Below are 56,563 nucleotides of genomic sequence, written 5' to 3'. Positions count from 1 at the left end.
TTAATTCTTCTTTTAATTTTGAAATACAGGTAATTGTGTTAGGTGCACGTTGTAAAAGCCCCTTGGCAATCGTAGGTTTAATTAACGAAGGGTTATAAGCCAACAAAATCTTTCCCGTACTCGTACAATAAGCCGGTTTCGTTGCCCCGACATATGTGGGTACTGGAAGTGATGTTTTAGATTTCACCTTTAACACGAATCGAACTTCTCCTGAATCGAACATACCAATATGGACGGTACCGTGAAATTTTCGTATAAGACTCTCACAGAATGGTGTTGCCTCGCTATAAATATCCTGCTGATACATAACGTGATTGCTCCATTCTAATAGCTTCCAGCCTAATCGGTATTTTTTTCGGCTATCTTGAATCAGCATTCCCTCTTCACAGAGAGTACGCACTAAATGATGGACAGTACTTGGATTCATCCCTAGTCTTTCGGCAATTTCATTGTTGCCTAGTGCCGGTTCGTCATTGGTAAAGCAATTCAGAATTTTGGAAATCTTTTTCACAGAAGAAATCACTTATTATCCCCCTCATCCTACTATTGGCCAACAGCACCAATTTAAGAACTTTGACAAATCTTGTTGAATTACCTGCTTCCATCCAATTAAAATAAAGCGCTTACATTTATGGAGTCGGTTGTCCTTGAAGGTCTTTTGATCCCTTTAATGCCTCGTCAACCATTTCAAAAGAGTGATTCCGTTTAAATCCTGCATAGAAACGACCCAGTCTTCTTAGAGGATCTCCTGAATAATAACGTTCATATTGCAGTAACCTCTGTCCAAATGCTTCACCACATAAATCCCAAGCAAGTTTAAATAATCGAACCCGTTCTTCTGAAGTTACCCCTTCACGTCCTACATAATATTTCTGAGCATCTTCCCTAAGTTCAGGTTGTTCAAAATCAGCGAATGTTGGTGACATCAATAATCCACCAGCACCGACAGTTTGCATCACTTCAATGGCGCGAGGATATAGCTTAGGCAACATTCCACGAATGGTCTCAAGAGGGGTACCGGCCGGTCTCACTTCACCGCTGGACGTCGTTTCAAATTCATATTCTGCCACTCTTAACAGGGCGCGCACTGCTTCAACAGACTGCATAAGCTCCCCTAATTGTGTTTGAACGTTTAAATATCCGTCCACACCAATGGAATCTGCCACCCTTGCTGCTACTTCAGAAGCAAATTGCAGTTTTACTAACCCTCTTACCCCTGATTGGTGAGCAGGCTGCTGGCCAATTCCAGTCTTTGGATATAAAAGATTAGCAGCTTCAATATTTTGATTGATAAAAATACGGTCACTTGGCACAAATACATCATTAAAGACAAGTAAGGCATCCATTTCTTCATATCTGGATGCGAGTGGATGGTCTAACACAGATCGTTTTCCATCTTGCATCGGCTCTCTACAAATAATTCGCAGCCCCGGTGTATCTATAGGCAAAGCAAAAGCAATGGCATGCTTTTCATCGCCTGGCTGAAACCCTGGGAATGAATAAATGATCACTTCATCAGTTATTGGAGCTAGTGTGGCTAACATCTTGGCTCCTCTTACGATAAAACCATCAGGTCTTTCTTCAACAACCCCTAGATGTGTAAACTCTTTTTCCTGCTCATGAGAAGCTTTACTGCGGTCATTTTGAGGATTAATAATGGCATGAGTCAAGAATAAGTCGTTGGTCCGAATATATTCGTAGTAGTTCACCATATTCTTTGCCCATTCCGGATTATATTGTTCTAGAAACCACTTATTGCTGGCCATTGCAGTAATCGTTACATTAAGAAAGTCGGGTGTTCTTCCCATAAGCCCAAAGGTTGCTTTAGCCCAAACTTCAAAAAGCTTGCTTCTTGCCTTTAAATCTTCATACGATTTTGGAACTTTAAATGCGTGAGAATATCGCTCACCTGTTTCTTCACATATGTAGGTGATTTCCTCTTTGATTTTTGGATCATTTTGAATATCGTAGAGATTTGCAATTTCATGGATTGGCTGGCGGAATACTTCTTCTTCATAAACGTTCTCTACTTTCTTTCCTCCTAGCCAGACCTCTGGTTGACGTGCTTTCAAACCTTCTATATACTGAGCCCCAGTACGAATTGTCATTTAAACATCCCCCTTTACTACTACTTTTTCACGTAGTTTTCGATTGAATTGGTTTCTAAAAACTTACCTTGGAAAAAGACTAAACTATTACCCTCTTCGTAATGGTAATTCTGAACTTCACCCACAAATAGAACATGATCCCCGCCTTCATATTCCTTCCAGGGATTGCATTCAATTGTAGCTAGTGAACCTTTAATAAGAGGACCACATTCGGTATCTTCCCATTCGATTTGCAATCCTTGTTGTTCTTTTCCGGCAAATTGCCATGCCACTGCTTCCTGACCGGCTGCCAATATATTAATAACAAAAGGCTTATCTTTCATTCTTTCGTAGGCTTTGGCTTTTTTATCAATAGATACCAACACTAATGGAGGATCCAAAGAAACAGACGTAAACGAATTTACCGTAATTCCATGATTCTGATTGTTATCACCTTTCCAAGTCACAACCGTTACTCCCGTGGCAAACTTACCAAAACAACTTCTTAAATCGCGAATATCCATTTTACATGCCACCTCCTCATTTCTTAATCTGACTCCATACTAAAGCTTTTTAAAAGATAAAACTTATGATAATTTCATAATGTGAAATACTAAAAGTATTTTTTGAAAAATCTGATACTTTTTGTAGTTTTTTTTAAAAACCAAAAAAACCCTCCTTTTAAAAGGAGAGTTATTAATTATTAGTACACCAAATCCACAAATTCATCCTTCGTCACATTCCCGAAATAGTGTTGAATATCAACACCTTCCAAAGCCCTGGCAATGTCTTTTCGTTCGTAGCGGGTGCCTGTTAGTTTTTCTTCGATGTCATCAACATTCCCGACTCCGAAGAAATCACCGAAAATTTTACAGTTATCAATTTTCCCTTTGTTCACTTCCAGACGGACGTCAATGGATCCGACCGGGAAGCGGTGGGAATGCTGGAGATTGAATTTCGGTGATTTACCGTAGTTCCAATCCCAGTTCTGATAGCGCTCTTTTGAAAGCTCATGGATCTTCTTCCAGTCTTCTTCCGTCAGGACATATTCTTCTACGTCGCTTCCGTCGAAAATATAATCCAGAAGGGTTGAACGAAATTGTTCGATGGTCATTTTTTCTGACAGGAATTCAGAAATGTTGGCCACACGGCTTCGAATCGATTTGATCCCTTTTGATTCAATCTTGTCCTTTTTCACCCGTAGAGCCGACACGACGTTTTCCATTTCGGAATCGAACAGCAGCGTTCCGTGGCTGAACATCCGGCCCTTAGTGGAGAACTGTGCGTTACCGGAGATCTTTCTGCCTTCTGCGATTATATCGTTACGTCCGCTAAGCTCCGCCTTTACCCCCAGCTTATGAAGGGCTGTTACAACAGGCTCGGTGAATTTTTTGAAGTTGTGGAAGCTCTCTCCGTCATCTTTCGTGATAAAGCTGAAGTTCAGATTCCCTAAGTCATGATAAACCGCTCCCCCGCCGGAAAGGCGGCGAACGACATGGAGACCCTGCTTCTCCACATAGTCTGTATTGATCTCTTCAATCGTATTTTGGTTCTTCCCGATGATGATGGAAGGTTCATTGATATAAAACAATAAGTAACTCTCATTAATATCTAAGTTCTTCAGTGCATATTCTTCTATTGCAAGATTGATCCTGGGATCTGTAATTCCTTTATTATCGATAAATAACATCTTTCTTCCTCCTAAATATCTATTTCCATATCTTTTTTCGCTAATAGTACCTCGCCGTCATACATGGTTTTCGCTTCCGTTACCAATTGGTCCAGTTCGCCGAAATGAGGTAAATGTGTCAGTATGAGCTTTCCGGCATTCGTTTTCTTAGCAAGATTCCCGGCGTCAAGACTCGTCATATGACCAGCGTTAGAGGCATCCATTTCTCCATAAAAATTACATTCACACAGAAGCACGTCAGCACCCTGCCCGAATGAAACGAATTCTTCTTTAAAGGCGGAATCTGCTGTATAGAACAAGGATTTCCCATCGGCTTCGATTCTCATTCCGTAGCACGGCACGGGATGCTTGGTTTTCACAAACCTCACCGTGAAAGGACCAATCGATAATGATGTATCCTCCTTATATTCATGGGCTTTCATTAAATCTTTATATGTAATCGTATCGTAACCCCGTTGGTCCTCCCTATGGGCAAATACAGGTAATGTTCCTTTATTTTTCCCCAGGAAGAATTGAATCAACAAAGCGTGTTGTAGTACACCTATATCTGCTACATGATCTGGATGATAGTGGGACAGAAGGACCGCATCTAAATCGGTAGCCTCTACGTGATGTTGCAGATGGGATAGTACACCACTGCCACAGTCAATAAGCAGTTTAAAGTCTTTATGCTGGAGTAAATACCCGGTGCTCGCTTCTCCTGCCTTCGGATAGCCGCCCCATTGTCCAATAACGGTTAGCTTCAAATTTGAACATCCTTTCACTTTAGTATGTACCCCTACTATACTTCATTGTGCCTATTTTTTCATTTTTTTCGCCTATTTTTGAATTAATCGTTGACGAAATACATACTGTTATAATACAATAAAATAAATTAACACATCAGTTATATAACACAAACAATTGATGGGTGAAAAAATTTACGGAGGGTGATTAACATGGTAAAAAATATTGTGGAGTTCTTTCGAAATTTGCCGCCTAAGTCTTGTGCACAATGTGGAGATACAATTGAGGAGCAGCATGAATGCTACGGCATTTATTGCGAAAAATGTACGACTGACTACGAGTATTAATATTGAAGAATAAGGGGTAATAAAAAGGATGCTCTTCAAAGTGAAGAGCATCCTTTTTATGTTTATTGTACTTCCACAGTTTGCATTGTGTGTTCGTGAATTTCCTCACCTTTGGTCACGTGAACCTGTACATTATACGTCCCCGTTTCCGGGAAAGCATACGAACCATTATACTTACCAGCTTCACCCTCTGTTAAATCCACCCATTCGTGTTTTTCCTGACCCTCTTTGTAAATTTCCAGACGCACTTCTGCTTTTTCAAGTGCTGCTTCTTCATTTTCTACATGTACGTTCATTTCCGCTTCTTGATTCATTGTAATCGTATCAGGTTTGTTTAAGTGGATGGATACATTACTTTCGTGATGGCCATGGTGACCGTCTTCGCTTTCCACTCCATGTTCCCCTGCCTCCACTTCACCAATCGCAATTTCAGCTTTCGGCATGGTGTGCATATCACGGGCTGTTACATGGACCTGCACAGTATACATGCCGTCTTCTTCGAATGTTTTTTCTGCTTTGTATACACCATCTTTATCATGTTTTGCTTCGATCATTTCACTTTCTTCTTTATGGTCATTTTTCCAAATCTCATATTTGACTTCACCGGCGTCCTCTACATTGTCCTCACCTTGAGTGACTTTAGTGGAAAGAGAAATGGTTTCTCCCTTTTCTCCCTTTTCAGGCACGTCTAACTTTGCATCAATCGCTTCCAATTTCTTATCTTCTTTTTCTCCGTTATCCTCATTTGAATTACCGCAGGCAGCAATAAACAACGCCAGAAAGGCTACCAGAACAAACAAGCTTACCTTCTTCATCCCAAACTCTCCTTTAAACAATCTTCTTTTTTAAGTGTCTCACCATTATGTACTTCTCACCAATAAGTATACACTCTTATGGTTACGGATGGTTTGTCCATTTTATGAAGAAAAAACGGGAGATTTGTGTGGCATCTCCCGTTTTTTCCCTTATGCTTCTACTGTTTTCGTATATTGTTTCTTGAATAGTCCTACAAAGAATACTGATGTCATTGCGACAAACACAATGAAGTAACCCAGCAGGATAAAGAGGTTCTGCCACATGAAGGCAAAGTCTCCGCTTGAGATGACCGCTTTGAATGCTGACACTGAATATGTCATCGGTAACAATGCACTGATTGGCTGCAGAGCAGTCGGAATTAATTCCAGTGGGAATGTACCTGCACTCGTCGTTAGTTGCAGAATCAAGATGATGATCGCTACAAATCGTCCCGGATCACCAAGGATCGTCACCAGCATCTGAATCAATGCCAAGAATGTAAGGCTTGTAATAATAGTAGAAAGTAAGAATAATGGTACACTTTCCACTTCAAGACCCAATCCCAGGAGTAAAATGGCTGCTGCAATCAGTGATTGGATGATCCCGACTGAAGTAAGGACAGCGAATTTACCAAAGAACCAACTCATTCCGCTTGATGGGCGATCAGACGGTTCTCTCAGTGGATATACTATGGAGATTAATAAAGCCCCTACGAATAGTCCAAGAGATAAGAAATATGGTGCAAACCCTGTTCCGTAGTTTGGAACATGATTGATTTTCTCATTTTTCACATCGACTGGACCAGCCATCATATCATACGTATCGCCATCCGCTTTGACACTGTTTGCTTCATTTGCTGCATCTTTTAATTTTGTTTCATATTCTGTTGTTCCATCAGATAGTTTCGTTGAACCCTCTGCTAATTCCGTTGAACCATCGGCAAGTTTCTTAGAACCATCTGTTAATTGAGTGGAACCATTGTATACTTTATTTAGACCTGAACTTAGTTCGCTTGCTCCTGAAGCAACGCTTACTGTTCCTTGATATACTTCACCGAGCTTATCATTTAATAAGGCAAAGTTTTTCACAACTTCCCCCTGACCTGCTTGAAGCTGGTTGGATCCTTCATCCAGTTGGGCAGATCCGTCTACTAATTGGCCGACTCCGGCATGAAGCTCCATTTGGCCCAGATTCAGTTTCTCAATAGCGCCAGTAAGGTCATCGGCCCCGTTTTTAAGGTCCCCTGCTCCCTTACTTAATGCACCTGTACCTGTTTGAAGACCGGTCGCCCCCTGCTTGATCTGATCGATGGCAGCCTGTAATTCTGCCTGTTTATCTTCCGGAAGGCTGCCCATAAATGGTGCCAGTTGTTCTTCAAGCTTTGTAGCCCCTGCTCCAATTGCTTGAGCGCCTGCTTTCGCATTATCCGCTCCACCCTGGAGAGCACCGATTTTTTCTGCAAGGTTTTGAGATCCGGCGTGCAGTTTTGCTGTATTGTCCACTGCGCTATTTAGACCTGCATCCACCTGCTCCAATCCAGCCTTGCTTTTATCGATTCCGGCTGCAAGGGCATCAATACCTGACTGGACATCCTGTGTTCCTTTATATAGTTGTTGGGATTTATCCGTCATGACTCCGACTCCGTCAGATAGTTCCTGAGAACCTTTTGCCAGTTTCTCAGCACCTGCCCTCGTTTTCGCCACACCGTCATTCATCTCAACATTCTTTTCTGCTAAGACGGCTAAATTATCCTTTAACTTATTGGCACCCTGAGATAAATCGATGGCACCATTATTGATTTCGCCAGCTTTGTCACTGGCCGTCTGGTAGCCGTCTCCCATTTCTTTGATTTTATCAAACATCGTCTCAGCATATGTTTCAGAGACAGACTTCGAAAGACTTGCCTTGATCTCTTTCATCGCTGTGTCACCAATTTGGGCTGACAGGAAGTTAAAGCTCTCGTTCGGAACATATTTCAGAGAAAGCTTTTTAGGGTTATCTTCTAGTAACGTTGTTCCGTTTTCAGAGAAATCCTCCGGAATCTCAACAAGCATGTAATAATCCTGCTTCTCTAAATTTTTGTATCCTTCATCCTTATCGACAAAGTGAAAGTCGAATTGCTCACTATCCTTCAGTTTATCAACCAGTTCATCCCCGATATGCAATTCCTTTCCGTCAAACTCTGCTCCCTGGTCGCTATTTACAACCGCAACCGGTAAGTCAGTAAGCTGTTCATATGGATCCCAAAACGCCCATAGAAACATGCCACTGTATAGAACAGGAATAAAGAGCACTGCTAGTATTGGAATGAGCAACTTTTTATTACGAAAAATCGCTTTGAATTCTGAACCAATAAATGAATTTTTCATATTTATCCTCCTATTATTTTTCTGGAATTGAATTAATGACCAATTATCCCAACTGGTCATTTTGGTGTAAAAATAAATGACTATTTCATTCATTTAGTCATTTACTGCCAAAAATGAAGGACTATCGATTCGATAACCCTTTAATTAAATATAGTTCAAAGAGATTGGCAATTTCATCTTTATCAAGTGGACCATGTGCACGTTCCCAATCAAAAATAAGTGAAACGTACATCTTTAACATTACAAAGGCGGTCATTTCAGGATTACATGGCTTAATCGCTTCTGAGGCAATCGCTTTTTCAATTCGTTGACTCAAGAATTCAATGACCGCTTTCTCCATGCGATCAATGACTTCTGATACAGCAGGAGTTCCCATTTCCCGGGCTTCTTGATAAAGCTTGATGGTCAGCTTATGCTCTTTCCTGAATTCAAGCATGCGGAACAATGCACGATGAACATTTTCTGAAAAGGTGTCCTGCGGATCAATCACTTCTTCCGCTTCCCGTTTCATTTCAATGATTAGCGATGATACAATTTCATCAAACAGTTCTTCCTTATTTTTGAAAAACGTATAAATCGTTCCTTTTCCCACATTCGCTAATTTTGCCACTTGATCCATTGTGGTGGCTTTATACCCAAACAATGAAAACGAATTTGTCGCAGCCTCCAAAACCTGTTTCTTTCGGTCGATCGCCATGAATACACCCCTCAATATGACCTTTTGACCAATTTTGTAATTTAGTCACTTTATTAACATTAATTAATTTATCATATCCCTTGCCAATACACAAGTGATTTTTTTCTTTTCGTATACCATTCATCCTTCATATAGAATAAGCCCTTCTGAATAGGCTATAAAGATAAGGTTTGTTTGGAGGTGTCTTATGAATATTTATGTTGTTAAGAGCGGGGATTCTCTTTGGTCGATTGCACAGAGATATGGTGTCGAAGTCAATCAAATTTCTTACGGAAATCAATTGAAAAACCCCAATATTCTCGTGATTGGACAAAGTCTTCTCATTCCGGAACCTTTAAAAGAATATATCGTGCAACCAGGAGACACTTTGTATAGCATTAGCCAAAAGTACAATATAAGTTTAAAAGAATTGATCGATTTCAATCAAATTTCAGATCCTTCAATGCTATTCGTTGGTCAATTGATTGTTATGCCTTCCTTTATCCATACAGTAAAATCGGGTGAGACACTTTATGTCATTTCTTATAACTATAAGGTTCCTCTTCAGGACATTTTGAAGGCAAATTCTATCTCGAATCCTTCTCTCATTTATCCAAACCAGCAAATCAGGATTCCAAACACGAAACTCACGACGGAAGTAAATGCCTATATTACCCGGACAGACAGTGAAGGGGTAGCGGAAGTGAACGGTTTGGGCAGCTATTTCACCTACCTGACTCCCTTTACGTATTCTATTACAAAAGACGGTTCGGTCACTGAGTTAAATGATAGTGCTCTTATTTCAGCCTCATATAACCAAAACGTCGACCCTTTACTGGTTCTCACAAATTTCACAGGTGGAAAATTCGACTCTGATCTTGTTGCCACCATTCTAAGAAGTGAAACTCTGCAAAACACCTTAATCTCTTCCATCTTAAAGAAGATGGAGTCGAAGGGCTATAAAGGTGTAAATTTTGATTTCGAATATGTATATCCCGAGGACCGGGAAAATTATAATACTTTCTTAAGAAGAACCGTTGCAGCACTAAAACCTAAAGGATACTCTGTGTCGACGGCCCTTGCACCTAAAATTAAAGCTGATCAAAAAGGACTTTTATATGAAGCCCATGACTATAAAGCACACGGAGAAATTGTCGACTTTGTAGTACTCATGACATACGAATGGGGATGGGCAGGCGGCAAACCCTGGGCGATTGCCCCGATCAATGAAGTGAAGAAAGTACTTGATTACGCCGTCACCGTCATCCCGAGAAACAAAATCATGATGGGGGCCCCCCTCTACGGACGCGACTGGAAAGTTCCATGGGTCGACGGAACCATCGCGAAAACCGTCTCCCCTCAAGGAGCACTTGATCTCGCGAGCAAATACGGCGTGAGGATTCAATACAATGACGTATATCAATCCCCCTATTTTACCTATTGGGACGAAACCGGTCAAAAGCATGAAGTTTGGTTTGAAGACGCCAGAAGCATGCTGGCCAAACAGAAAACGGTGGATGAATATAGACTGCGAGGCTTAAGCTACTGGGTACTCGGTTCTGCCTTCCCCCAGAATTGGATGTTGCAGCATTCCAGGTATCGGGTCGTGAAATGAGTGATGCACCTCCTGTTGTAAGCAGGAGGTTTTTTGTAGTTTCCGCTTAAAGGAAATTCGACAAAAAGACCGCCATCCAGGCGGCCTCCATGAACCTATTCCAAAAATTCCAATACCTTCAATACAGTCTTTTCCCCCTGCTCGATACAGTCCGGGATACTTACTCCTTCATATGAGCTCCCTGCTATAAAAAGTCCAGGCAGACTTGCTTCAGCCTGTTTATACATGTCCCGGATACGTTCCCTGTGGCCTACTGTATATTGAGGCATGGAGTTCTTATAACGGGACACGATTGTAAACTCAGGTTCACCCTCTATATCCATGACCTTGCTCAGATCTTCAAGGACAATCTGCTCAATTTCATCATCGGATAAATCGACGATGGTTTCGTCACCGGATTTACCCAGGTAACATCGCAATAGTGCCTTTCCTTCCGGTGCAGTGTGTGGCCATTTTTTATGAGTCCAGGTTCCCGCCGTCAAGGAATAGTCACTGTTTCTTGATACAAGGAATTCCGTGCCGGCGATGTCTTTTTTTATGGCATCTCGTGCAAACCCCATTGCTACGGTTGCCACGGATGTAGCCGGCATTTCTTTTAAAAAGGTTAAGAAAGGATACGTGGGAAACATGGATTGTACTACATGGTGAGGTGTGGTGACGATTACGCTGTCGGCTTCCAACTGCTCACCGTTTGTGAAGGTAATCGTGTAAACATTGGTGTCTTCTTTTTCTATGCTGGTTACTTTCATGCTTTTGTATACCGTGTTCGGATCCAGTCCCGCCTCCATGGCGTCGATCAAGGATTGAAGCCCTCCTGTGAATGTAAGGAAGTTTCCTTTTTCATCCGTGTTGGCAGAGTGGCCACTCTTTTTGATACCTGCAATTAAACTACGATGTTTTTGTTCCAATTCATAAAGTTGCGGGAAAGTTGACATTAAGCTTAATTGATCGATATCTCCGGCAAAAATTCCCGTTAAGAGTGGTTCAATCAAATGGTCAACGACTTCATCCCCCATTCTTCTTCTAAAGAATTTCCCAAGTGACTGATCTTCTGTTTTCTGTGAGCGGGGAAGCACGAAATCGGCGGCAGCCCTCATCTTCCCTGTCAATGAAAACAAACTGGTCGTAATAAATGGGGCGATCTGGGTTGGAATACCTACGATGGACCCACCTGGTATAGGGTACAGCTCACCTCCCGCTATCACAAAGGACGTGCCTTTACGGTTATGGATGAGTGTATCCTCGATTCCCAGTCGTTCCGCTAAGCGGGAGACTTCTGGTTTGCTGGCTAAACATGAATCCGGTCCCTTTTCGATCACATAACCGTCCCTTTTCAAGGTATGTACTTTTCCACCGAGTCGATGGGTTGCTTCCAAAAGCTTCACTTCGATGGGAAGGTTTTTATCTTTTATTTCCTGTTGCAGGTAGTACGCAGTCGTTAATCCGGTGATCCCTCCACCTATGATAACGACTCTTTTATTTTGTTGTTCCAACACGTTCATCGCCTTCTTTAACAATAGATCTTATTGAACAATAGAGAAGGACTAAAGCGGTGAGAGTGAACTCATATGCTTCAGTCCTTCCTTTGGTTCAGCCAAAAACGAGAAATTATTTAAGGTGTTTTAACACGACATCTGCCATTGCATCGATGAATTCAGGTTTGGCATTCGGCATTTCCGGACGATAGTACGAAGCTCCAATATCATCTGTTACCACTTTACATTCATAATCGTTGTCAAATAGAACTTCAAGATGATCGGATACGAAGCCTACAGGCGTATAGACGAATGTCTTGTATCCATTTTCTTTATAAAGATCACGGGTTAAATCCTGAACGTCAGGACCTAACCATGGATCAGGAGTGTTTCCTTCACTTTGCCAGCCTACTGCATATTCCTTCACGCCTGCTCCCTCAGCAATCATCTTCGCTGTTTCCTCTAATTGCATTGGATACGGATCGCCTGATTGCAGGATGCGTTCGGGAAGGCTGTGAGCAGATACGATCAGGACAGCATTGCTACGCTCTTCTTCAGACATGCTTGCATAGGTTTCTTTCACTCTATCCACCCAATACTGAATGAATTTAGGTTCATCATACCAGCTTTCAACCGATGTAATGTGAGGCCCGCCCAGCTTTTCTGCCGTTTCCTTCGCGCGTCCATTGTAGGATTTAACACTGAACGTTGAAAAATGAGGGGCAAGTACAATCGAAACGGCTTCTTGAATGCCGTCTTTATGCATCTGTTCAACAGCGTCTTCCACGAAAGGTTCGATATGTTTCAGACCAAGATACATTTTAAACTCAATGTCATCCTGAATGCTGTTTAAATGTTCTTCAAGACTCTTCGCTTGATCCAGGGTGATTTTTGCCAGTGGAGAAATCCCACCAATGGCTTCATAGCGTCCACGGAGGTCTTCCAGCAGTTCAGCAGAGGGAGCTCTTCCATGTCGGATGTGAGTATAGTAACGTTCCAAATCTTCTTCTTTATATGGAGTTCCATAGGCCATCACCAATAGACCCATTTTCTTCTTTGTCATACCATTTCACCTCGTTATCAGTATCATACATTCCATTATTGTGCCATGTTTCTTCATATGAATCCATGGTTACACACGTATGAATGTGCTCTACCTGGCACTGTATTCATGTACGAAAGCTGCCAGACGCTTTAATGTGTCCGGATTAACTTGCGGGAATACCCCGTGTCCTAAGTTAAAGATGTGGGAAGGAAGCTCCATTCCCTGATCAAGGATCTCTCTGGCTCTTTCTTCGATCACTTCCCAGGGGGCTAACAGAATCGCAGGATCCAGATTTCCCATTACCGTTTTGGAAATGCCTCTTTCCCTTGCTTCTTTAATCGGCAGGCGCCAGTCTAAACCAACTACATCAAGAGGAAGGTCATGCCATTCATTCGCCAAGTGACTTGCACCAACACCGAACATAATCAATGGTACGTTCTCTTCCTTCAATTCTGTAAAGATCTTCTCCATGACCGGCTTAATGAATGTACGATAATCTTGTATATTCAATGCCCCGACCCATGAGTCGAAAATTTGGAAAGCAGACGCCCCTGCTTTGATTTGAGCTTTCGCATACGTCACTGTCATAGCTGCCAGTTTATCCATTAAAGCAAACCATGCTTGTGGCTCTGCATACATGAACGCTTTTGTTTTATTATAGTTTTTCGACGGACCGCCTTCAATCATGTAGCTTGCCATTGTAAAAGGTGCACCGGCAAAACCGATCAACGGCACGGACAGTTGCTCAACAGTCAATAATTTAATGGTATCTAATACGTAAGGAACATCATTTTCAGGGTCGATTTCTCCCAGCTTCTCAACATCCGCTGTCGTACGAATCGGATTATCGATCACGGGCCCGATTCCTGATTTGATTTCTACATCCACTCCTATAGACGGAAGTGGTGACATAATGTCTTTATAAAGGATCGCTGCATCTACATCATATTGTTCCACCGGCAGCCTTGTCACATATGCGCAAAGCTCAGGTTGGTGTGTAATTTCAAACAGAGAATACTTCTCTTTGATTTTGCGGTATTCAGGTTGTGAACGCCCAGCTTGTCTCATATACCAAACCGGAGTATAGTCCGTCTTCTCTCCCCTTGCTGCTCGTAAAAATGTATCATTCATTTGTTTCATACCTTTGTTCGTCCACCTTTCTATGTAACTCCATTATTCCCATTGTATACTAACTTGAGTAGATTCTGAAATTGTCTTATTTATAATATGACCGTACGAATTGTAACCCTTTTAAACTATAGACGTTTTAAAGAGAATTGTATAGTTATCAAGGGAAAATGTCATAAATTTGCCGATTTTCAGGGGGGATGAAAAAATATCCATAAATCATGTTACATGAGCTAAGGATTAGGGAAGAGTATACTAGAGATAACTAACTAATTGAGGTGATTTGGATGAAGGTTTATATAACAACGGGAACCCATGAATTTCTAAAAAAATTAATGGATCGGCATTCAGATGAAAAGATGATCTTAATGCAGGGAAAAGATGCCATGCTGCTCCATGAGACAAAAGGAGAGAGTGTCTTTGAATCCCCCCGCAAATATGAAATTGTCGATCAATCCGGTGAGCTTGAAAATAAAGGATATGTGGTTTTCAATAACATTCCTGTTACAGATGAAGGTCGCCCACTATTTGAGTACCGCTTTAAAAATCGTGCAGGATTGATCGAAGAAGTTCCAGGCTTTACGGCTATCCGGGTTCTTCGCCCATTAGACACGGATACATATGTGATTATGACACTATGGGAAGACGAGAGAAACTTCATTGCCTGGCAGGAGTCAGATCAATACAAAAAAGCTCATGAAAAGCGGGGCACGGAAGAAGGAATTGATAATAAGAAAGACATCTTTCCCCGCGCTTCCTATGTTAGTGACTATCATGTAACAGAAGAAGAGTAAGAACCAAGCTGCCATATTTCTGGCAGCTTATTTATTATCCTGATATTCAAACCTTTCAATCTTAACAATTACACTTAAGGTGTACATACATAATTACAAATTATTAACAGTATACTTTATCGTATTGGATAGATATTTACTTTACATTACCCTATATGAAAGGAGTTGAGTACCGGTGAGTCAAACGTGTTTGCTTCTGATTGACTTTCAAAAGGCATTTGGTCATCCTTCATGGGGAAAGCGGAATAATCCGGGTATGGAAGAAAACGCCTATCAGCTTCTTCGCGCATGGAGAGAAAAGGCATGGCCCGTCGTTCACGTACAGCATTCTTCCAATGATATGGAATCACAACTGCATTCAAGCTGCTCAGGTTTCGATTTTATAGACGAATTCCGTCCTTTACGAAATGAAAAGCAAATCATTAAGCACGTTAACAGCGCCTTTATCGATACGGACCTGGATTTATATTTAAAAAGGGAAAAATTCACATCCCTTGTAGTGATGGGCTTCACGACGAATCACTGTGTATCCACAACGGTTCGCATGGCTCAGAACTTAGGGTATGATGTGACGGTTCCTTTTGATGCCACAGCATGCTTTGAAACATATTCCTATGACGGTTCCTTATTTTCCGCAGAAATTGTTCACGGTCTGTCACTGGCTAATCTTCATCATGAATTCGCCACCATCGCTTCAACAGAATCCATTCTATCTTCTCGATTAAAATTAAGTAAACCTGTTACATTCTAAGAAATGTTTTGTTTTCGCAAAGGGGCTTAGTCAAGGGGAATCATTCCATTCCCCTTGACTAAGCCCCCTTGCTTTTTTCAATATAGATTCTTCTCGCAAAAGCTTCTCTACTCTTTACTACCAGCTTTATACAAGATTCCGTTTCGATTTGCATAAATGGCTGCCTGCGTACGATCGGCCACTCCAAGCTTGCTCAGGATATTACTTACATGTGTTTTGACAGTCTTGACCCCTATGAAAAGCTCTTCAGATATTTCCTGATTCGTCATCCCTTCTCCCAGGCATTTCAATACATCCATTTCTCTCGACGTCAGCTCTTCATGAGGCAATACTTCCTGAGGGCGGAATCGGTTCATCATTTTATCTGCCACTTTGGAGGCAATGACAGACTCCCCCTTCACCGCTTTATAAACAGCCGATGTCACTTCTTCGGCACTTGCCGTTTTCAATAAATAACTATGTGCTCCTGCTTCAATGGCGGGAAACACTTTTTCATCATCATAATAGCTTGTAAGTATGATAATTTTACAGTCAGGATGAAAAGTTAGGATTTTCTTGGTTGCCTCGATACCATTCCCGTTCTCCATCAATAAATCCATCAGAATCACATCAGGCATATACAGCTTCGCAAGCTGAGCCGCTTCATTTCCGCTTTTTGCTTCCCCAAGGAATTCGATCCGATCTTCTGTCAGCAAATAGGTTTTCATTCCTAATCGAACCATTTCGTGATCATCTACAATCATCACCTTTACCTTATCCACCTGTTTTCCCCCTTTGATTTAGACTGGAATTCTCAGGTCAATATACGTTCCTTCTTTCTCTTTAGAACGTATTTGAAACAATCCCCCGATTTCCTCGGCCCGCTCTCTCATTGTCTGAAGTCCGTAAGATGTCATCTTGTTTTCTCTCAGGTTAAAACCTCTTCCATTGTCACTAATGTACAACGTGACATACCCGTCCTTTTTCTCCGTCACAATCTTTACTTTCGTTGCCTCAGAGTGACGAAGGATATTGGAGAGGCTTTCCTGAATAATTCTGAACATATGGGTTTCCGTTCCCTTTGAAAGATTCTCAATCCCATCTAGACTTGCTTCGATTTCGATTTGTGTTTTTTCCTTTAATTCTCTAATTAAAATGGTTAAGGCTTCACAAAGACTTTCACCTTTTAAATCGATCGGTCGTAAATGAAGAAGAAGAGCCCTCATCTCCCCTTGCGCTTTTCCCGCAATGTCTGCTACTTGTTTAACGATCATTTCAACCTTCTTAGAGTCTGTCCCGATACTTTTTTGCGCGGCAGAAGATAGCATATTTAATGCGAATAATTGCTGACTGACTGAATCATGCAAATCCCTCGCCAGTCTTTGCCGTTCTTCCATGACAGCTGCTTGATGAGCCTGGTCGGCAAGCTCGGATTTTTCATCGGCTAACCTCTGGAGTGATTTCACCTGTTCTTGAATGAACACAGCAAGTTGATTTAATTCATCCGATAAGACCCCAAGCTCATCGTGTTCGAATCGGTCCACCCTGGCAGAAAACTTCCCGCTTCTTAACAGCGTTACAAAGGTGGAAATATCATCAATTCTTCCTTTAAATGTATATCCTGTGCGAAATCCGAAATATATGCTTAATAATAGAAGAATGCTTGCCAGCCAAATGGTTAAATATAGTGAAACCTGAAGGGAAAAGCTTGGGTTTTCAGCTAAGTACAGATAGACCTGCAAGGAAATAAAGAAAAGCAAGACAGCCATGGTGGACATCATGAAAAAGCTTTTAAAAATCCAGTTGCGAATATTTGATGACTTTTCCACGTTCTCCCCTCCTTTCACTGGATAAATCGGTCTCTGATCACACTCGGCTGATTCGAATCGATCCTATTTTTACATTAACGTTCAGTTTGATCTTTTTGCTTGCGTGCTCGTATTCAGGCGAACGGTAATAAAGCTCGGAACGAATATCAGCAGACTTTTGGTCGAATAATTTAATATCCCCTACCTGCACTTTCAAGGTGATCTCCACTGGAACGTTTTCTGGAATGATCATCTTTACATCACCAATCCAGCCCTTAATATCAATGGGAGTTTCCCCTTCTGGTATAAAAGCCTTACTAAAGTCAAAATAGTAATCTCCAATGGCATTGTAAAGATTCATTGATTCCAGCGGCCAGTTAGGCTCAGAAAAACGTATATCCCCGACAATAAACCCTTTGTTCATTTTATTCTTCTTTTGAAGGAATTTCTCCCCCAACGGCTGATTTTCAAAACCTATGTGAGATGTCTCCTCTTTATTTGGCGATTCATTGCTTATGCTAATCTTGATGGGTTTATTTCTTCCCACTCTATTAATGGCAATGGCAATAATAAAGAGAGGCCATAGTTTCCACCAGCTTCCATAGTCGAAATCCACTACATCGTACCCATCGAGTATAATGAGCCCCCCTAACACCATACTGAATAGTCCAAACAGTAATTTCCCAAAGCTTTCCTTCAAAAAACTGTCTACCGTCCACTTCAAGCCAAGGAGTAACAACAAAATCGGAATAATATTGACAAATATCTGCGTTATTTCCAAGGAAATGACACCAATATTCAATAGTAATAACAACAATCCTATCGCCATCAACATGAACGAGAAAAACCATTGTTTTCTTCCCTTATACCTCATCCCAACACCACCTTTACATCTACTATTAGTTTCGCTATTAATGGATAAATTCCTGTTACTTCTTTCATTATAGATTGGTTTCTCAACGTATTTGAGGAGCATCGGCATGATTTTGCCTCAGTCTCGAGACGGAAAAAATGTTTCTACTTTGCATCACACCTTTTCACTATTTTCATAATCTATAGTACAGATCAGGGCATATGCCTAAGTTTGAGGAACGATTTAGAGGAGGTTTTTTCTAATGGGGATTGATTTAACAGCTCTTCATTGGATTTATTTAGCTTTCATAGGATTCATCATCCTATTCATGATTTTTCGGAAAGACACCACGATCGTATGTATCCTGGGGATCTTCAGTATTGCCCTGGTGGCAACAGGGTCTCTAAGCGGATCGATTAGTAGTATATTTAATAGTTTTATATTCGCCATCACCGAACTGCTGTCTACCATTCTCGTGATATCCATTATCGTAGCGATGAGTAAAGGACTGACGACCACCGGTATTAACGATGTCATGATCCGCCCGTTTACAAAGTTCATCCGGACACCTGCCCTGGCTTACTGGACAATCGGTCTTGTGATGATGTTTATTTCTTGGTTTTTTTGGCCGTCGCCTGCAGTAGCCCTCTTGGGTGCAGTATTAGTACCAGTCGCCCTTAGAGTCGGATTACCTGCTCTTGGAATCGCCATGGCCATGAACTTATTCGGTCACGGTATAGCCCTTTCAGGTGACTTTGTCATTCAGGCTGCTCCGAAGTTAACGGCCGACGCAGCAGGCATACCTGTATCAGATGTTATTTCTGCAAGTATCCCCCTTATTATCGTGATGGGTGTCGTCACAACTGTTACTGCGTTCCTTTTCCTTAAAAGAGATATGAAGCGGGGAATCCTTTCGGTGGATTCGAGCTCCCTGGCGTCCATCGGCCAGGTTCAGGAGGAGTCACCTAACCTGTTACCTACAGGATGGAAAAGAACAATTGCCATTCTTATCCCTATTTTATTTGCCCTGGATATTACCGCTATGGTTTTATTTGACCTTCAAGGAGGAGATGCAACCGCACTGATCGGTGGAACATCCATCATCATACTTCTCTTGATTTCATTGGCTGCCTTTAAAGGAAAGGGATTGGAGAAAACGACGAGCTTCATGATTGACGGTTTTCAGTTTGGATTTAAAGTCTTTGGTCCCGTGATTCCAATCGCTGCTTTCTTCTACTTGGGAGACTCTGGGTTTCAAACGATTATCGGCGATTTCCTACCTTCAACATCACAAGGAATCGTCAATGACCTCGGGGCATCCCTTGCTGCCATCGTTCCCCTTTCTACAGCAGTCGGAGCGATCACCCTTACGACCGTTGGAGCGATCACGGGTCTCGACGGATCCGGTTTTTCCGGCATCTCCCTTGCTGGTTCCGTAGCCAATCTATTCGCAGATAGCATTGGGTCCGGTGTCGCTACCCTAACCGCCCTCGGGCAAGTGGCAGCCATCTGGGTCGGCGGCGGAACACTTGTCCCATGGGCCCTCATCCCAGCTGCCGCCATCTGTGGAGTCGATCCATTCGAACTCGCACGGCGTAACATGCTTCCTGTTACCATCGGATTAATAGCAACTACAATTGTGGCGATGTTCTTGATTTGAACATAGTGAGGGACGGACCTTGTATAAGGTCCGTCCCTCTATTTATCTTGTTTCGGCCGCTTCTCATAGAGAAAGATGCACAGTACGAAAAAGGAGTATCCGAGCAGGTATCCGGCTGCGACATCTGATGGATAATGAGCCTGTTCCACTATTCTGCTGAGCCCTGTCAACATGGAAAGGATGATGGACAGGATAAAGAGGCTCACTTTCATTCCAGTTGAAGAGATCTCTCTACTAATGAAGTATGCAATGACGAGTAAGAAGACCAGTCCTACCATGGCATGGCCGCTGGGAAAACTGAACCCTTCCTCGCCATGTGAAAATGGAGGTCTTTCTCTTTCCATCAAGCCTTTGATGGTTTTATTTAGCACGTTACTTCCAGCTACCAGCACAACAACGGTGATGATTCCAACATAGTCCTTCTTGACCCACCAAAGATATAAAATAAGGGCGATGGATGCGATCCCGATCACTATTTCAGTACCGATTACGGAAAACGATTCTATTAAGTGAAGGTTGCTCATGCTGGACAAGAGATACTCATCACCTAAAATCTCCATCTCATAAAAAACAAAATGTGCGATAGTCATAAACAGTACAAATGAAATGATGGCCGTTATGTATCGAAACTTCTTCATCTTGATCCTCCTTGAATTTCACTCTGACTACTTCCCTCTCAATATTTAGTGTTATAATATTCGTAATATTCATCAAATACTAGGAGGTTGTGCACTTGCTGAATGAATTATATCAGAAATTAGAAGAACGTTGGATAGAAATGGTTGAGATCAGAAGATATCTTCATCAACATCCTGAATTATCCTTCCAAGAAAAAAATACAGCTGCATACATAGCTGATTACTACAAAAGCATCGGCGTACCGGTTAAGGAACAAGTCGGCGGCAATGGGGTAGTCGCAAGAATCGAAGGGGCTCTCCCAGGTAAAACGGTGGCCCTCCGTGCAGATTTTGACGCCCTTCCCATCCAGGATGAAAAGGATGTGGAATATCGCTCCACCGTTCCAGGAGTCATGCATGCATGTGGTCATGACGGCCATACAGCAACCCTGTTAGTATTGGGTAAAACCCTCCATGAAATGCGTAGTAAGCTTTCAGGTACTGTGGTTCTCATTCATCAGCATGCGGAAGAATATGCTCCGGGCGGAGCGAAACCCATGATTGAAGCGGGCTGCCTCGATGGAGTGGATGTTATTTTCGGAACTCATTTATGGTCCAGTGAACCGCTTGGAAAGGTTTTATATCGAACAGGTCCAATAATGGCTGCTGCTGATAGATTTGAAATTGTAATCAAGGGGTCCGGCGGTCACGGGGCACAACCTCATAAAACAAAGGATTCCATCGTGATAGGAGCTCAAGTCGTTTCAGAGCTTCAACAAATTGTCAGCAGAAGAGTGAATCCGATTGAATCTGCCGTTGTGACAATCGGTTCGTTTATGGCAGAAAACGCATTTAATGTGATTGCCGATTCCGCTAAACTCATTGGAACAGTCCGTACATTCAATCCTGAGGTCAGAGACTTTATTGAAGAAGAAATCGAACAGATCTTGAAAGGTGCATGTCTTTCAGCCCGTTGTGAGTATGAATATGTGTATGAACGCGGATATCCTGCTGTCGTTAATCACGCTGAAGAAACGGATCTATTGATTCAAAGTGTGGATACAGTCGATGAAGTTCATGTAGTGGAAGAAATTGAAATGCAAATGGGCGGGGAGGATTTCTCTCATTACTTAGAACATGTAAAGGGTACCTTCTTTTTTACGGGAGCCAAGCCGGAAAATGTTGAAGTTGCCTTCCCCCACCATCATCCAAAGTTTGATATTAACGAAAAAGCTCTTCTTATAGCCGCTAAATCACTGGCGTCTGCTGTCATTCAATATCAACAAAGACATTCTGTCACAGAATCGACGCTGACAAATTAACACATAAAAAAGGATCAGGTGCCATATGATAAGGGCCTGATCCTTTACTCTTAGTAAAAGCGATGATTTTTCTCGATCTTACTTACCACCAATACCCACCAGATCAGGAGCGGTTGAAACAATAACCTCACCCATAGCAGCACTACATTCGCTTCTTCATTCCCTGGAGCTGGAATTCCTTTAATGGCCGCATAGATGTTGGCAGGAAAGATGAGAACTAAATAAATCGCTGTGATGATTCCGGCTTTTTCCCGTGTCTTTGGAATGAGCAGCAGCACAGCTAATATAAATTCAATCATTCCCGTAATATAAACGATTTCTTCTCTTAGGGGGATGATTTCAGGAATCATTCGGGCAAATCCTTGAGCTTCAATAAAGTGAAACACCCCGGCTAAAAAGAAGAAGAATGAGAATAGAATAAGTCCTAACAGCTTCAATCCCTTTTTACGTTTGTTCATCTAAACACCTCTCTAAATCAATGTAACCGTACTTCCTAACTATACCTGAATATTCAAAGGAAATAAAAAAAGCGTTCATTTCCCGTAAAGCCCAGCTCACAAAAAAAGATCGACCATCACGATCGACCTTCCCTCACTACTATTCTAATTCATTAAAGTACCGAATCCGATAAGCAAATTTTGCCACTTCCCCCAGTTGATCAAGAAGCTGATAGTTTGCATAGGCCCCAACGACAGCTCCTACTCCCGGAATGAGTTGAAACAATTTCACGAAATCAATGTAATCCCGATACTCCTGTTGAAAGGTTCGCCAGTCCAATTCCATTAGCTTTTCTTTTTCCTCATCCCAGTTTTCGATGATGTACAGGACATGTTTTTTATGAGAATCACTGGAGAATGCCAGTTGAAACACATACAAAAGAAACAGTCGTTCTTCATATTGTTTTACATCATACCCATGAATGGCAGAGCATTCGCTTAGGAATTTCATTTTGATTGATAAAAGCAACGGAAAATCTGCCAAACCGAGAAAGATTCCACCTGCACCAGTTCCTGCTCCTTCAATCGTCGCAGCTTTTCGGTAAAATTCCATTCGTTCCATCATTAGCCTTTCTCTTCCCTCTAATGAAGGCCTCAATGATATCTGATGAAGAGGTACCCACTCACTGCCCTTTAACGTAACTTCTACCATTCTCTTAATGCTTTCCGTTACCAATTTGTGCGCTTTCTCAGGTATCAATTGATTCACTTTTGTTTGAGCTTGTTTAGAAACCCGTTGAAAGATAGACGATTTTCTACTGAACTTACGTTTCCAGGAATCGAGCTCTTCTTTTTCATGGTTCACACTGAACCACCGTCCTTTTTTATCGGCTTACTCATTCTATACGTTTCTTCCTACTGGATTGTTTCACTAAAATAATGTTTCTTCCATCTTTTTCAATCGCTGAACTAAGTAAAATTGGCTAAACAATATGGAGAATGACAGCCCAACGAGTAGGGTAATCACTCCTTCCACCCAAGCCCCCTTAATGAATAAAGGAAGGCAAAATACAACCGCTTGGATCATCATCGCCTGATTCATGATTTTTTGGAAGGATGATTTCTTCAATTCCCTTGAGACGGGATAAATGAGCACCCAGATTTTATAATCAAACCGTTTAAACATTGGTATGAGCTGAAAAGCGGTTAAATACAGAAACACCAAAGCAGTCAGAATGCTGAAAATAAAGGACGAATTTGAATAAATCAGCAAAACGCCGATCAAGGTCAAACGAAGATAAAGACCTGAATATTCACTTGTTCTCACCAATGAGCGAAGATACAAATAGCGATAGGTTGATGCTTGGGTGAATGATGTTTTCACAATTCCATCAAGCCATTTTCTCCTGTGCACCTTTCCTTTCAGCTTAGGGACATCAGTGAACATATTGGCGATCCGGTAAAAGATCAGCATCCGCTGCTCCTCCAAGTTGATTAACAAATCCCATTTAAGATTTTTTCCTTTTGTTGATTGATAAAAGTAGAGCGCATATCCGAGCATAATGAAGACAACGACCGTGATCATCCAAATGTCAGCTCCTGATAATACTAAGAACACGAGAGTACCGCTTAATAAAAAACGCAAAAAGCTGTCCTGCAGGTGAGCTTCCCTTTCCTGAAAGCGCAGCATAAACCAGCGTACATATAGGTTCCATACCTTTAAGGCTAATACAAAGCCAAGTAACGGAAAGAAGCTTCCAAAGCTGCTGTCTGATACCGCTACATACATCGGCATGAGTGCAGCCAGTACGAGCAGTTGAATATACGATTGAAACATGAAACTAATCCAGATGCATTTGGTGAAATAGCTTGATAAGCGCCCCTCTAATGGCAGAAGAAACACGGCATCCGCTTCCCTCAAAAACGTATAAACGGGACTCCATGCCAATAAGAGACCCAGAATCACCGCCATGATGAGTGGTGCAGGAAAAGCCGGATCCAGGGTTTTCACCCACTGATTATACGTATACGCTGCTCCTCCCAATGCAAAAATCAGGACGAATAATAAATGATCGTTAAACATGTATTTCAAGTACTTTTGAAGCTCTTGATTATACTCTACGATTCGTTTCTTCCAAATACTTTCAACATTATTCATCATGAGATTCTTCCTTTGTCAGCTGGATATAAATATCATCTAAGGTCGCATCCGGCATGAAGAATTCGGTACGAAGTTCCTGAAGCGTACCTTTTGCGCGAATTTTCCCTTCATGAAGAATGATGAATGAGTCACAATATCTCTCTGCCGTTGCTAAAATATGCGTCGACATCAGTATTCCGGCACCGTTTTGCTTCATCTCCTGCATCCAGTCAAGCAGTGACTGAATTCCGAGTGGATCTAATCCAACAAACGGCTCGTCAATGATATAGAGACTGGGCTGAATTAGAAAAGCGCACATGATCATCACCTTTTGTTTCATCCCTTTTGAAAAGTGTGCAGGAAACCAGCTCATCTTCTTCTCCATACGAAAGGCCTTCAACAGTTTATCAATTCTTCCTTTATACTCAGACTCCGATAAGCCGTAGGCCATGGCCGTCAGTTTTAAATGCTCTTCAAGGGTAAGCTCATCATAAAGAATCGGTGTTTCCGGTATGTATGAAAACTGGTTTCGATACTGATCGGCATCACTCTTCAAGGTATGACCATTAATGGACACTTCTCCTTGCTTTGCTTCCATGAGACCGATTATATGCTTGATAGTCGTACTTTTCCCTGCCCCGTTCAGGCCGATTAATCCGACAATTTCATTTGAATGTATGGAAAATGATATATCCTTTAAGACCGGTTTTCGGGTATATCCGCCAACCAGGTGTTTGATTTCTAATAATGACACGAGCAGCAACGTCCTTTCTCTTCTAATGGTTTTCTCTATTTTATCAAAATTTCATGGTAAAGGCATTGTTAATCCAATTTCTCATTCCACATTTTAACATTCATAATAATACACGATTTGCACATCATAATATTTGAAGGGGCCAGCAATAAGAAAAAGGGGATGGTTGTTAAAGACCAGCTAACCGATTTCACTATTGTTTGCGACTGTAAGGATTGTCGTCTTCTATAGTGAATGACACACACACCATATTCATTTGTTCAAAAAATTGATAAATGAGGTGTTTGTTAAAGCACATTTTGACTGAATCAACTTACTTTATTAGCTGATCAAGCTTAGGAGATAAGGGGATGGTCACATTGCACAAAGTCATTCATGTTTCTAATGGTTTACACATATCATCCTTATAGCAAATGAGGTGTTTGTCCAAGACGGCTAACAGTTTCTATTGTCTGAATTGCTTAAATAGCGAAAAGATAAGGGGATGGTCGCATTGAACAATTTTCATTCTAACTTAAGAATGTATCACTACAGAAGCTACTAGCGAATGAGGTGTTTATCAAGGAGAATGAAGCCTGACATATAAACCTTTATAGTATTACCCCTTCAAGAAGAGAGGCAGGAAAATCGTTCCTGTCTCTTCTTCATTTATTTTCTCTTTCATGATAAAATACATAAAAATGCCATTATTGAAAGGTGGAGTAAACAATGAGTGACTGTATTTTTTGCAAGATTATCGACGGTGAAATCCCTGCAATGAAAGTGTACGAGGATGAGCATGTCCTTGCTTTTCTTGATATTAGCCAAGTGACAAAAGGCCATACATTACTTATTCCTAAAGTACATAAAGAAAATATCTATGAACTGACTCCTGATATAGCAAGCCACCTCTTCTCCGTTGCTCCTAAGATTGCTGACAGTATCAAGGCCGAGTTTACCCCCGTCGGAATGAACCTGTTAAGCAATGCAGGTGAAGAAGCAGGACAATCGGTCTTCCATTTCCACATGCATTTCATTCCCCGCTACGGCCATGGAGATGGCTTCGGAGCCGTCTGGAAGACACATAATGATGACTACACTCAAGAAGATCTGAAAGGAATTGCTGAATCCATTGCACAGCATCTGTCATAAAGCAGAGTGCCTGATCCCCTTAGATCAGGCTTTTTTTCAGAATAATTAATCTTTGACAACAACACTCGGTATGTTATAATGTACCTATCTTTTCGCTAATGGCAACAGTGCACATTAGGAGAAGCAAATAGTATAGTTTAGTTGAGGAGAGATGAGAAATGAATACAAAAACACTTGTATCCCTGTCATTATTAGTAGGGATCGGAGCCGTCCTGCACACAGTGATCCCGGGAATATTCTTAGGGATGAAGCCTGATATGATGCTGACAATGATGTTTCTAGGCATTATATTATTTCCAGCTAAGAAAAACGTATTACTATTAGGTTTATTAACAGGGGTCATATCAGGATTAACAACACAGTTCCCTGGTGGATTCTTACCTAACCTGATCGATAAACCGATCACGGCATTCGTTTTTTACGGACTTTTCCTGGCTACTAAAAAAATCACTCGTTCACTTGTAGGAGCTTCTATATTAACAGCTATTGGTACACTCGTATCAGGAAGTGTTTTCTTACTTTCTGCTTATGTGATTGTCGGTCTGCCTGGAGCATTCTTTGCTTTATTTGCAGCAGTCGTACTTCCGGCTACACTTGTTAACGCTGGAGCAATGTTTGTGGTGTATCCAATCATTAACGGGATTTTAAAACGTTCAACCATTCGAGAAGCTGTTACAACAGAACAGCTATCCTAAATTAAATTATAGTAAAGCCCTCCATTTAATGTGCTACCATCATTAAATGGAGGGCTTTTTCTATTCCTTACTTGACTGCAACCCACAAGAGTACCCCAATTAAAAAGGTGATCACCCCACCGGACCCCAAGATGGCAGCACGCTTTTTCAATATATTCTTAGGAGGATACATTCCCGGCCTTTGAATGGTAATGAAGTTATACACCATACTTAGAAATAATACGCCACAGAGAGCAAAGAACCCAAAGATTATCCCGTCCATTACTTAGAACCTCCTCCTTTACTCCACCTCTTACCTTTATTTTTATGCTGAAGATAAGCAGGTTATGAATTCACTTGTTTTAATCTGTTCTAAAAGGGAAAAGGAGAATACATGTTGATTGTAGAAATAGAGTATTATAGAAATAGAAGAACGAGGTGATCATAGTGAACAAAAAATCTCTTGCTTACGGACTTTTAATTGGTGGAGTTGTTGGAGGAGTTGCATCCCTTCTCACGTCTCCTTCATCAGGGAAAGAAATCCGGGCACAAATTAAAGACAAGAAGGATGATTGGACAGGAGTAATCGAGGAGATGAAGCTCCATATTGGTGAACTGAAAGAATCCATCGGCACCCTGTCTCAAGAAGGAAAAGAAACGGTCCTGCAGCTTTCAAAGGATCTTCAAGCTTCATTCAAGCAATGGCAGGCTTCAACAGAACCAAATAATCGACGACTTCAAGAAGAGATTCAATCCATTCAAAGAACCATTGAAGACTTGGAAAGATCGATTAACTCAGCAAATACGACGAATCAATAACTAGAACCCCGTATCCCTCCATTTACTTATGATGATGGAAGGCTGCGGGGCTTTTCTTTTAATTGGATTAGGGGGATTAAAACGTTTCTGCAGAAAAATAAAAAAATTTATATATTCTCCTTTCTTTTCTTTCAATATAATGATTACACGTACAAATCCCGTCATCACAGTATTCATTCACCCATCAACCACTGTTTTTCAAAGGATGTAGCAGCCAAAAATTATATACTTCTAAAAATTTTGTCAATTTAACCTTTATTAATTATTACTTTATTGGCATAATAAAATATAAGCGCTTTCTTTTTTATGATAGTTGTTTTGGTGAGTTATTTTCGTACTACTTAAATTCAAAAAAGATTTTCTAGCAAAGTGGGTGAATGAGATGAAGGAAAGAGAATTTACTTTGAAAGAGGCTATGCTCTTCAGTCAAAGAATGGCCCAGCTCAGTAAAGCTCTGTGGAAGGCCATAGAAAAGGACTGGCAGCAATGGATAAAGCCATACGACTTAAATATTAACGAACATCATATTCTCTGGATTGCGTATCATTTAAAGGGTGCTTCCATTTCAGATGTAGCCAAGTTTGGTGTCATGCATGTTTCGACTGCATTTAACTTCTCCAAGAAATTAGAAGAACGGGAATTACTGCAGTTTTCTAAACGGGAGAACGATAAACGAAACACCTATATTCAATTGACGGATAAAGGGGAAAAGATCCTTCTCGAACTAATGAAGAACTATAAGCCTGAGAGTCACTCAATCTTCCAAGGAGTTTCTCCATTAAGAGAATTATATGGAAAGTTCCCTGAAATGATCGAGATGATGACCGTCGTACGAAATATATATGGAAATGATTTTATGGAGATATTTGAAAAATCGTTTCATAATATTGAAAATGATTTTTCTGATGATAACGGAAAACTGGGAGAACTATTTCAAGATGAAGAAGAACTGGCTTGATCTACAAGCTCTTCTTTAACAGTTTCATCAAAGCTGGATATAGGTCTTGAGCTAAACAGCCATCCACCACTTCCTGAACCTTCAGCTTTGAATGAAGCTCTTCTTCAAACTCTTTGAAAAGCGGAGTATTGTACACGAATCCTTCCGCTTTTTGCTTTTCAAGTTTCATGCTCAATCTATCACAAGTAAGAAAGAACTCCTTCACTTCTCTCTCCGACAAACCATTACGAATGATTAATCGATGAAATGGAAAGCCATTTTCGGGAATCATATCCGCCATCAATCGTTGATAATACTCAAGTTTCTCTAAACGTTTCATTAATTCATTCATATTCATCACCCTTCAATCATTGCACAAATTCTCATACTCTCATTGTACAAAACTATAACATACCTGTCCCAAAAACTCCGCTTAAAAAATAAGAAAAAATCATAGCAAAATGTATTGATTTTTTCCGGCAATCGTAATAAAGTATGTAAAGCACTTATCTAAGATTTACTCGTCTAATGGAGGCGATTTTTTTATGCATTGCTGGAAAACAATTAATCTGGAAAGACAATTCGGATTTTACCGAGTCTTTTTACTTTCATCCATTATCATGATGATGGTATTCTCATTAATATACGTACCAATTAACTTACTATTTCCAAGCGCGTTCTATGATAACCATTTCCTTGGATTCTTAATAGGACTGTTGAGTATATATCCATTGCATAAGTTTTTTCACATTGTACCCATTCTGCCCTTTGTGAAAAAAATAAAGTGTAGATGCAATCGAAAATTATATCTATTACCGATTGTTTCATTGCGGGTGGATCAGCCTATTTCAAAATTCCGTTATATGCTTGCACTGGTGGCACCATTCTTCATACTGAACGGCATTTTGCTATACGGATGCATCTATTTCCCACACTACTCTCATTACTTTTCAATGCTGCTTGCATTCCATTCAGGAATCTGCGCCATTGACTTCATCTATGCGAGACAACTAATGGATTCACCAAAGAATGCATTGATTGAAGAGAATGATGATGGATACGAAATATTGATTTATCAGTAAGGATGATGGATGACCATTGAAACATACACTCGATGGAGGAAATCATCCTTCTATTTTTATTAGGAGATTCTTCGTTTTACGTGCTCAAAAATACCTACTTGCACTTGGGCGTAATGGAACAAATCATGCGAAAAAGTCTTTTTCGCACGATTTCAGCAATACTCTCGCTACCATTTAGAGAAATAATTTGGTAATGTATAGCTTATAGGAGATAACGGGGAGGGGTTTGGATGATCTCCATGTTTTTAGTGTTTGCAGTTTTCATCTTATTTTATATAAATAAAATGACAAATGCATTATGTTTACAAAAAGAAATACCTGAAGAACGCCAACCTAAGGTGTTTAGAACCATCAATATTCTAATCACCATCTTACTGGTTTCTTCTTATATAGAAATACTATATACATAGAACATGAAAATGGATAAAACAAAGCCGATCCGGATTTTACGGATCGGCTTTGCTTAACTATTCAAATTAGCAAACGTATGCTGCACCAATGATGATTAACAAAATGAATAGAACAACGATTAACGCAAATCCTCCGCCGTAAGCACCTGACATCTGCGCTTCCTCCTTTCATGTATGAAAAAGCCGCCTAAATAGGAATAAAGCAAAAGGGGCCGCCTATCGTAAGGTATTGCCCCCTCTACAGTCTTTATCCGAAAACTTTAAACCCTGAGGCTAAATTATAGCCATGCTGCACCTACAATAATTAACAGGATGAACAGTACTACGATTAACGCGAAACCTCCGCCGTATGCGTGACCCATAACTTTCCACCTCCTTTGAAGCGCTACTTTATCTTATTCAAGTTAGCTGCCATTTGTTTTAGGCTAATGTCATAAATTTATTTTTTAGCAAATAAATGCGGCACCAACGATGATTAATAAGATGAACAGCACTACGATTAACGCGAATCCGGAATTGTGTCCACAGCTCATATTTATTACCTCCTTTTCTCTCTTCGCTCTTATCATATGAAAGTACCTAGGAAATGGGTGTGTAAAATGCCCATTTTTCTGAAGATTAGTTTGGAAAATATTTTTTTTCATGGAAAAAGTATGTTATAGTATATTTTGTGGAAATTTGACAAGCCATCAAACGAATATATTGTAGGAGTTGGTCACCATGAAAAAATGGATCATTACAGTATCATTGGCTGCGGGAGTCGTTGGACTTGCAGGATGCAGCGGAGACGGTGCTGAAGGTAACAGTGACGTTGTTGCAACAACAAAAGCTGGAGACGTAACAAAAGATGAACTTTACAAATCAATGAAGCAAAAATTCACTCCACAAATGGAACAAGCCCTTCAGGAACTGGTTTACACTAAAGTACTTGAAGAAAAGTATGACGTGTCAAAAGAGGAAGTTGATGAAAAGCTGAATGAAGCCAAAGATCAATTGGGACCTCAATTTGAAATGTTCTTACAACAATATAATCTTGATGAAAAATCGTTTAAAGAATACTTAAAGCTTCAATTACTTCAAGAAAAAGCGGCGATTTCTGACGTGAAAGTAACAGATGAAGAAGTAAAGGAATACTACGAGACATGGAAGCCTGACATTCAAGTCCGTCACATTCTTGTGGATGATGAAAAAACCGCCAAAGAAGTAAAACAAAAATTGGCTGATGGTGGAAAGTTTGAAGAACTTGCAAAAGAATACTCCAAAGATCCTGGATCTGCTGAAAATGGCGGAAGCTTAGGCTGGGTAGACAATGCAGGTCGCAAAAACTTCGTACCTGAATTCTCTAAAGCTCTGGACACTTTAGAAAAAGGAAAAGTGAGTGAGCCGATCAAGACAGAATATGGCTACCACATCATTGAAGTGACAGATAAAAAAGAAAAGAAATCCTTTGACGAGATGAAAAAGGAAATCGAAAAAGAATTGAAGCTTTCAAAAGTGGATCCTCAAAAAATCCAGGAAGCCATGAAAGCTGAAATCGAAAAAGCTGACTTAAACATTAAAGATGAAGATCTCAAAAAAGCATTTGATCAAGTGCTCAATCCTCCTGCTGCACCTGAAGGCGGAGAGGCTCCTGCTGCACCTGAAGGAGAAGAAGCTCCGGCACCTGCGGAGGAATAGACCAAAAAGGACTGACGGATTAAATCCGTCAGTCCTTTTCATTTATGTGTGTGATAATCAAGACAATAATTGACGTCTTCGCTGCTTCTCCTCTTCCATACGATGAATGTAGACTTCTCCTTCTTTCTCAATCCACTCGTCTTCCATGTTCTTTTCTTCCTTAGCTGATTTAATCGTCATAAAGGCACTCCCGAAAATCCCTGCTACAACCAAGTACATCCAGATAGGTAGTGTCATTTGCTTCATCTCCTTATAGGTTTGTCCTCTTTTATTTACACTATATGTGGTGAAGAGATGAAACATAACCAGATTTAAACTTTTATTCTGCTGTAAAAGGCCCCGATCCATCCACCGGGGCCAATTATTACCTATTTATGAAAAGTTGGTTTATAGAATGAACGATTATCAAGGGCAAATACCCTTTCTGTATATTCCCCTGGTTTCACCCGTTCCAATGCGCGGTCCAACATATTCATCTTTGCATCCACATTATCGATGTAATGAAGGATTTCTGCTTCACGAATGAGTGGCGGCTTAGGACTTCCCCACTCCGCTTTCCCATGATGACTCAGTACCAGATGTTGAAGGATCATCACTTCTTCTCCTTCAATTCCAAGCTCGTCTGCAGCTTTTCCGATCTCATTCACCATGATCGAAATATGGCCAATCAGATTTCCTTCGATCGTATATGTTGTCGAGGTTGGACCTGAAAGCTCAATGACTTTCCCTAAGTCATGTAGGATCACTCCCGCATAGAGCAGATCCGAATCAAGGGAAGGATACAATCCTGCAATCGCCTTTGAAAGATCCAGCATCGAGACAACGTGATACGCAAGTCCTGATACAAATTCGTGATGGTTCTTAGTAGCCGCAGGATATTCCAGGAAAGGCTTTTGGTATTTTTTAATCAAGTGTCTTGTGATGCGTTGAATATTCGGGTTTCTCATTTCAAATATATACTGAGTGATCTTACTCGTCATTTCATCTATGCTCACCGGCGCAGTTTCCAGGAAGTCGGAAATGGCATAACCATCTGCCGGGGAAACGGGGCGAATCTGCTTGATCTTGAGCTGATTCTTTCCACGGTAACTATGTATGTCTCCAACAACCTTTACGATCGTTTCAGGCTGATATGCCTTCTCATCCTGCTCAGAAGCATCCCAAAGCTTAGCTTCCATATCTCCACTCTTATCTTGCAGAATCAGCGTTAAGAACGGCTTTCCTGTATTTGTCGTACCTTTGGTCATTTGTTTAATTAAAAGGGGTAAATCGATTGTTTCTCCGACATTAAAATGGGTAATCCCAGACATCTCTTCTCCTCCGTCCAACTATATTAGTAGTTTAAGTATATCATATTTCAGGAGAAAACACGGATGGAAAGGGCTGGGGAGAATTTTGGTGTTGTGCCAGAATCCGTCTTTGTTGTGCCCAATTCTGGACACCCTTCGAAGGTCCGTCCCTCTCCTTTTACAACAAAAAACCGCCCCTCACCGGAGACGGTTCCAACCTAGTTCACTAATGCTCTCTTCTCTTTCTTGCTAATCCAAACCTTCGTCGCTACCAGCCCTACGAGCATAATGAATGCGCCAAAGTAGTATGGAATATGTATGTTCCATTCAAACAGCGTCCCTGCAAGTAATGGTCCAGCAACGTTCCCGAGACTGAGAAACGAGTTGTTCAGCCCCATGACAGTCCCTTGACGTTCACCCGCTAATTTTGAAATAAGGGAGTTTAACGACGGACGGAGCATGGAATTTCCGACGAAGAAAACGGCGGTTGTGATCAAAATCCCTGCAAAGCTGGTGGCAAATGTCATGATGACGAATCCCAGTGCACTGAGGAGCAAAGAGCCGGTTACGACTTTTTCTTCACCGAATCTCTTCGTTGCCCTTCCCACTCCCACTCCTTGAACGAGGGTTCCGATAATCCCGATAATCAGAATGATGATTCCCACTTGCTGCGGACCATATCCATAACGCTCAAGTGCATAGTAGCTGAAAATGGATTGGAAATTCGCCAATCCGAAGCTCATGATGAACACGAGAATCAATAGAAATCCGACAGGACTCATAACTGCATTCTTCATGGTCACAAAGCGGTTTTCACGTTTCTCGTCCGGATCGAACGTTCTTTTTTCCTTAGGATAGGATTCCGGTAATATGATGACCGAGACGATAGCTGCAATAGTGGCTGCGATCCCTGCAAATATAAATGGATAGGAGAGATTGATTTCTGCAAGCCATCCTCCGATTCCAGGCCCTATGACGATACCTAGACCCATGGCTGCACCCAGTATCCCCATCCCTTGACCTCGATTATCCTCATCTGTTACATCTGATACATAAGCCATTGCAGTTGGCATTAATGCTGAACCGAAAACACCTGCCAGTATTCTCGACAGGAATAGCATCCATAACCCTACAGCGAAGGCAAAAATGAATTCAGCTATGGCAAAGCCTATCAGGCCAATGGTGATTAATGGTTTCCTCCCGATTCGATCGGATAACCGTCCCCAAATAGGAGCAAATAAAAACTGCATAAATGCAAATACAGCCACCAACGCTCCGAGCGTTTGAGCATTGGCGTTGAATTTTTCTACGTAGAAAGGAAGAATGGGGATGACCAGCCCGATTCCGACCATGACGATAAATAAGTTAAAGCTGAGTAGTGCCAGTGGCCCCCGATTTCGTTTCCACCCTTTTGTTTTTGTCATACTATGTGTTCCTTCTTTCTAGCACTCAATTCTTTCCCATGCGACTCCTTTTCATTATCAGCCGTCATGAATGATTAAACAACTCCTTGTAGTATTGTAACGAATCCAGGAGATTTTTGCTAATTCTAATGGACAAAAAATCAGGAAGTGCGTATCGCTTCCTTTTCCATCCGCTTTAACACAATCATTTCCTCACCGGAGAACGTATTTTTAATATGAGGATGACAGGTAAAGAACAGTATTTGATGCTTCTTTGCCATTTTCCTCAGCAGCTTTAAAAATGCGTTCGTTCTCTCTCGATCAAAGTTGACTACCCCATCATCGATCAGTACCGGCAATGGGTACTTGTCGCGGAAAGATTGTATAAGGGCAAAGCGAATAGCGATGTAAAGCTGCTCTTTCGTTCCTTGACTGAGCTCAACTGCGTGAAAGACTGCACCGTCCTTCCTCTCAACCCTGATCATCTCATCTTCTTGCAAGAAAATGCGAAGATAGTGATCTTCTGTAAGCTCTCTGAAATTTTCTTCTGCAAGTTTCATCACTTTAGGCATCTTGGTTTTCTGGTAGAGATCCATTGTTTTGCTTAAGGACACTTGTGCTAACGTAAACTTTGACCATTCGTAAGCAAGCTCCTGAAGCTCCGCTTTCTTGCCTTGAAACTCCTGTAGGATGCTGGAGTAACTCTTTCCTTCTTCTAACACCTTTATTTCATACGAAATGGAAGCGAGCTCTTTTTGATGAGCGGACAGCTCTGCCGAAAGCTTATCAATTCTTTGTGACACGCGTGTTAATTCTTTCCTGATTTCTTCCTGGGAATCGAACCGGAGAAATGTATCGAAAGTTCGTTTCGTCATTCGTGTTTTTATTCCACTATATTGAGCAGATAGCTCGTTTCTTTCTTCGACGTGAAGTGCTTTTTCGCGAAATTCAGCTTCGTTCAGGCAGCCAGCAGACTCAATAAGAGTTTGGCTTTCATCACGGATCTTTCTCAATTCAATGGAAAGTTTCTCTATCTCAAGAGAAAGAGGCTCGAGTTCCGATTGGATACTATTGATTATAAGCTTTCTCTTTTCAATATCCTGGGTGATCCCCTTCAGTTTTATCAGAGCCTCCTCGACTGTCGTAAACGTGAGAGAATGTCGATGGAACCATTCCTGGCAGTCTTCCTTATACTCATTCATTTTGTTGAAGACATAGGCTTGTTCTTCTTTTAAATGGATATAAGCTTCATAGTTAGAGACCGCTTCTTTCATTTTGGCAAACGCATCACGCAGCCACTTCCAGTGAAAGTCAGGAGGTAAACAAAGCTCTGATATCAAGTGGGATACTCTTTCCTCTCCTAGAACAATTTCTTTTTCTATTCCCTTCTGTTTCTCATGGAGCTTCTGAAGTTTTGCTTGCTGCTCTTCTAATGAAAGAATACGCTGCTTCCACTCGCTCCTCAGTTCCATTTGCTGCTTTAAGCTTTGCTCAGCTCTTTCGGGAGAGTTGAATTCCAACTTCCCTTCAGGCTGGAGCTCTTTTGCTCTTGCTTTTGCTTTTTGAAGGCTCCTTGATTCTTCCTGCAGATTCCCCCTGGCCTGCATGCCCATTGCTCCGACCACCATTAGGAGCAGCAGGCTGATCCCTGTAACCAGCCAATTCCCGGTCACAATTGCCCACGCACCGAACCCGGATAAAAGGAGGAGTGCTGCACCGATTAATAGGAGCTGTTGAGAAAGGGATGCCTTATTTCTGCTGAATCGTTCTTCTGCCTCTTTCACTTGCATGTTCATCCAGTGTGCCTGACCACGTGAAACTTGCCGGGAAGATTGGCTTTTCACCGTCCTTTGTAATTCCTGATACTCATCTTCTTCCATCAGTCGCTCTTCTAAGTCATCACATTTGCTTTCAATGCGGTGAAGTTCTTCTTTTTCCTCTTCGTAATGCTTATGCAAGCTATCACGTTCATGAAGGAGCTTTGATTGCTGATCTAGCGCATTTTGAATACGGTCGGACATCATTAAGCTTGTATCCAGTGACTGGATTTCCTCCATTTCAACTGTTAATCCTAATTCCCGGATCGTATCATTGATTTTACTACGCACCGTTTTCAGTTCTCTGGTCCGTTCGCTGCTTTCTTCTTTCCATTTCAGATAAAAGGATTGTTGAGACATTATCTTTTCCATAAATGGAAGGTCTTCATTTATGGAAGTATCAATTTCTTCGGATTCTAATTTGTTTTGGAGTTTTTCTTGTTTCGCCATCAAGGATTCAAGGTACGCTGATACCTGTCTTTCTTCGGTTTTAAGCTCGTTTAAGAGTTCTAATCCTTTTGCAGGAAACTCGATTGCTTCCAGCTGTGCAAGCCGCTCTTTCACTCTTTTGAAGCCAGATAGTGAGTCCCAGTTTTCATTAACCGAAACCAGGTTCTGTTTTTTTTCAGTCAGATCCGCCTTCTCTGCCTCCATGGATGAAACACGGGTTTCCAACGATTGTTGCTTTGCTATAAGCGGACGGTATTGTTCATTTTTTTCTTTTCCTTCCCTTACTTGTTTTTCAAGGGATTTTAGTTGTGTCAACACCGTATTGATTATCGGTTTTCTACCTGATTTCTTAAACAGCTGCTCCCTTTCTTTTTGCCAGTTTTGTTCCAGCTGTAAAAGCAGGTCCGTCCCTGTAGAGCCTGCAGAGAAGAGGTAACGGTTCAAGTCTTCTTTTTTGAGGCGCTGGATGTTTTGGAGTCCTTCCAGGTTGAACGAGAATATGTTTTGGTAGGTTGCTCTGTCCATATGCCCCAGCAATTGTTGAAGGGTTTCTTCTCCTTCCATTCTTCCGTCTTCGAATTGGACGGTTACATCGCCTGTCGCCTTGCCCTTGATGCGCTCGATACTTACGGTACCATGACCATCCATTTGGCAAAGAATTTTCCCGCCATACTCTGTCGATGATTTCGGTTCATACCTCAGGAGTGATTGCTGCTTAGTCGGAAAACCGAATAAAATGCTATGAATGAAAGACATGATCGTTGATTTACCAGCTTCATTTTCCCCATAAAATAATTGAAGGTCCTTTAGGGAAAAACGCTTATTTTCTATTTTTCCGTATCCGTAAATATGAAGTTCGAGTAGTTTCACCTCATTCACCTCCACGTTCAGCCTTTATTTTGTAACAAGTGCTCTGTTTCTTCTATTAAAGATTTCTTCTCTTCTTCCTTTAAGGGATCCAGGAAGCGGTAAATTGTAGGGTGCTCATACAGCTCTGCCAAGGCATCCTCCCACTCTTCTTCATTCATCTCCTCCAGGGTCGCCATAACCTCCTGTTTAAACGGATCCTGTTCAATGCCCCGACTCGCTTTTGCTTGATTCCACCGTATTGAATGAATCCACTTCACCCCCTCTTGACCCTCATAATCTGACTGCAATGCTTCCAGCAGATCACCATTTTCTATTTTTCCCACCACGTCTTGAGGAAGTGACTCATCATGGTTCAGGACGACCTCTATTAGCATATCCCCGTCGTTCAGGGGTTCAAGGGCTTGCTGGATACGCTGAAACATTTCTCCAAAGCGGTGGACACCTTGGAGGGATACTGTGCATGTCTTCCACATCATGTCGTGAGTCGGAATAAAACTTAACTCTGTATGGTGTTGATCAAGCTCCACTACATAACATCCCTTCATCCCGGTTTCTTTCCTGTGCCTTCCCTGGATGTTTCCTGGGTAGACGATAAAAGGATCTTCATGTAGAATCTGTCGCTCATGAATATGCCCGAGGGCCCAGTAATGGTAATTCTTCTCCAATAATTCACTGATAGTAAAAGGAGCGTATGTTTCATGAGAAGAGTGAACACTTCCTTCGCTGCCATGAAGGATACCGATTGTATAGCGGTCCTCGGATCGTTTAGGAAAGCCTTCTATCCTTCGTTCTCTAATATGTCTGGTATCATAGCTAAATCCCACAATATCGACGGTTTCTCCACTTTGAGTGGTAACTTGCTTCACTTCGGTATCCTTGTTAAAAATATGTATATTCTCCGGCATATCGAGCTCTAATCGATAGCTTCCAAGATGATCATGATTGCCATGCACGACGTATACAGGAATGTTGTGTGCGTGCAATTGATTAAATTGCTTCAATAATTTCGCTTGCGCCCGAATACTTCGATCTTCTTCGTCAAACAGATCCCCGCTGATGATCATAAAGTCAATTTGTCTATGAATCGCTTCCCTGACCACTCTTTCAAATGAAGCGAAAGTACTATTATGAATACGTTCAAACACTTCTTTCGGTAAATGTTTAAGGCCAATAAACGGACTATCCAGATGTAAATCTGCTACATGAAAAAAACGGATTTTATCCATGAAGTTTCCTCCTCGCACTACGAATATATGTTCTAATATTCTTTCATTATATCCTAAAACCGGGGATAATTTCAGTATGTATTCACAATTTGTACGATTCACAGAGAAAGGCTGCCCCGAGCGACGGAGACAGCCTTTCGTTCCAGATTATTTTTTCGATGTTAAATCGATTGCTTTCTTAATATCTTTATAGGAATTGGACTTTCCATAAAGAAGCACTCCACCACGATACACACGTGCCCCAAATACCCCGAGAATAATGATCGTCGCAAGAAGGACCACAATCCCGATGATCGGTTCATACACCGGAAGATTCAGCATCCCTACGCGCAGGAACATCACCATCGGTGTGAAAAACGGGATATAAGATGTAATCGTGACAAAGCCCGCTTCCGGATTTCCAAGACCGAACATGGAGATGAAGAATCCGATCATGATCAGGAAGGTCATCGGCATAATCATCTGCTGCACATCTTCAATTCTACTGACAAGGGATCCCAGTAATGCTGCAAGGGTCGCATACAGGAAATATCCTAATAAGAAGAAGATGATCGCGTAGATAACGACACTCAAGGACAGAGACTCAAATCCGAATCCTTCAAAGAAGCCCCCGACTAGTTCATCTTTCTTGCGAATCATAGTAAAATAGCCTACTGCCAGGATAACGGCTAATTGAGTCAAGCCGGCGAGACCGATTCCAATGATCTTTGCAAACATTTGTTTTACCGGAGACACACTGGATATCAGAATTTCCATGACTCTCGAGCTTTTTTCTGTCGCGACCTCCATGGCCGTCATGTTAGCGTAAGCAATGACAGAGAAATAAATAAAGAACAATAGAACATACACAATGCCTCTCGCCTGACTCAGTTCTTCTTCAGACTTGGCTCCTTCGACAAGGGCTTCCTTTTCAAAAGCAACGGGACCGCTTAACAGGGCCAGTTCATCGCCTGAAAGCTCCAGTTGACTGGCAGCCAGTGAGGATTTTACATTTTGCAGGGCGATTTGCAATTCCCCTGTCACGTTAGACTCTGATAATGAATTGGATTTATAAAGAGCTTGTGGAAGTCCTTCCGGGCTTTCACTTAATACCAGTAATCCCTTTATCTCTTCAGATTCTATTTTCTTCTCGATTTCTCCGGTAGGTTGGGAGGTTGATTCCAGCTTTATATCACTATCCATGACCTCCAGCTGTTGCAGTAGCGGATCGAACATCTTACCTGTTTCGTCCTGAACTGCTACCCTACTTGTATCATCATTACTGAAGTTCGATATGACACTTTCAAAATTGGCCAGTAATACAATGGCAGCGGCTATGATGACCGTGGATATGATAAATGACTTTGCCTTTAGCTTCGACAGATAGGAGTGACCCAGGATCAAGAAGAAATTATTCATAAGAAGTCCCCACCTTTTCTATAAAAATATCGTTCAGGGAAGGTTCCTCTAATTCGAATTTTCGAAGGAATCCTTTTTGTACGACATCATGAAATACTCTTTCAGCCGCAGCCTCAGATTCAACTTGAAGAAGAACTCCCTCCGTTGTTTCCACAAGCTTTGTCACACCCTGCAAGTCCTTCAAGTAGAGAAGGTCAAAGTCTGCATGAATCACGACATTTTTCTTCCCAAAGGAACGCTTGATCTCCTTCAAGCCTCCATGGACCACAGGACGTCCTTTATGCATGATGCATAAGCTTTCACAAAGCTCCTCTACGTGTTCCATGCGATGACTGGAAAACACAATTGTCGTTCCATTTTTCTTTATTTCCCGGACGGCATCCTTCAACAGCTCGACATTTACAGGGTCCAGACCGCTGAAAGGCTCGTCTAAGATCAATAATTTGGGTTTATGAATGACCGATGCGATAAATTGAATTTTTTGCTGATTCCCTTTTGAAAGCTCTTCTACTTTCTTATTCATATATTGGGGAACATTGAATCGCTCCAACCAATACTCCAATTCCTTCAGTATCGCCTTTTTCTCCATTCCGCGAAGACGGGCCAGATAGACGATCTGATCGCTTACCTTCATTTTCGGATATAACCCTCTTTCTTCCGGAAGATATCCGATCTCTGGACTTGTGGTATAATCAATCCCTTTCCCATTCCACGTAATCTGCCCTTCAGTTGCATCTAACAAACCTAACACCATTCGAAATGTCGTCGTCTTCCCGGCTCCATTCGCCCCGAGGAATCCGAACATTTCACTCGGTGGAATTTCAAGTGACAGCTCATCCACTGCTGTGAAATTTCCAAACCTCTTGGTTACCTGTTGAATACGCAAACTCATATCAGCATTCCCTCCTGTACCCATAAACGAGCATCCTTTTTCTCTCTAGTACTCTACGATTTTATCCACAAAAGGTTTCATTTCCCAACTCTTTTTCATTATCAAATTATTTAGACTTTCCAAAAAAAAGATAATATGAAAAAATAAAAGAGTAAATGAATTCTATACAAAGGGGTAAATTACTATGAAAGTCTACAAACTGACAGTCTTTGAAAAAGACGGCAAAAAGATTCTCGATGAATCATTTGAAGCTTCATCCGATAGTGATGCAAAGAAAATGGGAGAATCCATGTTAGAGGAAAAAGGCTATTCCGATCATACTCACCGCTGCACTTCTCCTCTGGGGAAACTATTGTTGTTTCATGTGTAAGATGAACATCCTGCATTGCGGGTCACCCCGAGTGGCCTGCGGTGCATTTTTTTGTTAGAGAGGGATGATTCATTGAACGAAAAAAGAACCAACCCCCATCAGGTCAGTCCTTATTAACCATTATTCCCCCTTGAATTCAGGTCTTCTTTTTTCCACGAATGCACGAATGCCTTCTTGGTGATCGGAGGTTTGACGCATGAGCCATTGACCCTCTTTTTCGAGATCAAGTGCACGCTGAAGCCTGTCTTTGTTTAAATTGACATACACTTCTTTCGTTTTCAGCATCGCTTTCGTCGGTGCACTTAACACTTGTTTCGTGTAGCGCTCGATGCCTTCCTCTAATTTACCCGAAGGTATCGCTTCATCGACCAGGCCTTTCATAAGGGCTTCTTGTCCCTCGAAAACTTTTCCGTTCCAGATCATTCGTTTTGCTTTATGCGTTCCCAGGCGCTCTTGTAAGAGAAAGTGACTTCCTCCATCTGGTATCAGGGCGATGCCGATAAAGTTCATGGCGAGTTTGCTGTCTTCCTCACATAAGATATAGTCAGAAGCAAGAGCGAGGCTGAACCCAAGGCCAGCAGCCGCTCCATGAATGCCTGTCAGAACTATTTTCGGCATAGAGTACAACGTCATGACCAATTCATTGATGGTGTCCATAATACTTGAGAACTGCTCTTCACCGCTTAATGAAAGCATGGATTTAATATCTCCCCCAGAGGAAAACCCCTTCCCTTCCCCTGTCAGGACCAATAAAGAAATCGCTGGATCATTTTTCACTTCCTTTAAAGCAGCCAGTAGCTCACTCATGAGCCCGGCGTCCAATGCGTTCAGGGATTGAGGCCGGTTCAACTGAAGCCTCGCCACCTTACCTTCTTTATGTAATTTCACTGTTTCGTATTGATTTGACACTGTCAAAAAAATCCCTCCCCTTTCTCCTAGCATAGCGTATTTTCCTATTTTTGAAATGATTATTTAGAATAGTACAATAACTCAAAGGGGAGATCGACCCTGTGCCAACCTCCCACTTGATTTACAATTGCTTCATTTTATCCTGTACTTGGTCTCGAAGGGCCCTTTTTAGAAATTTCCCTACTGACGTTTTGGGAATTTCATCAAGGAACAGGATTTCATCAGGCAGCCACCATTTGGCAAACTGAGGTTTCAGGAAGTCCATGATTTCTTCTTGGGTCACGTTTCCTTTTCCAGATTCTTTTAAGACCACACAAGCAATCGGCCGTTCCTGCCATTCTTCATGGGGAACAGCTACTACCGCTGCTTCAAATATATGTTCGTGGGCCATGAGTGCATTTTCAAGATCCACTGAAGAAATCCATTCTCCACCTGATTTAATCAGATCCTTTGTGCGGTCCACGATTTTAATATAGCCCTCTTCATCAATGGTGACCACATCACCCGTATACAGCCAGCCATCACGGAACGCTTCCTGAGTTCTTTCATCTTCATAGTATTCAGAAGCAATCCAAGGACCTCTCAGGGCAAGCTCTCCCATTTCAATACCATTCCAAGCCACCTCCCCGTCTTTCCCGACAATCTTCATGTCTAATCCAGGTACGAGGATCCCTTGCTTTGCTTTCAAATCAAGCTTATCTTCAGCAGAAAGATCATCATGATAGCTTTTTGATGCAGCAATCACGGCAAGTGGACTTGTTTCTGTCATTCCATATGCATGCATGAACGGAATCCCGAATTTCTCTTCAAAGGATCGAATCATCCCTTTAGGAGCCGCTGAACCCCCACATAAAACGGATCTAAGACTCGAGAGGTCATATTCATTCTTTTCCAATTCATTTAATAAGCCAAGCCAAATTGTCGGTACACCTGCAGAAATGGTCACTTTTTCGTCCTGCATTAACTGAGCCAGCAATCCGGGAGTGAAATATGGTCCAGGTAGAACCTGCTTCGTTCCAAACCAAACCGATGCGAACGGAAGTCCCCATGCGTTCACATGAAACATAGGTACGACAGGAAGGGCAACATCGCGCTCACAAACTCCAGTCGTATCAGCAAGCCCTAAAGCCATGGCATGTAATACGATTCCACGATGAGAATAGATGACTCCTTTGGGGTTGCCGGTGGTGGCGGAAGTGTAACACATTCCTGCCGGTGCATTTTCATCAATGTCTGTGCGGAATTTGAAAGAAGGATCTCCTTCTTCCAGTAATCTTTCATAATGATAAACTGGTTCTAAAGACGTCTCGGGCAAGTCTCCATCGGTCATCACAATGAAGGCTTTAACCGTTGGAATCTGATCTTGGATCTTTTCAATGAGTGGAACAATGTCTGAATCAATGAGCAATACTTGATCCTTGGCATGATTGATAATATAAACGATGTGCTGTGGAGATAAGCGAATATTGATCGTATGTAGCACGGCACCACTACAAGGAATTGCAAAGTACGCTTCAAGATGCCGGTGATGATTCCAAGCCAGTGTACCGACCTTATCCCCTTCTTCCACCCCAAGTTCAGAAAGGGAGCTTGCAAGTCTGCGTGTCCTTTCCCCCCACTGTTTATAAGTGAAGCGGTTAATTCCGGACTCCGTACGTGAAACAATTTCTTTCTTAGGAAAATACTTTTCAGCTCGTTCAATCATTTGTGTCAGAAGCAGAGGTGTTTGCATCATATTCGATCTCTCCCCTCAATATGGTAAGCGTTTACAAAAAGTTCTAATTTCTATGTCTATCTTAACTAATTCTACCTTTTTACGATTAATCCTTTATGTAATGTTGAAAAATTCCGTTAATTGATGGTATACCTGTTGTAACAACCAAATATGCTATGAGACGACTTCTGTCAAGTCCATTTCATGTGGTCAACGGTGCAAATGATCACATAAAAACACGCTGTACAGGAACCTTCTCCCGAACAGCGTGTTTTCTTATGAAAATAAATCATCAAGAATCTTGATTTTCTTTTCCGTATATTCTTTAAATCCAAGGTTATAGGCGTTAGGCTCTTTTGGATTGGCAAAGTGAGTGATCTTTCCGGTCTTCGGATCGATGAATTTACTTGCCGCCCCACATCCTATTCCAATTATCGTCTGGACTTCTTCCATGATCATGATGTTATAGATACTATCCTGTGAGGGCAGAGCATAACCGACATTTTCCAGGTTACCGAGGATGTTCTTCTGACGGTATAAATAGTACGGCTCGTAACCATGCTCCTTTGTCCACTCTTCAGCGAGGTTCATCATCTTCTCGATTTCCAATCGGTCTGCCACCTTGTACTTGTCTTTGTTCTTCGTCATTTCAGACGCCCTCTTAAAGGACAAGGTGTGAACCGTCAACGATTCCGGCATGAGCTTCTCAGTTTCATCCAAAGAATGCTGAAGCTCTGGAAGTTCTTCACCAGGAAGACCGATGATCAAATCCATATTGATGTTATTCATTCCCATGTCCCGGGATAAATGAAATTTATCAATTGTCTCTTCCACTGTATGATGACGGCCGATCGCTTTTAATGTTTCCTGAGTGTACGATTGAGGGTTGATGGAAATGCGATCGATATTCCATTTATTGAGTACCTCGAGTTTATCAGTGGAGATTGTATCGGGTCTCCCTGCTTCCACCGTCACTTCCCTTACCTTGTCCACATCAGGGAAGGAGCGATACATTTCTTCGTATAAGTCATCCATTTCTTCGGCGGTGATGGACGTCGGTGTACCGCCACCGTAATAAATGGTCGTAATCTTGACATTATTTTCTTTCAACCACCGTCCCATTTCCTGGATTTCATAGTGAAGTCCGGCCAGGAAGGAATCGACCCGTCCTTGTTTACCGAGAATTGCGTATGCTGGAAAAGTACAATAGGCACATTTGGTCGGACAAAATGGGATCCCGATATAAATGCTCACTTCATGCTGCAGGTCATAGAGGTCTGGTACAACAGATAACTGACGGTCTACTATATTTTGCATCAGCTGAATTTTTTCATCGGTAATGAGGTATTCTTCCTTCAATTTCGCATGAATTTCTTCCTTGGGCATTCCCAACTGCGTCTGCTTATGCAAGAGCTTGGTTGGACGGATTCCCGTTAAAATACCCCACTTTTGCCTGATTCCCGTCAAGTCTTGAAGAACATTTAAATACACATGAGATACGGCTGTTTTCAACTGTTTGAATCGTTCTTTCTCATTTTCATACGATGCCCAATCATGTTCATACTTCGCAGTGTATGACTGTTCAGAAGACGGTTTTGTTAATATGGCTTCCGCTCTAATCTCTTCTTCTATCGAAAGTTCTATATGGACTTGAAGATCAGCGCTATCACAAGCACCAAAGTAAATCACGGACTCTTCAAAAAATAAATTCGCAATCAATCTCAGAGGGCGCTCATAACGCTCATCCTCGATCCCTTTTATCAAAACATTCACGTTCTAATCACCTTTTCCCAAATCTGATAAGCTTTTATAAGTGTACAGAAAGGGGTGGGAATGGTCAATGTCTGGCGGGCTTAACTCATATAAAATAACCCCCCGCATTTCCAAAGGAAATGCGGGGGGTATCCGTTTATGATTTAATGATGTTCATTTTCTTCAGGAATGGGATGGGGTGCTGCTTGCGGAAAAGCTCTGTTACAAAGTATGGGATGCCTTTTTCGCTTTGGCTGCGTGTAATCCAGTTCGCTGCTTCTCTCACCTGTCTAGGGGCATCTCCCATAGCAACCCCAAGACCGCAGCATTCCATGGAATCGATGTCATCCAGCCCCGATCCGACCATCACGATTTGGTCCTTCTTCACTCCAAGGCGTTCAGACAGATACATTAGTCCCCGGAGCTTCGATACGCCTTTTGGTACAATATCCAGTTTATAGTCAGATATAGGAATGGCATCCACTTCTTCATACATCCCTCTTATAGAGGCGACAACGTCCCACACATCTTCCCGATGCTCCATAACCACCGATATCTTCGGAACCGACATCGGATTCTCTAAGAGATGATCACTCACACGGTCCACAAATTGCTTACTATATAGTAATTTGGACTCTCTTTGCCATGAGATTTTCGCCATATCCCTTGCCTGGGAATTGGCTTTGCCAACGATTGAGCGCTTCTCTTGGGACAGGTGTACCTGACTTGAGAAGCCTTCAAGGAATTGAGCAATTTCATACGTAATGTCTTCGGCAATCTTTTTTACATACATCGGTTTTTCCAGCTCACCAGCAATATATGCCCCACTATGTGTGACGAGCGGGGTTTTGAGCTTTAGGGCTTTGGCTACTTTCTTTGCTGAAGAAAAGCTCCTGCTTGTAACCAATGTGACCGGTACCCCTTTATCTTGAACGTACTCAATTGCATCCTTTGTTTCCTTCGCAATTTTTCCGTTTTCATTTACAATCGTTCCATCGATATTTAACGCTAACATTCTATAGATCATCATTGGTGTCCCCCCTATATGTTGTCTACTCCCTTTCTTTACTTTTATGAAGGAAGGGAGACAAATATGACAAGAGGGGATTGGAAATCATGGGGGGGACTTCTGAAGGGAGGTTCTGAGTGAAAAACAAACCAAAAAACCGACTCCCCATCAGGAAGTCGGTCCCTTTTCAACACCTATTATTTCTGCATTGAACCATAAAGTTCTTCAAGAGGCTTCATGATGACTTTGTTTAAGTCATTGATGACCATGCTCATGCGTTGCTCAGCTTCCATAAGCTTTGCGATTACTTCATGTTGTTGAACAAGTTGAGCTGTCTTTTGAGCTTGTTCTACTTCTTCTTGAGAGATTTCTTCACCGCTCATTTGTTTTTGTTGAAGTGTCATTTGGATGTTTCTGAAGTTTTCAAACATCTTGTTAGCAGATTCGTCATTGTTTACTTCGTCATACATCTTCTTCAGTTGTAGAAATTCATCGCTTTGACGTAAAGCACTTTCCAATTCGTTCGCTTGATCGTATAAGTTAATAGCCAAAATACGTACCTCCTATAATTTCACTCTATGTTTCCTACACCACTATAACAAACTATAGAGTGAAATTCTAGGAAGGACCCTTAGGCCCTGCTGAATTAAGAGATAAAGAGGGCTATGACCCCTTGAACGATACCGATCACTCCACCAAGTAATGCCCCTAAGTAAGTGATCATCTTGAATTCACGACGGGAAATGCCGAGAACCAATTCTTCCAATCTTCCAACTGAAAAAGATTCGACCTGTTCCTGCACAATATGCTGCAGGTGCATCTTCTCCATCAGATTCGGAATCTTCTTCGATAAGAGGTCCGTCCCTCTGTCCACCCATTTCGGGAGCTGAAGGTTGAAGAAGGAATCCTTATGCGGCTCAAGAAAGTTTCTTAACGGCTTCTCCAGGTGGCCTTCGATGTTGACGAGTTTGACCAGGGATGCCTGGACGGATTGAATCAAGTCTTCTTCCGGTAATCGATCGATGAACTCATCAAGCTTCATTTGTTTCAGTTTGGACCATTCTTTTGTCAGCAGATTGTAAAGGATTTCCTGCGTTCCTTCATGCTTGATAAACTTTACGATTTCAGGTTGTACTTTGTCAGCTACCGATGTGTTACCCAGGAACATTCCCAGCATGTTCCCAAGCATGCCCCGTTCTTTAAGAAAATCGTCGATCATGATTTTCACTTTCAGCTTCCCTTCAGGACTTGTGAAATAAGTTTCCGCCCGGTTTGCGATAAAGTCAACAAGCTTCGGAATACTTTCTTCCACTCTTTCCTGCCACTTTTCAGGAAGAGCCTCTTCAAGCTTTTTAGATGTGTAGGCTGCCTTCGTATCTTTCATCTTTACAGCTACCCACTCTTCAAGCCATTCATTAAGACGATCGGAGGAAACAGGGATTTGCAGGATGTCCAGCCATTCATTCACGGTTTTGTCCGATGTGAAGACAGGCTGTAGTTCTTCCGCTAGCCAGTGGGTTACATCCCTTTGAAAATCATCGTTCATCACTTTTTTCTGAAGGCTTTCAGGCGTGATTAAATGATCGACCACCATTTTCCCGAGTTGTTCTGCCAATTCTCCCCGGCGTTTTGGAATCAACCCTGGTGTGAATGGTACTTTAAAATTCCCGATATAGTAAGCCTTATAAGGTCTGAATAACATTTTTATGGCTAATGAATTGGTGACTCCTCCAATGAGTGCTCCAATCAAAACCATGAACAGTATTAGGATGAAAGCATCCAGCATGATTGCACCTTCCTTTTCTACTTCTCCGGTTTGAACATTTTGCCCGGGTTTACATAGAATGCTATATCAACATTAGCCCAATAAATCATTATAGAATTATTCTTACGGGTTATGCAAACGGGGAATGCCGGATGAAGATAAAATGTTCATTTAGTTCGCATAAAAATAATCATGATCATCATCACTTATATATCCCAAAGCAGATGATGAATCGATACCCTTTTCAACGGAGCATGACGCTGAAATGTGGGAACTCCCTTCTTAACGTTACATGTAAGGAGGCTTCGACTGATTCTTTACAGATTATGTTAGATACTAGCGATTCATTATTCTCTTCTATACCGAACCTGGAAAATATATGGATATCCATCGATTCAAGGAATAACATCATTCACATGGGACCGGTTGTGGCCCTATTAATCAACCAATTTTCCTTGAATGCATTACATTCACACTCTTTAAAAGAATATTTTACAGAGTGTCAGAGCTGGTTTCAACGAAAAGGTGGACTTTTTTACCTGCTTCCCCTCTCAAACTTTGTTGGAGACCTCCCTGAAGGGGTCGCATATCTCTATCAAGACTGGCAGTCCACAACGCTTCCTGCTCCTCACGTCATTTACAATCGTTGTCATTCCCGGAAGGTAGAAAGAACCCCTTCCTATGAAAAAGCCCTTACCCGCTCTGAACATCGCCAAATTCATGTTTTCAATTCTGGATTTCTTTCGAAAGACGAGGTTTACAATGCGCTGAAAGACAGCCCGTCCTTAGCACATCACTTGCCCAAAACCATGCACGGAATCGATTCATTGGAGGAAATGCTTTCCTTGTATAAGGATGTTTTCGTCAAAGGGATAAACGGGAGCAAGGGACGTTACATCATGCGCATTCAAAAAAGAGACAACGGATTTACCATGTACCAAAATTCATTCTCCTCTCATAGTCCACTTACTTTCCCAACTTACTCTGCACTCTATAAACAAATTCGGTCCTGGTGTAAACCTTCCTCTTATATCATTCAGGAAACCATTCCTTTCCTTACAGTGAAAGGTCAGCCATTGGACTTTCGGTTTCTATGTCATTTCAATGGAAAAGAAAGCTGGGAAATCGTTTCTTCTGTTGCCCGTGTTGCATCACAGGATCAATTCGTTGCAAACGTCGATCAGGGAGGAAGCATCGAAAGACCTCTTTCTATCTTGCATACTCTTTTTCCATCTAAGAAATGCGTAGCGATTCTAACTGAAATGAAGGAGTTATGTACGACATCTGCCAAGCTTCTTTCTGAGACTGTAGATGGGCATTACGCAGAGCTTGGCATTGATGTCGGCATCGATGAAAGCGGGAAGCCATGGCTGATCGAAGTCAATTCCAAACCTTCTAAACGAACATACCTGGAAAACGACCGGATCCGTCCGTCGGTTAAAGCCCTCTATGAATATAGTTTCACAAAATGGATGAACAAGGAGGATTAAAACGATGAACCATTCATTGGGCATTATGACCCTTACCCCACAAGTAGCGAACAGCTACTTTCTAGAAATTGCGAAGCAGTCCCTCTCTTATCCTATTGATCTGTATCTGTTCTCTCCCAAAGGAATATCTCCTTTACACGAAACGGTGGACGGATACTATTTCAATAAGGAGTCACAAACATGGGAAACTGAAGCCTTTGAAATTCCCGAATATATCTATGACCGTACGTATTATCAGAAGGATATTCAGTCCCGTCAAGCAAAGGCCGTCGTTCAGTGGTTAAAAAACCAGAAGCATATTCGATTTCTCGGGTATGGATTACCAAATAAATGGCATCTTTACGAAAAACTTAAAAAGACTCCTCTCTCCCCTTATTTACCTGAAACGTACCTTGTGACCGATGAAAATCATTTATTAAATCTTCTTACCGAGTATAAAGATATAATCATCAAACCAGTCGATGGGGCGCATGGATATGCCGTTTACCATCTCGTGATAAGCAAACAGGGCATAGTCGTCCGAACAACGAAAAAGCAAGGGATCATGGAACAATCCTTTCCTAACAAAGAGATCATTCTTAAGTGGCTGAACCGAATTCTTCAGAAACACACATTCATTTGTCAAAAGCGCCTCCTCAATCTGACGAAAGAGGATGCCCCTTTTGATCTTCGCATTCTTCTGAATAAAGACGCTTATGGAGACTGGAGAGAATTTCAACGGGCGATCCGAATAGGGGAAGAGAAAGGAATTCTGACCAATATCAGCCGGGGGGCTTCTTATAGATCATATAGTGATTGGAAGGCTTTGCAGGATTCCTCATGGGACTTTATTGAAGAAGAACTCACAGACATATTGGAAGAAATGCCTTTAATACTAGAAGAACAGTTTTCATCTCTTTTTGAAATTGGGGTGGATCTCATTATTGCTGAAGATCGGTCACTGTGGATACTGGATATGAACTCTAAGCCAGGACATAAAATAGTCGATGAATTATGCCCTGAGAAGCTTTCTTCTCTATTCCAAGCTCCTTTAGATTATTGTGATTTCATGGCATCGCAATGTCTCTCATCACTAAAACGAGGTGATTTCTAATGCTTAAAACGTACAAAATAGAACAATTTCAAGATGAAGAAAGCCTTCTCTACCTTCCCTCTGGTTTCAAGCTGGAGGGAAAAACGCTCCCTCATACGGTGATCCTTGGAACTGCAAGGCAATCCGCCGAATGTAAGCGTCATCCGAACGGACGTAACGTGATAGGCATTAGCTCGGGTTTAGCTGCGAAGATCCATCTTCCTTCGAAAGTAAAGTCCCTTTCACTCTTGTGTAAAGAGGATTGTTTATATGCAGGGGTGCTCATAGGAATATTCACCTCTGGATTCACAAGCTTTCGCTTAAGTCCCATTGGTGAGCGCTCCTATTTTTTCAAAAAACTCTTATCTGTTCAATCATCCCTGGGAGTCATTCCCTTTGTGTTCGGGGAGCGACATATTGATTGGGAGAATGGGCTCGTAAAGGGGTATTTTCATTTCGGAGAAGGATGGGAAATCGAGGAGATCCCTTTTCCCAATGTCATTTATGACAGACTGCCAAACCGCCGCAGTGAAAAACGGAAAACATATCAAAACATCAAAGAGAGGTTACAGAGGGAGTACGGTATTCCCTGGTACAATCCAGGGTTCTTTAATAAGCTTGATTTGTTTGAACGACTGGAAAACGACTCTTCTGTCCAGCATTTCCTCCCAGAAACACACCCATTCCAATCTTTTGATGAGATGGAACGCATGCTAGCCATATACCATAATATTTACTTAAAACCAAAAAACGGCAGTCTTGGGAACGGCATTCACAAGATTACGTTTAGCCGCTCAACCCAGGAGTATTACTGTCGGTTCAGAGATCAAGAACACAAAAACCGTTTACTGAGATTCAAAACCTTGGAGCAACTTGCCAATACAGTCTTTAAACATCGAAACCTTAACACCTTTATCGTTCAACAAGGGATTTCTTTATTGCATGAAAACAATCGTCCAATCGACTTCCGGGTGCATACGAACAAAGATGAAGAAGGTGCCTGGCAGGTAAGCGCAATGGCTGGAAAAATTGCCGGATCCGGGAGTGTGACAACCCATGCCAATAACGGAGGAGAAGTGAAGATTCTATCCGAGCTGTTTACTGATGAAGCGGATCGACAATCTATTGAAGATGCACTTAAGGACGCTGCTATAAAACTTTCTCATGCCATTGAAAGAAATCTGGAAGGATATATTGGAGAAATCGGCTTTGACTTCGGAGTGGACGAAAATCACCGTATTTGGATGTTCGAAGCAAACTCTAAGCCGGGAAGATCGATCTTTTCCCACCCGCACTTAAAAAGCTTTGACTTACTAACAAGAAAGCTCGCCTTATCATTCGGAATCTTTCTTACTCAGCAAAGCTTGAATCATCCAGAGGAAATGATTCCATGAATATCCTGTATGATCGGGTAAAGAAAACCTTTTTTCATGAGGAAAAATCCATTACGACATTTGGATTTGCGAAGAATTCATTTCTTCTTTCTTCCAAAGATTCAAAGGACTGCTATCAATTTACAATCACCTCTCAGCAAAAGAACATCCCGGCGATCCCGTTGATCGGGATCGTCGCAAGTAAGGAAGAAAGCAATAAATACAAGGGGAACTTTGAATTGTTCAGGTCGATTCAACAAGACGTAGAACAGGCTGGGGGGATTTGCTTCGTCTTTTCCCCCCAGGATGTATTCGGAGAAACCATTTCGGGGATTATGTACAATCAGCCTTTGAACAAATGGGTAAAATGCTTATTCCCTGTTCCGAACGTCATTTACAATCGGGTGCCCTCGAGGCATGCAGAGGAAAATCAAGCGTATGAAAAGCTGATTCATTTCATCAACAAACACAAGATCCCCTTCTTCAACCCCCATTTCTTTAATAAATGGAAAATTCACGAGCTTCTTTCCAGGAGCCTTGAACTCGCACCTTACCTGCCTAAAACTGAACTTGTAGCAAATGAAGAATCCTTTACCCGCTTTCTTACAACACATAAAAAAGTGTATGTGAAACACTCACTTGCCTCTCAAGGAAAAGGAATCAGACTTATTGAGGTGGATTCCAAAGGACGTATTCTATGCAAAAGCATCAAGAAAATGGAGAGGTTTTTGAACGTATCCCGCCTACTACAATCCTATAGCGAATGGTTTAAGAGTAATCAATGGATCATGCAGGAAGCGGTTTCCTGTAAAACATTGCATGATCACCGTTATGACTTCCGGATTTTAGTGCTTCACACGGGAGAAGATTTTCGTTTAATCGGTATCGGTGTCCGCATGTCCCAGCGGCAGGAAGTCACAACTCATGTACCTACTGGAGGAAAGATCATTTCACTCAAAGAAGTGGCGGACTCTCAAACAAAAAAGGAGATCTCATTGATCGTTCAAGCCTGTGGAGAAGAGCTGGCTAAATCCTTTGGGTATGTAGGAGAATTTTCCATCGACTTAGCTCCGAGGGAACAAGGGGGATTTGTATTATTTGAAATCAATTCAAAGCCCATGAGCTTTGATGAAGAAGAAATTGAAAACAAACGGAGACAACAGCTTGTCCGCACATTTCTCACACTCAGCGCAAAAAATACCTAAGGTTGAATCCCGTTGGTTCAACCTTTTTCATTTTTTCCCTATCGTAATGAATTATAGATGGTAGAAAACCGCGTAGCATGTTCCATTTCATCTGTCATGGCAATAAACAGGGGCTTATATGCTTGTTGATTCGGAATTTCCAGCAGCATGTCCCGATAGAATTCTGCAGCCTCAAGCTCATCCTTCAATGCCCGGAGGACACCTTCTTTAAAAGTAGTAAACCCTACCTTCTCTTTCTTATGCTCGTAATACTCCCCCGTTAATAAATAATGGAGATATTGAAACATTTCATAATGCTCTTTTTCATCCTTCTGGGCATGATCGATAAACTCTACATATAATGGATTATTCGTCCGCCCTTTTAACTCTTTATAGAAATAATAGGCTGTCCATTCATCACTTATCGCCTTTTGCAAATCACGAATAAACGAATTCATTCTTCGTCCCTCCTCCATCTCTTCAGTAAATTCTATTAGAGGGGAATTCCATTTATGATACATTTAACAACCAATCCTACACACCTTGGATTAAAACGTTTACAATTAATAATGGAGGTGATGAACAATGATCCAACATTTTCAATACAAAAGCATGTTCGAAAATAAACAGCTGCCCGGCTGGACCTTTTCCTTTTATTTCAGCGGGTTGAAATACCAGGGAAATTACCATAAAGACGGGAGGATTGAATGGACCGGTCCCACTCCACCGACGGAGAAGGAAGAAACCCTCAAAAAGCAACTTCATGAACTGATGCTTTTCCATGTTTATGATTAATAAAATGTACATAACCCAAATGAGATAATAAATAAATTATTTCGTACATCATGCATAACTTCAGCCCCCTTTCCAAAACTAAAGAAAGGAGGCTGATAGGCATGAAAAAGGATAATATAGACGATCAATTCCTTCCAGATACGAATTATGAAGGAAAAGAAAAAGCATTTCTCGATGTTGACCGCTTCATCAACGAAGGAATGTCCGGCGGTTCCGTCCACATGAGGGAAAACACAACCAATATCGAAGAAGCAATCGAAATCACCGACCACGAAGAACCACCGAAATAGAAAAGCGGAGGGGGCTTGCCCAGAGGCGACAAGCATAAGATGAGAATGCCGGAAAGGCGCTTTTTGCCTTTTTGGCATTCTCATCTTATGACCTCGAGCCTCTAGCCACCGGAGCTGGACAAACAAAAAAGCTGCCAATCAAGGAGTCTTTCCCTGAGGCAGCTTTTTACCATTTATCGACTTCTGACAAGCATATTGACGGCTTCTTGAATAGCATCTTCTGCATTGATGCCCTCTTCTTCCGATTCACGTATGCAAGCTTCCAGGTTTTTGGCTACGATGAGGCCGATTGTACGGTCAACGGCAGTACGTACGGCAGATAATTGAGTCACAACATCTTTACAATGTTTTTCCTCTTCCATCATTTTCAACACGCCGCGGACTTGTCCTTCAAGACGTTTCATTCGATTCGTAACTTCTCTATTATATTCCATTTTGGACACCTCATAATGATTTATTCATTCTACAATAGTATTAAAATTAGTGAATTTTTGCAATCATGCACCCTTTGATTACTCGGACTATTTCAGTACAATATCATTATAACCTTTTTTACTATAATAATGAACAAAGAGGGATGACATGTTTACATCTTTACGTAAAAAATTTCCTGATGCTATAATCCAACACCATTATCCAACCAATCTTGAAGCTACAAAGATTTGGTTTACAAATGAAGCAGAAGATGAATACATAGGCATTGATAAAAGTGAGATCACTCCGGAGGAAATGGAGTTATTGCATTGCTTGTTCAAAGAAATTAAGAACCCGTCGGGACCCGGCAATGATTCTCCCCACTCTATGGAATGGTTCTCTTATTTATTTAAGAACGGACCAATCCCTTCAAATATAGCAGGAGAATTTCGTATCATTCAATTCTCCATGAAGGAAAGTTTGGACCAGCTTCTATTAAAAGAGGCGTTTCAACATCTTTTACCTCTCAACACGACTCTTATATTACTAGATGACAATATGGGGTTGCTCATTGAAGAGAAAAATGAATGGAATATGGATGAAGAGCAATTGCTATCGATTTCACATGTGATTGAATCGGACTTTTTCGTCAGCCTTTCATTTTTCATAGGTCAATTTCATGTAATGGATTCCTATTTCCCTCTCACTTTTAAATATGAGCAGGAGTTATTTTCGTTTTCCAGAACGGTTCAGAAGCAGTCATTCATTCATACCGTCGTGACAGTGCTGCCTGCATTCACCCTGCATCATTTACCTCAGGAGTGGAAAACACAGCTATTCTCGAAGGTTACCGAAACCTTCAGGGAAGATGCTGAACTGATTTATACCGTGAAGGCTTTTCTTGAAAACCAATCAAATATCAGTCAAACAGCCAAGAAATTATTCATGCACCGAAACAGCGTTCAGTATCGAATTGATAAGTTTATTGAAAAAACCACTATTGATATTAAAACATTTCAAGGCGGTATATTAGCCTATTTCGCCTGCTTGAACTTTCAATCTGACAACCTGCCTAAAAAGGAGTAAGGAACTTTGTGCAGGTTGACCATATCGTTTTGAATCCGCTTTCTCTACAATGAAGCTATAGATGAAAACGATTGCATTTCAAGGAGGAGAAAGAAAATGGCTGAATTAAAATTAGATCATATCCACAAAATTTATGATGGGAAGGTAACGGCAGTAAATGACTTTAACCTTCACATTCAAGATAAAGAATTTATCGT

General features: G+C 41.6%; 61 protein-coding genes (2 of these 61 only partly in view). 22 read left to right on the top strand and 39 right to left on the bottom strand.

Features of this window, described 5'->3' with window-relative positions:
* The 5 genes from AAEM60_RS07710 to AAEM60_RS07690 form a co-directional block, all read right to left on the bottom strand.
* Positions 1-523 carry the 5' portion of an IclR family transcriptional regulator gene (locus AAEM60_RS07710; protein ID WP_341357762.1) on the bottom strand. It extends 230 nt beyond the left edge of the window, so only the first 523 of its 753 coding nucleotides appear in the window; the start codon lies at positions 521-523; its stop codon lies off the left edge, out of view.
* A gap of 106 nt (positions 524-629) precedes the next feature.
* Positions 630-2,108 (bottom strand): 4-hydroxyphenylacetate 3-hydroxylase N-terminal domain-containing protein, encoded by a 1,479-nt coding sequence (locus AAEM60_RS07705; RefSeq protein WP_341357761.1) that lies wholly within the window; start codon positions 2,106-2,108, stop codon positions 630-632.
* 20 nt (positions 2,109-2,128) lie between these two features.
* Positions 2,129-2,611, bottom strand: a complete 483-nt coding sequence (locus AAEM60_RS07700; RefSeq protein WP_341357760.1) for a flavin reductase family protein — start codon at positions 2,609-2,611, stop codon at positions 2,129-2,131.
* Between the two features lie 179 nt (positions 2,612-2,790).
* Entirely contained in the window at positions 2,791-3,777 is a 987-nt protein-coding gene (locus AAEM60_RS07695) for a lipoate--protein ligase (RefSeq protein WP_341357759.1), read from the bottom strand.
* A gap of 11 nt (positions 3,778-3,788) precedes the next feature.
* Entirely contained in the window at positions 3,789-4,523 is a 735-nt protein-coding gene (locus AAEM60_RS07690) for an MBL fold metallo-hydrolase (RefSeq protein WP_299740050.1), read from the bottom strand.
* Positions 4,524-4,715: 192 nt separating this feature from the next.
* Between AAEM60_RS07690 and yhfH the strand changes: the two genes are divergently transcribed.
* Positions 4,716-4,850, top strand: coding sequence for a protein YhfH (gene yhfH, locus AAEM60_RS07685; RefSeq protein WP_079533738.1), 135 nt, complete (start codon positions 4,716-4,718; stop codon positions 4,848-4,850).
* A gap of 62 nt (positions 4,851-4,912) precedes the next feature.
* Here yhfH and AAEM60_RS07680 read toward each other — a convergent pair whose 3' ends face one another.
* The 3 genes from AAEM60_RS07680 to AAEM60_RS07670 all read right to left on the bottom strand — a co-directional run bounded on the left by AAEM60_RS07680 (position 4,913) and on the right by AAEM60_RS07670 (position 8,711).
* The gene (locus tag AAEM60_RS07680) at positions 4,913-5,665 is read right to left on the bottom strand and encodes a FixH family protein (RefSeq protein ID WP_299740040.1); all 753 of its coding nucleotides are present in this window, start codon (positions 5,663-5,665) and stop codon (positions 4,913-4,915) included.
* A 150-nt stretch (positions 5,666-5,815) separates the two neighbouring features.
* On the bottom strand, positions 5,816-8,014 hold the full coding sequence (locus tag AAEM60_RS07675; protein ID WP_299740038.1) for a YhgE/Pip domain-containing protein: 2,199 nt from the start codon (positions 8,012-8,014) through the stop codon (positions 5,816-5,818).
* Positions 8,015-8,135: 121 nt separating this feature from the next.
* Entirely contained in the window at positions 8,136-8,711 is a 576-nt protein-coding gene (locus tag AAEM60_RS07670; protein ID WP_299740036.1) for a TetR/AcrR family transcriptional regulator, read from the bottom strand.
* 187 nt (positions 8,712-8,898) lie between these two features.
* Between AAEM60_RS07670 and AAEM60_RS07665 the strand changes: the two genes are divergently transcribed.
* Complete coding sequence (locus AAEM60_RS07665; RefSeq protein WP_341357758.1) at positions 8,899-10,305, top strand: LysM peptidoglycan-binding domain-containing protein; 1,407 nt, start codon at positions 8,899-8,901, stop codon at positions 10,303-10,305.
* Between the two features lie 95 nt (positions 10,306-10,400).
* Here the strand turns inward: AAEM60_RS07665 and hemY are convergent, their stop codons facing one another.
* From hemY to hemE, 3 genes are all read right to left on the bottom strand, one after another.
* Positions 10,401-11,798 (bottom strand): protoporphyrinogen oxidase, encoded by a 1,398-nt coding sequence (gene hemY / locus AAEM60_RS07660; RefSeq protein ID WP_341357981.1) that lies wholly within the window; start codon positions 11,796-11,798, stop codon positions 10,401-10,403.
* A 115-nt stretch (positions 11,799-11,913) separates the two neighbouring features.
* On the bottom strand, positions 11,914-12,843 hold the full coding sequence (hemH, locus tag AAEM60_RS07655; protein WP_299740032.1) for a ferrochelatase: 930 nt from the start codon (positions 12,841-12,843) through the stop codon (positions 11,914-11,916).
* Positions 12,844-12,933: 90 nt separating this feature from the next.
* Positions 12,934-13,965 (bottom strand): uroporphyrinogen decarboxylase, encoded by a 1,032-nt coding sequence (hemE, locus tag AAEM60_RS07650; protein ID WP_299740030.1) that lies wholly within the window; start codon positions 13,963-13,965, stop codon positions 12,934-12,936.
* A 275-nt stretch (positions 13,966-14,240) separates the two neighbouring features.
* Between hemE and AAEM60_RS07645 the strand changes: the two genes are divergently transcribed.
* Positions 14,241-14,747, top strand: a complete 507-nt coding sequence (locus AAEM60_RS07645) for an antibiotic biosynthesis monooxygenase (RefSeq protein WP_341357757.1) — start codon at positions 14,241-14,243, stop codon at positions 14,745-14,747.
* A gap of 175 nt (positions 14,748-14,922) precedes the next feature.
* On the top strand, positions 14,923-15,498 hold the full coding sequence (locus AAEM60_RS07640) for a cysteine hydrolase family protein (protein WP_299740026.1): 576 nt from the start codon (positions 14,923-14,925) through the stop codon (positions 15,496-15,498).
* 107 nt (positions 15,499-15,605) lie between these two features.
* Here AAEM60_RS07640 and AAEM60_RS07635 read toward each other — a convergent pair whose 3' ends face one another.
* The 3 genes from AAEM60_RS07635 to liaF are packed head-to-tail and all read right to left on the bottom strand — an operon-like array spanning position 15,606 to position 18,159.
* The gene (locus tag AAEM60_RS07635) at positions 15,606-16,259 is read right to left on the bottom strand and encodes a response regulator transcription factor (RefSeq protein WP_299740024.1); all 654 of its coding nucleotides are present in this window, start codon (positions 16,257-16,259) and stop codon (positions 15,606-15,608) included.
* A gap of 18 nt (positions 16,260-16,277) precedes the next feature.
* The gene (locus AAEM60_RS07630) at positions 16,278-17,306 is read right to left on the bottom strand and encodes a sensor histidine kinase (RefSeq protein ID WP_341357756.1); all 1,029 of its coding nucleotides are present in this window, start codon (positions 17,304-17,306) and stop codon (positions 16,278-16,280) included.
* Between the two features lie 37 nt (positions 17,307-17,343).
* Positions 17,344-18,159 carry a cell wall-active antibiotics response protein LiaF gene (gene liaF, locus AAEM60_RS07625; RefSeq protein WP_341357755.1) on the bottom strand — a complete coding sequence of 272 codons (816 nt, stop codon included), beginning with the start codon at positions 18,157-18,159 and terminating at the stop codon, positions 17,344-17,346.
* Between the two features lie 241 nt (positions 18,160-18,400).
* On the opposite strand from liaF, the gene AAEM60_RS07620 reads away from it, so the two are divergent.
* A complete protein-coding gene (locus AAEM60_RS07620) occupies positions 18,401-19,798 on the top strand; it encodes a hypothetical protein (RefSeq protein WP_341357754.1) in 1,398 nt (465 codons plus the stop codon).
* Positions 19,799-19,836: 38 nt separating this feature from the next.
* Here AAEM60_RS07620 and AAEM60_RS07615 read toward each other — a convergent pair whose 3' ends face one another.
* Positions 19,837-20,436 (bottom strand): phosphatase PAP2 family protein, encoded by a 600-nt coding sequence (locus AAEM60_RS07615; protein WP_299740016.1) that lies wholly within the window; start codon positions 20,434-20,436, stop codon positions 19,837-19,839.
* Between the two features lie 95 nt (positions 20,437-20,531).
* Here AAEM60_RS07615 and AAEM60_RS07610 point away from each other — a divergent pair, with 95 nt between their 5' ends.
* Positions 20,532-21,737, top strand: a complete 1,206-nt coding sequence (locus AAEM60_RS07610; RefSeq protein WP_299740014.1) for a M20 family metallopeptidase — start codon at positions 20,532-20,534, stop codon at positions 21,735-21,737.
* 50 nt (positions 21,738-21,787) lie between these two features.
* Here AAEM60_RS07610 and AAEM60_RS07605 read toward each other — a convergent pair whose 3' ends face one another.
* The 4 genes from AAEM60_RS07605 to AAEM60_RS07590 form a co-directional block, all read right to left on the bottom strand.
* Positions 21,788-22,195, bottom strand: a complete 408-nt coding sequence (locus tag AAEM60_RS07605; RefSeq protein WP_299740012.1) for a DoxX family protein — start codon at positions 22,193-22,195, stop codon at positions 21,788-21,790.
* A gap of 139 nt (positions 22,196-22,334) precedes the next feature.
* Positions 22,335-23,039, bottom strand: a complete 705-nt coding sequence (locus AAEM60_RS07600) for an EcsC family protein (protein ID WP_299740010.1) — start codon at positions 23,037-23,039, stop codon at positions 22,335-22,337.
* 66 nt (positions 23,040-23,105) lie between these two features.
* Positions 23,106-24,335 carry an ABC transporter permease gene (locus AAEM60_RS07595; protein ID WP_299740008.1) on the bottom strand — a complete coding sequence of 410 codons (1,230 nt, stop codon included), beginning with the start codon at positions 24,333-24,335 and terminating at the stop codon, positions 23,106-23,108.
* Positions 24,325-25,068 carry an ABC transporter ATP-binding protein gene (locus tag AAEM60_RS07590; protein WP_341357753.1) on the bottom strand — a complete coding sequence of 248 codons (744 nt, stop codon included), beginning with the start codon at positions 25,066-25,068 and terminating at the stop codon, positions 24,325-24,327. The genes AAEM60_RS07595 and AAEM60_RS07590 overlap by 11 nt, the downstream gene beginning before the upstream one ends.
* 708 nt (positions 25,069-25,776) lie before the next feature.
* On the opposite strand from AAEM60_RS07590, the gene AAEM60_RS07585 reads away from it, so the two are divergent.
* Both AAEM60_RS07585 and AAEM60_RS07580 read left to right on the top strand, forming a co-directional pair.
* Positions 25,777-26,199 carry an HIT family protein gene (locus tag AAEM60_RS07585; RefSeq protein ID WP_299740005.1) on the top strand — a complete coding sequence of 141 codons (423 nt, stop codon included), beginning with the start codon at positions 25,777-25,779 and terminating at the stop codon, positions 26,197-26,199.
* Between the two features lie 158 nt (positions 26,200-26,357).
* A complete protein-coding gene (locus AAEM60_RS07580; RefSeq protein WP_299740003.1) occupies positions 26,358-26,894 on the top strand; it encodes a tryptophan transporter in 537 nt (178 codons plus the stop codon).
* A 67-nt stretch (positions 26,895-26,961) separates the two neighbouring features.
* Here AAEM60_RS07580 and AAEM60_RS07575 read toward each other — a convergent pair whose 3' ends face one another.
* Positions 26,962-27,156: a hypothetical protein gene (locus AAEM60_RS07575; RefSeq protein WP_044337786.1), complete on the bottom strand. Its 195-nt coding sequence runs from the start codon at positions 27,154-27,156 to the stop codon at positions 26,962-26,964.
* A 164-nt stretch (positions 27,157-27,320) separates the two neighbouring features.
* Here AAEM60_RS07575 and AAEM60_RS07570 point away from each other — a divergent pair, with 164 nt between their 5' ends.
* Both AAEM60_RS07570 and AAEM60_RS07565 read left to right on the top strand, forming a co-directional pair.
* Positions 27,321-27,692 carry a YtxH domain-containing protein gene (locus tag AAEM60_RS07570; RefSeq protein WP_299739997.1) on the top strand — a complete coding sequence of 124 codons (372 nt, stop codon included), beginning with the start codon at positions 27,321-27,323 and terminating at the stop codon, positions 27,690-27,692.
* A 382-nt stretch (positions 27,693-28,074) separates the two neighbouring features.
* Entirely contained in the window at positions 28,075-28,650 is a 576-nt protein-coding gene (locus AAEM60_RS07565) for an HTH-type transcriptional regulator Hpr (protein ID WP_044337788.1), read from the top strand.
* A 1-nt stretch (position 28,651) separates the two neighbouring features.
* Here AAEM60_RS07565 and AAEM60_RS07560 read toward each other — a convergent pair whose 3' ends face one another.
* Entirely contained in the window at positions 28,652-28,981 is a 330-nt protein-coding gene (locus AAEM60_RS07560; RefSeq protein ID WP_299739993.1) for a DUF1878 family protein, read from the bottom strand.
* A gap of 193 nt (positions 28,982-29,174) precedes the next feature.
* Between AAEM60_RS07560 and AAEM60_RS07555 the strand changes: the two genes are divergently transcribed.
* Positions 29,175-29,711 carry a DUF3267 domain-containing protein gene (locus tag AAEM60_RS07555; RefSeq protein ID WP_299739991.1) on the top strand — a complete coding sequence of 179 codons (537 nt, stop codon included), beginning with the start codon at positions 29,175-29,177 and terminating at the stop codon, positions 29,709-29,711.
* Between the two features lie 230 nt (positions 29,712-29,941).
* Complete coding sequence (locus AAEM60_RS07550; RefSeq protein ID WP_299739989.1) at positions 29,942-30,121, top strand: hypothetical protein; 180 nt, start codon at positions 29,942-29,944, stop codon at positions 30,119-30,121.
* A 66-nt stretch (positions 30,122-30,187) separates the two neighbouring features.
* Here AAEM60_RS07550 and AAEM60_RS07545 read toward each other — a convergent pair whose 3' ends face one another.
* From AAEM60_RS07545 to AAEM60_RS07535, 3 genes are all read right to left on the bottom strand, one after another.
* On the bottom strand, positions 30,188-30,274 hold the full coding sequence (locus AAEM60_RS07545; RefSeq protein WP_082051156.1) for a YjcZ family sporulation protein: 87 nt from the start codon (positions 30,272-30,274) through the stop codon (positions 30,188-30,190).
* Between the two features lie 125 nt (positions 30,275-30,399).
* Entirely contained in the window at positions 30,400-30,483 is an 84-nt protein-coding gene (locus AAEM60_RS07540) for a YjcZ family sporulation protein (RefSeq protein ID WP_060670486.1), read from the bottom strand.
* A gap of 84 nt (positions 30,484-30,567) precedes the next feature.
* Positions 30,568-30,654, bottom strand: coding sequence for a YjcZ family sporulation protein (locus AAEM60_RS07535; protein ID WP_299741273.1), 87 nt, complete (start codon positions 30,652-30,654; stop codon positions 30,568-30,570).
* A 187-nt stretch (positions 30,655-30,841) separates the two neighbouring features.
* Between AAEM60_RS07535 and AAEM60_RS07530 the strand changes: the two genes are divergently transcribed.
* Positions 30,842-31,798: a peptidylprolyl isomerase gene (locus tag AAEM60_RS07530; RefSeq protein WP_299739987.1), complete on the top strand. Its 957-nt coding sequence runs from the start codon at positions 30,842-30,844 to the stop codon at positions 31,796-31,798.
* 57 nt (positions 31,799-31,855) lie between these two features.
* On the opposite strand, the gene AAEM60_RS07525 is transcribed toward AAEM60_RS07530, so the two are convergent.
* From AAEM60_RS07525 to AAEM60_RS07495, 7 genes are all read right to left on the bottom strand, one after another.
* A complete protein-coding gene (locus AAEM60_RS07525) occupies positions 31,856-32,035 on the bottom strand; it encodes a sporulation YhaL family protein (protein WP_299739985.1) in 180 nt (59 codons plus the stop codon).
* A 131-nt stretch (positions 32,036-32,166) separates the two neighbouring features.
* Positions 32,167-33,108: a 3'-5' exoribonuclease YhaM gene (gene yhaM, locus AAEM60_RS07520; RefSeq protein WP_341357752.1), complete on the bottom strand. Its 942-nt coding sequence runs from the start codon at positions 33,106-33,108 to the stop codon at positions 32,167-32,169.
* A 197-nt stretch (positions 33,109-33,305) separates the two neighbouring features.
* On the bottom strand, positions 33,306-34,511 hold the full coding sequence (locus AAEM60_RS07515; protein ID WP_299739981.1) for an MFS transporter: 1,206 nt from the start codon (positions 34,509-34,511) through the stop codon (positions 33,306-33,308).
* A gap of 140 nt (positions 34,512-34,651) precedes the next feature.
* Positions 34,652-37,627, bottom strand: coding sequence for an AAA family ATPase (locus AAEM60_RS07510; protein ID WP_341357751.1), 2,976 nt, complete (start codon positions 37,625-37,627; stop codon positions 34,652-34,654).
* A 17-nt stretch (positions 37,628-37,644) separates the two neighbouring features.
* Positions 37,645-38,853 (bottom strand): DNA repair exonuclease, encoded by a 1,209-nt coding sequence (locus AAEM60_RS07505; RefSeq protein ID WP_299739977.1) that lies wholly within the window; start codon positions 38,851-38,853, stop codon positions 37,645-37,647.
* A 147-nt stretch (positions 38,854-39,000) separates the two neighbouring features.
* A complete protein-coding gene (locus AAEM60_RS07500) occupies positions 39,001-40,251 on the bottom strand; it encodes an ABC transporter permease (protein WP_299739975.1) in 1,251 nt (416 codons plus the stop codon).
* Positions 40,244-41,143 carry an ABC transporter ATP-binding protein gene (locus AAEM60_RS07495; protein WP_299739973.1) on the bottom strand — a complete coding sequence of 300 codons (900 nt, stop codon included), beginning with the start codon at positions 41,141-41,143 and terminating at the stop codon, positions 40,244-40,246. Before AAEM60_RS07495 ends, AAEM60_RS07500 begins: the two co-directional genes overlap by 8 nt.
* Before the next feature lie 184 nt (positions 41,144-41,327).
* Between AAEM60_RS07495 and AAEM60_RS07490 the strand changes: the two genes are divergently transcribed.
* Positions 41,328-41,513: a YhzD family protein gene (locus AAEM60_RS07490; protein WP_113971251.1), complete on the top strand. Its 186-nt coding sequence runs from the start codon at positions 41,328-41,330 to the stop codon at positions 41,511-41,513.
* 120 nt (positions 41,514-41,633) lie between these two features.
* Here AAEM60_RS07490 and AAEM60_RS07485 read toward each other — a convergent pair whose 3' ends face one another.
* The 6 genes from AAEM60_RS07485 to AAEM60_RS07460 all read right to left on the bottom strand — a co-directional run bounded on the left by AAEM60_RS07485 (position 41,634) and on the right by AAEM60_RS07460 (position 48,683).
* Positions 41,634-42,428, bottom strand: a complete 795-nt coding sequence (locus AAEM60_RS07485) for an enoyl-CoA hydratase (RefSeq protein WP_299739967.1) — start codon at positions 42,426-42,428, stop codon at positions 41,634-41,636.
* A gap of 115 nt (positions 42,429-42,543) precedes the next feature.
* Positions 42,544-44,157: a long-chain fatty acid--CoA ligase gene (locus AAEM60_RS07480; RefSeq protein WP_341357750.1), complete on the bottom strand. Its 1,614-nt coding sequence runs from the start codon at positions 44,155-44,157 to the stop codon at positions 42,544-42,546.
* 255 nt (positions 44,158-44,412) lie between these two features.
* Positions 44,413-45,909, bottom strand: a complete 1,497-nt coding sequence (locus tag AAEM60_RS07475) for a coproporphyrinogen III oxidase (RefSeq protein WP_299739963.1) — start codon at positions 45,907-45,909, stop codon at positions 44,413-44,415.
* 136 nt (positions 45,910-46,045) lie between these two features.
* Positions 46,046-46,918: an HAD-IIB family hydrolase gene (locus AAEM60_RS07470; RefSeq protein ID WP_341357749.1), complete on the bottom strand. Its 873-nt coding sequence runs from the start codon at positions 46,916-46,918 to the stop codon at positions 46,046-46,048.
* 176 nt (positions 46,919-47,094) lie between these two features.
* On the bottom strand, positions 47,095-47,448 hold the full coding sequence (locus tag AAEM60_RS07465) for a YlbF family regulator (protein WP_299739960.1): 354 nt from the start codon (positions 47,446-47,448) through the stop codon (positions 47,095-47,097).
* Positions 47,449-47,543: 95 nt separating this feature from the next.
* Entirely contained in the window at positions 47,544-48,683 is a 1,140-nt protein-coding gene (locus AAEM60_RS07460; RefSeq protein WP_341357748.1) for a DUF445 family protein, read from the bottom strand.
* A 131-nt stretch (positions 48,684-48,814) separates the two neighbouring features.
* Here AAEM60_RS07460 and AAEM60_RS07455 point away from each other — a divergent pair, with 131 nt between their 5' ends.
* The 4 genes from AAEM60_RS07455 to AAEM60_RS07440 are packed head-to-tail and all read left to right on the top strand — an operon-like array spanning position 48,815 to position 53,802.
* Complete coding sequence (locus tag AAEM60_RS07455) at positions 48,815-50,152, top strand: YheC/YheD family protein (RefSeq protein WP_299739956.1); 1,338 nt, start codon at positions 48,815-48,817, stop codon at positions 50,150-50,152.
* Between the two features lie 4 nt (positions 50,153-50,156).
* The gene (locus AAEM60_RS07450) at positions 50,157-51,245 is read left to right on the top strand and encodes a YheC/YheD family protein (RefSeq protein WP_341357747.1); all 1,089 of its coding nucleotides are present in this window, start codon (positions 50,157-50,159) and stop codon (positions 51,243-51,245) included.
* Positions 51,245-52,618 (top strand): YheC/YheD family protein, encoded by a 1,374-nt coding sequence (locus AAEM60_RS07445; RefSeq protein WP_341357746.1) that lies wholly within the window; start codon positions 51,245-51,247, stop codon positions 52,616-52,618. Before AAEM60_RS07450 ends, AAEM60_RS07445 begins: the two co-directional genes overlap by 1 nt.
* A complete protein-coding gene (locus AAEM60_RS07440) occupies positions 52,615-53,802 on the top strand; it encodes a YheC/YheD family protein (RefSeq protein ID WP_299739950.1) in 1,188 nt (395 codons plus the stop codon). Before AAEM60_RS07445 ends, AAEM60_RS07440 begins: the two co-directional genes overlap by 4 nt.
* Before the next feature lie 38 nt (positions 53,803-53,840).
* On the opposite strand, the gene AAEM60_RS07435 is transcribed toward AAEM60_RS07440, so the two are convergent.
* The gene (locus AAEM60_RS07435; RefSeq protein ID WP_299739948.1) at positions 53,841-54,239 is read right to left on the bottom strand and encodes a ferritin-like domain-containing protein; all 399 of its coding nucleotides are present in this window, start codon (positions 54,237-54,239) and stop codon (positions 53,841-53,843) included.
* Positions 54,240-54,366: 127 nt separating this feature from the next.
* On the opposite strand from AAEM60_RS07435, the gene AAEM60_RS07430 reads away from it, so the two are divergent.
* Together AAEM60_RS07430 and AAEM60_RS07425 are read left to right on the top strand one after the other, a co-directional pair.
* Positions 54,367-54,576: a YheE family protein gene (locus AAEM60_RS07430; RefSeq protein ID WP_341357745.1), complete on the top strand. Its 210-nt coding sequence runs from the start codon at positions 54,367-54,369 to the stop codon at positions 54,574-54,576.
* A 101-nt stretch (positions 54,577-54,677) separates the two neighbouring features.
* The gene (locus AAEM60_RS07425; RefSeq protein WP_341357744.1) at positions 54,678-54,866 is read left to right on the top strand and encodes a hypothetical protein; all 189 of its coding nucleotides are present in this window, start codon (positions 54,678-54,680) and stop codon (positions 54,864-54,866) included.
* A 173-nt stretch (positions 54,867-55,039) separates the two neighbouring features.
* Here the strand turns inward: AAEM60_RS07425 and AAEM60_RS07420 are convergent, their stop codons facing one another.
* Positions 55,040-55,300 carry a metal-sensitive transcriptional regulator gene (locus AAEM60_RS07420; protein WP_299739942.1) on the bottom strand — a complete coding sequence of 87 codons (261 nt, stop codon included), beginning with the start codon at positions 55,298-55,300 and terminating at the stop codon, positions 55,040-55,042.
* Positions 55,301-55,448: 148 nt separating this feature from the next.
* Here AAEM60_RS07420 and AAEM60_RS07415 point away from each other — a divergent pair, with 148 nt between their 5' ends.
* Both AAEM60_RS07415 and ugpC read left to right on the top strand, forming a co-directional pair.
* A complete protein-coding gene (locus tag AAEM60_RS07415; protein ID WP_341357743.1) occupies positions 55,449-56,366 on the top strand; it encodes a helix-turn-helix domain-containing protein in 918 nt (305 codons plus the stop codon).
* A 96-nt stretch (positions 56,367-56,462) separates the two neighbouring features.
* Positions 56,463-56,563, top strand: the beginning of a protein-coding gene (ugpC, locus tag AAEM60_RS07410) for a sn-glycerol-3-phosphate ABC transporter ATP-binding protein UgpC (RefSeq protein WP_341357742.1). 997 nt of this gene lie beyond the right edge of the window; the window shows 101 of its 1,098 coding nt (coding positions 1-101); it begins with the start codon at positions 56,463-56,465; its stop codon lies off the right edge, out of view.

This window comes from Rossellomorea sp. y25 (assembly GCF_038049935.1).
Taxonomy (GTDB): Bacteria; Bacillota; Bacilli; order Bacillales; family Bacillaceae_B; genus Rossellomorea.
This window is presented reverse-complemented; position numbering and strand designations above follow the sequence as displayed.

What these genes read in the sequence shown, in the direction of transcription:
- AAEM60_RS07695 (WP_341357759.1), bottom strand. Translation starts at nt 3,777, where the DNA reads ATGTTATTTATCGATAATAAAGGAATTACAGATCCCAGGATCAATCTT.
- AAEM60_RS07470 (WP_341357749.1), bottom strand. Translation starts at nt 46,918, where the DNA reads ATGATGATCTATAGAATGTTAGCGTTAAATATCGATGGAACGATTGTA.
- AAEM60_RS07535 (WP_299741273.1), bottom strand. Translation starts at nt 30,654, where the DNA reads ATGAGCTGTGGACACAATTCCGGATTCGCGTTAATCGTAGTGCTGTTC.
- AAEM60_RS07560 (WP_299739993.1), bottom strand. Translation starts at nt 28,981, where the DNA reads ATGAATGAATTAATGAAACGTTTAGAGAAACTTGAGTATTATCAACGA.
- AAEM60_RS07505 (WP_299739977.1), bottom strand. Translation starts at nt 38,853, where the DNA reads ATGGATAAAATCCGTTTTTTTCATGTAGCAGATTTACATCTGGATAGT.
- AAEM60_RS07480 (WP_341357750.1), bottom strand. Translation starts at nt 44,157, where the DNA reads ATGATGCAAACACCTCTGCTTCTGACACAAATGATTGAACGAGCTGAA.
- AAEM60_RS07430 (WP_341357745.1), top strand. Translation starts at nt 54,367, where the DNA reads ATGATCCAACATTTTCAATACAAAAGCATGTTCGAAAATAAACAGCTG.
- AAEM60_RS07555 (WP_299739991.1), top strand. Translation starts at nt 29,175, where the DNA reads ATGCATTGCTGGAAAACAATTAATCTGGAAAGACAATTCGGATTTTAC.
- AAEM60_RS07700 (WP_341357760.1), bottom strand. Translation starts at nt 2,611, where the DNA reads ATGGATATTCGCGATTTAAGAAGTTGTTTTGGTAAGTTTGCCACGGGA.
- AAEM60_RS07595 (WP_299740008.1), bottom strand. Translation starts at nt 24,335, where the DNA reads ATGATGAATAATGTTGAAAGTATTTGGAAGAAACGAATCGTAGAGTAT.
- AAEM60_RS07490 (WP_113971251.1), top strand. Translation starts at nt 41,328, where the DNA reads ATGAAAGTCTACAAACTGACAGTCTTTGAAAAAGACGGCAAAAAGATT.
- AAEM60_RS07670 (WP_299740036.1), bottom strand. Translation starts at nt 8,711, where the DNA reads ATGGCGATCGACCGAAAGAAACAGGTTTTGGAGGCTGCGACAAATTCG.
- AAEM60_RS07545 (WP_082051156.1), bottom strand. Translation starts at nt 30,274, where the DNA reads ATGTCAGGTGCTTACGGCGGAGGATTTGCGTTAATCGTTGTTCTATTC.
- AAEM60_RS07645 (WP_341357757.1), top strand. Translation starts at nt 14,241, where the DNA reads ATGAAGGTTTATATAACAACGGGAACCCATGAATTTCTAAAAAAATTA.
- AAEM60_RS07565 (WP_044337788.1), top strand. Translation starts at nt 28,075, where the DNA reads ATGAAGGAAAGAGAATTTACTTTGAAAGAGGCTATGCTCTTCAGTCAA.
- AAEM60_RS07440 (WP_299739950.1), top strand. Translation starts at nt 52,615, where the DNA reads ATGAATATCCTGTATGATCGGGTAAAGAAAACCTTTTTTCATGAGGAA.
- AAEM60_RS07585 (WP_299740005.1), top strand. Translation starts at nt 25,777, where the DNA reads ATGAGTGACTGTATTTTTTGCAAGATTATCGACGGTGAAATCCCTGCA.
- AAEM60_RS07620 (WP_341357754.1), top strand. Translation starts at nt 18,401, where the DNA reads ATGGGGATTGATTTAACAGCTCTTCATTGGATTTATTTAGCTTTCATA.
- AAEM60_RS07605 (WP_299740012.1), bottom strand. Translation starts at nt 22,195, where the DNA reads ATGAACAAACGTAAAAAGGGATTGAAGCTGTTAGGACTTATTCTATTC.
- AAEM60_RS07580 (WP_299740003.1), top strand. Translation starts at nt 26,358, where the DNA reads ATGAATACAAAAACACTTGTATCCCTGTCATTATTAGTAGGGATCGGA.
- AAEM60_RS07415 (WP_341357743.1), top strand. Translation starts at nt 55,449, where the DNA reads ATGTTTACATCTTTACGTAAAAAATTTCCTGATGCTATAATCCAACAC.
- liaF (WP_341357755.1), bottom strand. Translation starts at nt 18,159, where the DNA reads ATGAGGTATAAGGGAAGAAAACAATGGTTTTTCTCGTTCATGTTGATG.
- AAEM60_RS07515 (WP_299739981.1), bottom strand. Translation starts at nt 34,511, where the DNA reads ATGACAAAAACAAAAGGGTGGAAACGAAATCGGGGGCCACTGGCACTA.
- AAEM60_RS07525 (WP_299739985.1), bottom strand. Translation starts at nt 32,035, where the DNA reads ATGACACTACCTATCTGGATGTACTTGGTTGTAGCAGGGATTTTCGGG.
- AAEM60_RS07500 (WP_299739975.1), bottom strand. Translation starts at nt 40,251, where the DNA reads ATGAATAATTTCTTCTTGATCCTGGGTCACTCCTATCTGTCGAAGCTA.
- AAEM60_RS07575 (WP_044337786.1), bottom strand. Translation starts at nt 27,156, where the DNA reads ATGGACGGGATAATCTTTGGGTTCTTTGCTCTCTGTGGCGTATTATTT.
- AAEM60_RS07665 (WP_341357758.1), top strand. Translation starts at nt 8,899, where the DNA reads ATGAATATTTATGTTGTTAAGAGCGGGGATTCTCTTTGGTCGATTGCA.
- yhaM (WP_341357752.1), bottom strand. Translation starts at nt 33,108, where the DNA reads ATGTCTGGGATTACCCATTTTAATGTCGGAGAAACAATCGATTTACCC.
- AAEM60_RS07615 (WP_299740016.1), bottom strand. Translation starts at nt 20,436, where the DNA reads ATGAAGAAGTTTCGATACATAACGGCCATCATTTCATTTGTACTGTTT.
- AAEM60_RS07425 (WP_341357744.1), top strand. Translation starts at nt 54,678, where the DNA reads ATGAAAAAGGATAATATAGACGATCAATTCCTTCCAGATACGAATTAT.
- AAEM60_RS07445 (WP_341357746.1), top strand. Translation starts at nt 51,245, where the DNA reads ATGCTTAAAACGTACAAAATAGAACAATTTCAAGATGAAGAAAGCCTT.
- AAEM60_RS07460 (WP_341357748.1), bottom strand. Translation starts at nt 48,683, where the DNA reads ATGCTGGATGCTTTCATCCTAATACTGTTCATGGTTTTGATTGGAGCA.
- AAEM60_RS07455 (WP_299739956.1), top strand. Translation starts at nt 48,815, where the DNA reads ATGAAGATAAAATGTTCATTTAGTTCGCATAAAAATAATCATGATCAT.
- AAEM60_RS07540 (WP_060670486.1), bottom strand. Translation starts at nt 30,483, where the DNA reads ATGGGTCACGCATACGGCGGAGGTTTCGCGTTAATCGTAGTACTGTTC.
- hemH (WP_299740032.1), bottom strand. Translation starts at nt 12,843, where the DNA reads ATGACAAAGAAGAAAATGGGTCTATTGGTGATGGCCTATGGAACTCCA.
- AAEM60_RS07495 (WP_299739973.1), bottom strand. Translation starts at nt 41,143, where the DNA reads ATGAGTTTGCGTATTCAACAGGTAACCAAGAGGTTTGGAAATTTCACA.
- AAEM60_RS07680 (WP_299740040.1), bottom strand. Translation starts at nt 5,665, where the DNA reads ATGAAGAAGGTAAGCTTGTTTGTTCTGGTAGCCTTTCTGGCGTTGTTT.
- AAEM60_RS07435 (WP_299739948.1), bottom strand. Translation starts at nt 54,239, where the DNA reads ATGAATTCGTTTATTCGTGATTTGCAAAAGGCGATAAGTGATGAATGG.
- AAEM60_RS07450 (WP_341357747.1), top strand. Translation starts at nt 50,157, where the DNA reads ATGAACCATTCATTGGGCATTATGACCCTTACCCCACAAGTAGCGAAC.
- yhfH (WP_079533738.1), top strand. Translation starts at nt 4,716, where the DNA reads ATGGTAAAAAATATTGTGGAGTTCTTTCGAAATTTGCCGCCTAAGTCT.
- AAEM60_RS07550 (WP_299739989.1), top strand. Translation starts at nt 29,942, where the DNA reads ATGATCTCCATGTTTTTAGTGTTTGCAGTTTTCATCTTATTTTATATA.
- AAEM60_RS07675 (WP_299740038.1), bottom strand. Translation starts at nt 8,014, where the DNA reads ATGAAAAATTCATTTATTGGTTCAGAATTCAAAGCGATTTTTCGTAAT.
- AAEM60_RS07420 (WP_299739942.1), bottom strand. Translation starts at nt 55,300, where the DNA reads ATGGAATATAATAGAGAAGTTACGAATCGAATGAAACGTCTTGAAGGA.
- AAEM60_RS07705 (WP_341357761.1), bottom strand. Translation starts at nt 2,108, where the DNA reads ATGACAATTCGTACTGGGGCTCAGTATATAGAAGGTTTGAAAGCACGT.
- AAEM60_RS07530 (WP_299739987.1), top strand. Translation starts at nt 30,842, where the DNA reads ATGAAAAAATGGATCATTACAGTATCATTGGCTGCGGGAGTCGTTGGA.
- hemE (WP_299740030.1), bottom strand. Translation starts at nt 13,965, where the DNA reads ATGAAACAAATGAATGATACATTTTTACGAGCAGCAAGGGGAGAGAAG.